Source organism: Niveibacterium sp. COAC-50, assembly GCF_013184235.1.
Classification (GTDB): domain Bacteria; phylum Pseudomonadota; class Gammaproteobacteria; order Burkholderiales; family Rhodocyclaceae; genus Niveibacterium; species Niveibacterium microcysteis.
Genome location: NZ_JABCJM010000004.1, coordinates 1 through 57,671 on the forward strand (window position 1 = coordinate 1; position 57,671 = coordinate 57,671).

Below are 57,671 nucleotides of genomic sequence, written 5' to 3' on the forward strand. Positions count from 1 at the left end.
GCCGCGACAGGGGCCGGCGCCGCGGGTGCAGGGGCTGCAGGGGCTGCAGCGGCGGCTGCCGGGGCGGGCGCCGGCGCAGCGGCGGCGCCTGCTTCCAGGATCACGACCAGCGTGCCCTCGGCGACCTTGTCGCCGACGACAACCTTGATTTCCTTGACCACGCCGGCAACCGGGCTCGGCACATCCATCGTGGCCTTGTCCGATTCCAGCGTCAGCAGGGTGGCTTCGGCCTCGACCGAATCACCCGGTTTGACAGCCACCTCGATCACCGGCACGTCCTTGAAGTCGCCGATGTCGGGAACCTTCACTTCGATGAGTTGGCTCATGTGCGTTCCTCTGTGGGAGGCAATCCCCGCGGCGCAAACGCGCCGGTGCAGCAGGCCGCATCCAGGCGGCCCACTGCGCGGGGTTTGCGATCAGACGGTGATGGGGTTCGGCTTGTTGATGTCGATGCCGTACTTGGCAATCGCCTGCGCCACCTTTTCGCGATCGATCGTGCCTTCGTCGGCCAGAGCCTTGAGGGCAGCAACCGTGACCCAGCGACGATCCACTTCGAAGTGGTTGCGCAGAGCTTCGCGGGTATCGGAGCGGCCGTAACCATCGGTGCCGAGCGTGACGTAGCGACGCGGCACGTAGGGGCGGATCTGCTCGCTGAACAGCTTGACGTAGTCGGTCGCGGCGATCACCGGGCCGGTCGTGTCCTTCAGCAGGGTCTCGACATGCGACACACGCGGCGTTTCGAGCGGGTGCAGCAGGTTCCAGCGGGTGACGTCGATACCGTCGCGCGCCAGCTCGTTGAAGCTCGGGCAGCCCCAGATGTCGGACTCGACACCCCAGTCTTCGCGCAGCAGGTCCGCCGCAGCGATGACTTCGCGGAAGATCGTGCCGGAACCGAGCAGCTGAACGCGCGGCTGCTTGGCCTTGCCCTTCGCGCCTTCACGGAACTTGTACATCCCCTTGAGGATGTTCGCTTCCGCGCCCTCGGGCATCGCCGGATGCTCGTAGTTCTCGTTCATCACGGTGATGTAGTAGTACACATCTTCCTGCTCACCGTACATGCGGCGCAGGCCGTCCTGAACGATCACCGCCAACTCGTACGAGAAGGTCGGGTCGTAGGTGACACAGTTGGGCACCAGGTTCGCGAGAATCTGCGAGTGGCCATCTTCGTGTTGCAGGCCTTCACCGTTCAGCGTGGTACGGCCGGCGGTGCCGCCGATCAGGAAGCCGCGGGCGCGCGAGTCGCCCGCCGCCCAGCACAGATCCATCACGCGCTGGTGGCCGAACATCGAGTAGTAGATGTAGACCGGGATCATCGGCACGTTGTGCACCGAGTACGAGGTCGCCGCGGCGATCCACGAGCTCATTGCACCGGCTTCGTTGATGCCCTCCTGAAGGATCTGCCCTTCGCGGCTCTCCTTGTAGAACATCAGCTGGTCGTGATCCTGCGGCACGTACTTCTGGCCGAACTGGTTCCAGATGCCGAACTGACGGAACATGCCTTCCATACCGAAGGTGCGGGACTCATCCGGCACGATCGGCACGACGTGGCGGCCGATGTTCTTGTCCTTGAGCATCGTGTTGAGGATGCGGACAAACGCCATCGTGGTCGAGAACTCGCGGCCTTCGCCGGACGCCTTCAGCTGCGCATCGAACGCACTCAGCGCCGGCACTTGCAGCGTATCGCCCTTGACGCGACGGCTCGGCAGATAACCGCCGAGATCCATGCGGCGCTGGCGCATGTAGGTCAGCTCGGGCGAGCCTTCCTCGAATTTCACCAGCGGCATCTCGTCGACCTTGTCGTCCGGCACCGGGATTTCGAAGCGGTCACGGAAACGCAGCAGCGATTCGTGATTCATCTTCTTTTGCTGGTGGGTGATGTTCTGCGCTTCACCCGAAGAGCCCATGCCAAAGCCCTTGATGGTCTTGGCGAGGATCAGCGTCGGCTGACCCTTGTGCTCGGTGGCGGCCTTGTAGGCTGCAAACACCTTGAAGATATCGTGGCCGCCGCGGTTCAGGCGCCAGATGTCGTCGTCGGTCCAGTCGGCGACCAGCGCCTTGAGTTCCGGTGTGTTGAAGAAGTGCTCGCGAACGTAGGCACCGTCCTTCGACTTGAAGGTCTGGTATTCGCCGTCCACCGCTTCCATCATGCGCTTCTTCAGGATGCCCGCCTTGTCACGCTGCAGCAGCGTGTCCCAGTGCGTGCCCCAGATGACCTTGATGACGTTCCAGCCGGCGCCGCGGAATTCGGCTTCCAGTTCCTGGATGATCTTGGCGTTGCCGCGCACCGGGCCGTCGAGACGCTGCAGGTTGCAGTTCACGACGAAGACCAGATTGTCGAGCTGTTCGCGGCCGGCCACGCCGATCGCGCCCATCGAATCGACCTCGTCCATCTCGCCGTCGCCGAGGAAGGCCCAGACCTTGCGGCCTTCGGTCTTGGCGAGGCCGCGGTTGTCGAGGTACTTCATGAAGCGAGCCTGGTAGATCGCCTGCAGCGGGCCGAGGCCCATCGACACGGTCGGGAACTGCCAGAAATCCGGCATCAGCCAGGGGTGCGGGTAGGACGACACGCCCTTGCCCGAGGTTTCCTGGCGGAAGTTGTCGAGTTGCTCGTCGGTCAGGCGACCGAGCATGTGCGCACGAGCGTAGACGCCCGGGATCGAGTGCCCCTGGAAGAAGATCAGGTCGCCACCGTCCGGGTTGGAAGGCGACTTCCAGAACCAGTTGAAGCCCACGTCATACAGCGTCGCGGCGGACGCGTACGAGGCGATGTGACCGCCGACGTTGGTGTCCTTGTTCGCGCGCACCACCATCGCCATGGCGTTCCAGCGCAGGAAAGCCTGGATGCGGCTTTCGATCGTGGTGTCACCCGGGTATTTCGGCTGTTGTTCAGCCGGGATGGTGTTGATGTATGCAGTGTTGGCGCTGTACGGAATGTCGGCGCCATCTTCGCGCGCCGCTTCGATCAGGCGCTCGATCAGGTAATGGGCGCGCTCAGGTCCTTCCTGGGCCAGCACGCCGGCGAGCGCTTCAAGCCACTCCTTCGTCTCCTGCGCGTCGATGTCGGACTGCAGCAGCACGTTGGGCAAAGAGGCCATCGGTGCGATCTCCTTCCTCGTTTGATTCGGGCAATCAAAAAACCCGCCGCCTCGGTGGGCGGCGGTTGCGTATCCAGTCCTGCGGCAGTCCATCGTGGGCGCGCGCAGTTCTAGCTTAATCCGTGGCTGAAGCAGCGGCCAGCGGGAAATCGGCGTTACTTTTCAGAAGATAAAACAGCTTACCGCATCGTGCAATAGAAAATTGCTCAAACAGGCAACGCCCGAGATTCAAACGGGCGTTTGCAAACCATTGATGCAACGCAACATTTTCGGCGCCGCGCGATCGAACAGGCCGCTTGGCATGCCATTCGAGCGCTTCAGAGGAAAGGCCATCGCGGCCAAGAAAGAGACATCCGCCTTCACGGCGGCAGCGTCAACGACTGGCCGCCCGTTTGCGATCGTCGTCGTAGGCGAACACGACCTGCCCGCGGCGCACTTCAGCCAGATAGGCCATGCGACTCGTCTTGATGGCCTCATGATCGCTGACCGAGAACGGCCGTTGATAGGTCATCAGCACGCCGTCCACCGGGTCATGCAGATCCTCCAGCGCCTCGCGGATCTTCGGGCCTTCGGTGGTGCCGGCCTGGCGGATCGCCGCGACCAGCAGACGCAGCGCGTCGTAGCCCTGCGCCGCGGCTGACGGCGACAACATCCGGTCGGAACCGGCCACCTTCTGCCAGGCCTCGCGGAAAGCCTGCGCGCGCGGATGCGGGTCTTCGACCAGGTAAGTCTGCGGCATCCGCGCGCCTTCCGCGTTGGGCCCGGCACTGTCAATGAAGGTGGACATTGATAGTGTCCAGCTGCCGATCATGGGTACCTTCCAGCCCAGCTTGGCAGTGGCGTTCGCGATACGGGCAAGTTCCGGACCGATACCGTAGGTCAGGATCGCCTCGGCCCCGGCGCGTTTGGCGCGCAACACGGGCGCCGAGAGATCCACGTCACCCGGGTTGTAGCGCTCGACCGCCACCGGACGCAGGCCGCGTTTTTCCAGCGCGCGCTCGAGATCATTGCGCCCAAGCTGCCCATAGTTGGTTGCGTCGTGCAGGATCGCCACCCGCGTGAAGTGCCGCCGCTCAACCGCCTCGTCCACGATCATCGCGGCCTGCAAGGCATCCGCGCAGGAGAGGCGGAAGATGTAGTTGTCGGCATACGCGGGCGGCAGAAACTGGCGGGTGATCAGCGAGCCGGTCGCCACCGCGGTGATCACCGGAATCCGGGCCGACTGGTAGTAACGCTGGCTCGCCAAGGCGACCCCGGTGTTCACGATGCCCACCATCGCGACCACCTTATCCTGCCCGATCAGCTGCTGCGCGACCGCAACGCCGCGTTCGTTGCGCGCCTCGTCATCACGCTCGACCAATTCCAGCGGCCGCCCCAGCACGCCACCGGCGGCGTTGATCTCGGCCGCCGCGATGCGGATGCCATCGCGCATCGACAGCCCCATCGGGCTCGATCCGCCTGTGAATGGGCCGGACACACCGATCCGGATGGAATCCGCCGCCCAGCAAGGCGACAGAAGCAGGCATAACGCGAAAACACGCAGCACGGATGCGATCAAGAGCGCTCTCCTCCGCTATTCTTCTGTCTCTGCAGCGCCGTGAGGGGGAAACCCCTATCGCCGACGGCAGGCGAACCCGGACAATGCCCCCCGGCGCCCAGATTCCAAGATGAACATTCTGCCCCGTTCCGGCAAGGAAGGCGCAAGTCGCCTCGAACTCTTCACCACCGCCCCCTACGTGGCCGTGGTGGTGTTCGCACTCGCCATGCTCACCATCGTCTGGATGCTGCAGACACAGGAAGAGCTTGTCGAGCGCAACGCACTGGGGCGCGACGTGCAGTGGGCCGAGCGCACGATGCGCACACATTTCGTCGCCAACGAGGACTTCCTCAACGAGCTGACGCGCGACATCGCCTCCGGCACGGTGGATGCCGACACCTTCCAGCTGCGCACCAACCAGTACCTGGCGAACAACCCGGAGCTGCTGAACGTCGTCTGGATCGACGCCAGCGGCAAAGTGCGCTGGACGGCCCCCTTCGACACCACCGACTGGCTGCCGGGCGATGCGATGACGCCGGAGCAAGGCCAGGTCGCCCGCCATGCACGCGAGATCGGCCGTGCTGCCTACGGCCAGCCCTACCGTGGCGCCAGCGGCAGCGCGCTGGTGGAAGTATTCATCCCGGTGCAACGCGGGCGCTCGCCATGGGGCATGGTCGCCGCGGTGTATTCGGTCGATGGCCTGCTGCACCACCTGGTGCCTTCGTGGTTCTCCGACAAGTACCGCCTCGTGCTCACCGACGGCAACGGCGAACCACTCGCGAGCAACGCCACCTCGACCAACGCGACCGATTCGTCGCTGTCGTCGCTGATCGTGTTCGATCCGCCCGGCAATGGTCTCGCGCTGCGCGCGACGGCGTTCCGCGGGGAGGCCGAGCTGCCCAGCGCGCTACCGGTGTCGCTGATCATCGGCCTCTCAGTGCTGGTGTTCTGGAGCCTCTGGGCGCAGCGCGGCCACATGCTGCGGCGGATCAAGGTGGAGAAGGAACGCGACCGCATCTTCAACCTGTCGCTCGACGTGCTGTGCACGATGACGCTGGACGGCCACTACCGGCGCCTCAACCCGGCCTTCGAGCGCATCCTCGGCTATGCCGCCGACGACATGGTCGGCCGCCAGCTGCTGGAGTTGGTGCACCCGGACGATCTCGACAGCGCGCGCGAACAGATGCGGTTGCTGGCCGAAGGGCGCCCCGCCACCTTCGAGGCGCGCATGAAGTGCGCGGACGATCGTTACAAGTGGCTGGTGTGGAGCGCCAACCCGGTGCCCGGCGAACGTGTGATCTACGCAGTGGCGCACAACGTCACTGACCGCAAGGCCGCCGAAGATGCGTGGCGCGCCGAATCGGCCTTCCGCAAAGCGATGGAAGAATCAGTGCTGACCGGCCTGCGCGCGACCGACATGAAGGGCCGCATCATTTATGTGAACCGCGCCTTCTGCCAGCTTACCGGCTATTCGGAAGAAGAACTGGTCGGCATCGAGGAGCCCTTCCCCTACTGGCCCGAGGACGAAATTGACCAGCAGCGTCAGCACCTGATCCAGTCGCTGTCCGGCGAAGCGCCGGCCGACGGCTTCGAGCTGCGCATCCGCCGCAAGGACGGCAGCTATGGATACTCGCGCCTGATGGTGTCGCCGCTGGTGGATGCCGCAGGCGAGCAGACCGGCTGGATGGCCGCGATGAGCGACATCACCGAATCCAAGCGCATCCAGGCCGAACTCGGCGCGGCGCACGAGCGCTTCGTGGCGGTGCTGGACGGGCTCGATACCGCGGTGTTCGTCGCCGACGTGCAGAGCGATGCAATCCTCTACGCCAACCGCGCCTTCCTTGCCGACTTCGGCCTCGACGCGATCGGCCGCACCACGCACAGCCTGGCCCTGCCGCAACCCGAGCTGGGCGACTATCCGGTCGACCCGCGCCGCCTGACCGCCGCACAACTGCCGCGCGAACTCTTCGACGGCGAACTGCAGCACCCGATCTCGGCCCGCTGGTTCCATGTGCGCGAACGTGCGACACGCTGGGTCGACGGCCGCGTCGTGCGCATGGCGGTCGCCACCGACATTACCGACCGCAAGACGGTGGAAGAACTCAACCGCCAGCAGGAAGAGCGGTTGCAGCGCACCTCGCGCCTGATCACGATGGGCGAGATGGCCTCCACGCTCGCACACGAACTGAACCAGCCGCTCTCGGCGATCGCCAACTACAGCTCGGGCTGCGTGAACCGGCTGCAGAGCGGGCGCTACAAGCCCGAAGAACTGCTGGTGGCCATGCAGAAGGCGGCGCACCAGGCGGACCGCGCCGGCAAGATCATCCGCCGCATCCGTGACTTCGTACGCAAGAGCGAGCCACAGCGCGGCGCAGTGCGACTCTCCGACATCGTCGAAGATGCGCTCGGCTTTGCCGAGATCGACGCCCGCAAGCATGGCGCGCGCATCGACAACCGCATCACGCCTGATCTGCCGCCGATCTTTGCCGACCGCATCATGATCGAGCAGGTGGTGCTGAACCTCGTCAAGAACGGCATCGAATCGATGAAGGACAGCGAGGAAGACCGCCGTGTGCTGACCGTGACCGCGCGCGTCGCCGAACACACGATCGAGGTGTCGGTACTGGACCACGGCCACGGCATCAGCGCGGAAGACCGCGAAAAGCTCTTCAACGCCTTCTACACCACCAAGAGCGACGGCATGGGCATGGGCCTGAACATCTGCCGCTCGATCATCGAATTCCACAACGGACGTCTTTGGGTCGACAACAACCCCGAAGGCGGCTCGATCTTCCGATTCACCCTCCCGACGGAGAAAGCCCTTGAACAACTCGTCGAACCTGCCTGAACAGACCGTCCATATCGTTGACGACGACGAGGCGCTGCGCGACTCGCTGATCTGGCTGCTCGAATCCGAAGGCTACACGGTCGCCACCTACGCCTCGGCCGAAGACTTCCTCGCGGCCTGGAGCCCCACGCTCACCGGCTGCCTGCTGCTGGATGTGCGCATGCCCGGCATGAGCGGCCTGGAGCTATACGAAAAGCTGGTGGCCCAGCACTCCACGCTGCCGGTGATCTTCATCACCGGCCACGGCGATGTGCCGATGGCGGTATCCGCACTCAAGAAAGGCGCCGTCGACTTCATCGAAAAGCCCTTCAACGACCAGGACATGCTGCGCCTGATCGGGCAGTGCCTCGAAGCCGAGCGCAGCCAGCGCACGCAACGCCGCCAGGACGCCGAAACCGCGCGCCGACTCGACCAGCTCACCACGCGCGAGCGCGAGGTGCTGGATCTCATTGTCGCCGGCCGCCTCAACAAGCAGATCGCCGACGACCTGGGCATCAGCATCAAGACAGTCGAGGTACACCGTGCCCGCGTGATGGAGAAGATGGGCGTCTCATCGCTCGCTGAACTGGTGCAAATGGTGATGAGCGCCGACGCCCCGCGGCGCTGACCGAGAGCCCTTTCCGCCGGACAAGCTGCTGTCCGGCTCGGACAAGGGGCTTTGACGCACCTCCTCTTAAGCTGGCGTCAGCTTGATTGGAGGTCGTCATGAACAGCATTTCGTCAGTTTCGTACAGCAGCAACCCGTACTCGCAGACCCAGCAGAAGCCGGTCGCGCGCAGCGTCACCGTCGAATCCGGTTCGCCGGAATCGCTGATGATGAGCACGGCGGTCATGCAGCGCGAGCTGGCCGAGAAGGGCGTCAGCAACCAGAACGTCAACACGCTCAACGAACTGTCGAGCCAGGCTGTCAGCACGCAGATGATGATCCAGACGGCGCAAACCTATGTGGCGTCGGCGAACAGCGCGAGCAGCAGCAACCAGGCATCTTCATCGACTTCGGTCAGCGCAACCATCGTCGTCGCTCCGGACGAACTCGAGCGCGGGTACGACACCAGCGCACCGCGCCCTACCCCCTACTACCAGGACATGGCGTCACGTGTCGCGGAGGCCTACAACCCGACGATGTCGAAACAGCCGGCGTCACGGGTTAACGCCTTCGCCTGACAAGGATTGAGCCGTAGCGGGACGCTTGCCCCGCTCGCGAATCACCCACCATCAAAGCGGCCGGCGTGCTGCGGCACAAAGCGCTCGCCGCCCCGACAACGCGGTGGTAAACTGCCCGGTTTTCCTGAATATTCCGGGACTTAGCCCATGACCGCCCGCATTCTCGATGGCAAGGCAATCGCCGAACAGGTCCGCGAAGACATCGCCCTGAAGGCAGCCCAACTCACCGCGCAAGGCACCCAGCCCTGCCTCGCCGTGATCCTCGTCGGCTCGGACCCCGCCTCGGCGGTGTACGTCCGCAACAAGGTCGCCGCCTGCGAGAAAGCCGGTTTCCGCTCGCTGAAGTTCGAATATGCGGCTGACGCGCAGCCCGAAACGGTGCTGGCGAAGATCGCCGAACTCAATGCCGACGCGAGCGTGCACGGCATCCTGGTGCAACTGCCCCTGCCCAAGCAATTCGATGAAGAGGCCGTGCTCGAAGCAATCGACCCGGCCAAGGATGTCGACGGCTTCCATGCCGAGAACTTCGGCATGCTGCTGCAGGGCCGCGAGAGCTTCTACCCCTGCACCCCGTGGGGCGTGATGAAGATGCTGGAAGTCGGCGGCGTTCAGGTGCAGGGCGCCGACGCCGTCGTGATCGGCCGCAGCAACATCGTCGGCAAGCCGATGGCAGTGATGCTGCTCTCCGCCGGCGCCACGGTCACCGTGTGCCATTCCAAGACCAAGGATCTCGCCGGCCATGTGAAGCGCGCCGACATCGTCGTCGCCGCGGTGGGCCGCCCGAACTTCGTCACCGGCGACATGCTCAAGCCCGGCGCGGTAGTCATCGACGTCGGCATCAATCGCCTGCCCTCGGGCAAGCTCTGCGGCGACGTCGACTTCGAATCCGCCAGCCAGGTCGCCTCGCTGATCACGCCGGTGCCCGGCGGCGTCGGCCCGATGACGATCACGATGCTGCTCGGCAACACCCTGCTTGCCGCACAACGCGCGGCCGCCAAGGCCTGAACACCCGCCCCCGCGGACATGTGGATGAGGCGTGACCACGCACGCCCATCCGCGATCTTGCTTCTCTGGACGAAAAAATGAACGAACAACCCGTTGTCGGCATCGTGATGGGCTCCAACTCGGATTGGCCAACGATGCAGGCCGCCGCCCGCATCCTCAAGGAATTCGGCGTGCCTTTCGAAGCGCGCGTCGTCTCCGCCCACCGCACGCCGGACCTGATGTTCGAATATGCCGAAGCGGCGCGCGACCGCGGCCTGCAGGTAATCATCGCGGGCGCTGGCGGTGCAGCCCATCTTCCGGGCATGCTGGCCGCCAAGACCACGGTGCCGGTGCTCGGCGTGCCGGTGCAAAGCAAGGCGCTCTCGGGCGTCGATTCGCTGCACTCGATCGTGCAGATGCCCAAGGGCATCCCGGTCGCCACCTTCGCGATCGGCGAAGCGGGTGCGGCCAACGCCGGCCTCTTCGCGGTTGCGATGCTGGCCAACGAGAACAGCCGCCTGCGGATCATGCTCGACGCCTTCCGCGCCAAGCAGACGCAGAGCGTGCTGGACATGAAACTCGACGAAGTCTGAACTTCTCGCCGACGGACTGAGCAGATGAGCGCAATCCTCCCGCCCGCCACCCTGGGCATGCTTGGCGGTGGCCAGCTCGGCCGCTTCTTTGTGCTGGCCGCCCATGAAATGGGCTACAAGGTCTGGGTGCTCGACCCGGATCCCAACAGCCCGGCCGGCGTCGCCGCCGATCGCCACCTGAAAGCGGCTTTCGACGACTACGCCGCGCTGGATCAACTGGCCGCCGGCTGCGCGGCGATCACCACCGAGTTCGAGAACGTGCCGGCCGGCACCCTCGACTACCTCGCCAAGTTCGTGCCGGTGCGCCCCTCGGCGGATGCCGTTGCGATCTGCCAGAACCGCGTCGCCGAGAAGACCTTTCTCGCGAACAACTGCATCCCGCACGCCCCCTTCGCGCCGATCAATACGGAAGCCGATGTGCGCAACGCGCCGTCCGCGCTTTTCCCCGGTATCCTGAAGGTCGCCCGCTTCGGCTACGACGGCAAGGGCCAGGCGCGCGTCGCCAACCACGACGAAGCGCTCGCCGCCTTCCAGGCCTTCAAGGGCGAAGCCTGCGTGCTGGAGCAGATGCTCAAGCTCGACTACGAAGTGTCGGTGGTGCTTGCCCGCGACGAGCACGGCAAGGTGAAGTGCTTCCCGACCGCCGAAAATGCGCACGCACGCGGGATCCTCGATGTATCCATCGCACCGGCGCGCGCCTCCGGCTGCCAGCGCGATACCGCTGAAGAACTGGCTGAGCGCATCGCCGAGAAGCTCGACTACATCGGCACCATGGCGGTCGAGTTCTTCGTTTCGCGCGGCGAGCTGTATGTAAACGAGATGGCGCCGCGCCCGCACAACAGCGGCCACTACACGATCGACGCCTGCGTCACCGATCAGTTCGAACAGCAGGTGCGCGCGCTGGTCGGCCTGCCGCTGGGTGACGCTCGCGCGCACAGCGCCGCGGTGATGGTGAACCTGCTCGGCGACATCTGGTACGACCCGACCCAGCCCGGCCCGGATTCGCACGGCCACTACCGCGAGCCGGACTGGTCGCAGCTGCTCGCGATCCCGAACCTGAAGCTGCACCTGTACGGCAAGCACCACGCCCGCCCGGGCCGCAAGATGGGCCACTTCACGGTGATCGACGCTGATCCGGCCAAGGCAATCGAGACCGCGATGGCGGCGCGCAAAGCCATCGGCATTCAGGACGAGTAAGCGCCCAGCGCACTGACGCCCGCAGATGATCCAGAACCCGACACCCGAATCGCTCGCCCGCGCCGCGGCCCTGCTACGCGCGGGCGAACTCGTCGCGCTGCCGACCGAGACGGTGTACGGGCTGGGTGCGGATGCCGCCAATCCACAGGCGGCGGCGAAGATCTTTGCCGCCAAGGGGCGCCCAGCCGACCACCCGCTGATCGTGCACCTGGCCGACGCCGAAGCACTGACCGATTGGGCGCGCGAGATTCCGAAGGAAGCAATCGCGCTCGCCCGCGCCTTCTGGCCCGGCCCGCTGACGCTGATCCTGAAGAAGGAAGCGGATGTGCCAGACGTGGTCACCGGCGGACAGGACACCGTCGGCCTGCGCGTGCCGGATCACCCGGTTGCGCTCGCGTTGCTGCGCGCCTTCGGCGGCGGTATCGCGGCGCCCTCGGCCAACCGCTTCGGCCGCATCAGCCCGACCACTGCTCAGCATGTGTTCGACGAACTGGGCGAAAGCGTCGCAATGATCCTCGACGGCGGCGCCTGCAACGTCGGCATCGAATCGACGATCCTCGACCTCTCGCGTCTGAGCGAAGCCGGACCGGTGATCCTGCGCCCGGGTGCGATCGGCCCGGATGCAATCGCCGCCGTGATCGGCCGCCGCCCGGCGATGCGCGCGCCGGCCGCGGCGCACACCGGCGATGCGCCGCGCGTTTCAGGCTCACTCGCCGCGCACTACGCGCCGCGCACGCCACTCGCGCTCGTCGCAAGCGAAGCCCTGGAATCCGCGCTCGCCAGTGCCGGCCCCGAGGCGGCCGTGATCGCGCGCCGAACCGCGAGCACGCTGGCGCACCGCGTTTGGATCCAGGCGCCGGCGAGCGCCGCCGGCTTCGCGCACGACCTCTACGCCAACCTGCGCGCGCTCGACGCGCTCGGCGCCAGCCAGATCCTCGTCGAAGCGCCGCCCGCGGAAGCCGGCTGGGAAGCGGTGCTCGACCGGCTGGGCCGCGCCGCGGTCGGCTCTGGCGAAGACGACGAAACCTGAGCCCCCGCCGTGCGCGTGTTCCGTCTGCCGTGCTGGCTGCTGATCGGGCTCGCCGCACGCGCCAGCGCCGGCGAAACCCGTGAATCCCCTGCGGCACCCGATAGCGAACCGGCCAGGATCGTCGTAACCGGCACGCGCGACGCCCAAGCCGCTCGGCGCGATGCCGCCACAGCCAAGGTCATCATTGGTCGCGAGGAAATCGAGAAGTATGGCGAGGCGACGGTCGGTGATCTGCTGCGGCGATTGCCGGGTGTAACCGTCAGTGGCGCGCCGGGTTCGCCGGGCGAAGTGAAGATGCGCGGGCTGAGCGGCGCCTACACGCAAATTCTGGTTGATGGCGAACGGATCGGCGGGCACGGGCGTAACCGCGCCGGCCCGATCGACCTGATTCCGGCCGAGATGATCGAACGCATCGAGATTGTGCGCGGCGGCGTCGCCGAATTCAGCGCACAGGCGGTGGCCGGCACCATCAACATCGTGCTGCGCGATGATGCAGGGCGCGCACAGACACGACTGCGCCCGGGCCTGTCGGAAGTCGACGGCCATGTGTCGCCGCAAATCGGGCTGCAGAACACCGGCCGCAGCGGCGGCTTGTCGTGGCTGTTTTCGGCCAACGCCAACCAGCGCGACCAGATTGCCGACCAGATGCGGCATAGCCTGGATTACGACGACAGCGGAGCGCTGGAGACCGAGGCGCTGACGCACCGCGAGGTGACACAGCGCACCCGCGACGCCAGCCTCGCCCCGCGCCTTACTTGGCGGCTCGACCGCACGAACCAGCTGAGCCTGCAACTCTTCGCCACCCACACCGAGAGCGAAGCGCACGGCGATGAACACACGCAAGCCCTGTTCGGCACACCCAAGGCGGCCACTGCCCATGAAGACAGCAGCCGCGAGCGGGATCTGTGGCGACTCGGCGGCGGCTGGCGCCTGCGTTGGAACGACGGCGACACACTGAACCTGCGCCTCGGCCTGAACGGCAACCGCGAACGCAGCGCCACACTGCGCAACGAGTATGACGCAGCCGGCAGCACCAGCAGCATCAGCGACACTCAGACGACGGTGCGGGAACAAGGCAGCAGCGCGTCGCTGCGTTGGGCTGCAGCCGAGGGCGCGACCCACACGCCGGCAATCGGCGCGGAATGGACCGACAACCGCCGCAGCGAACGGGCGGCCACGCTGGAGACCGGCGCAGCAGCAATCTCGTCCAATGACAATCTCGAACAGCGAGAGCTGAATGCCGCGGCCTACGTGCAGGATGAATGGCGCCCGTTCGAGACGACGACACTCACCGGTGGCCTGCGTCGCGAAGTGCTGCATACCCACACGCAGGACAGCGCCGGGGCGCCGCTGGTCGCACGCTACGGCCTCTGGGCGCCGTCGCTGCAACTGGCGCAAAAGTTCGGTGAAGCCGGGGCTACGGTGTTGCGCAGCAGCCTCGCGCGCACCTTCCGCGCGCCGCGCCTGGACGATCTCTCTGGGCTGACGGTGCGCGCACCCGACAACAGCCTGACGCGGCCGGATCGCAGCGGTGACCCCGAATTGCGACCTGAAACCGCATGGGGTTTCGAGCTGGCGCTAGAGCGCTACTTCGATGCGCACAGCATGGCCTCGGCCAACCTGTTCACCCGCCGCATCACCGATCTGATCCGCCGCGAGCTGACGCTGGGCGCCGATGGCCGCTGGGTATCACGCCCGGTCAACGAGGGGCAGGCGCAGGTCCGCGGTGCGGAGCTGGAATGGAAGCTGAACCTCACGAGCTGGCTTCCGGCCGGGCCCGTACTGCAGATCAACGGCAACTACACACACACGCAAACACGCGACGACGCCGGCAACAAGCTGGAAGACACGCCCGACCAGATCGCCAACCTCGGTTTTGAATGGCAGCCCGCCGGACCGGGGTGGAAACTCGGCGGCAACGTTAACTGGGCGCACAGCTACACCGTGCGGCTCTCCGACCAGCAGACGCGCAGCGTGGGGGACAAGACGGTGTACGACGCCTACGTAAGTTGGGCGATGACGCGCGACGCCCTGCTGCGCCTGAGTGGCTCCAACCTGGGCGGCTGGGGTAGCAGCAGCCGGACCACCGCGGAAACCGGCGGGCAGCCGGTGGCCGATGAGCGCATCAAGGTCGCCGGCCTGCCTACCTGGCAACTGGCACTCGAACTCAAGTTCTAGGCCCGCTTCCCAGTCGCCAAACCGCGCGCGACCGAGAAGCGGGCCAAGCACAACTGCCCGACGCGTCAGCCCGCCAGCGAGCCGGCCTGGGCCTCGAAGCTGCCGTCACGGAATTCGCGCAACGTCGCCTCGATCTCTTCGCGGGTGTTCATCACGAAGGGGCCGTACTGCACGATCGGCTCGCCAAGCGGCTTACCCGCAACAATGATCAATCGTGCATCGCGGCAAGCCTGCACCACAACGCCCTCCGCATCCGGGTCGTTCGCGAGGATCGCCATGCGCCGCTCGCCCACCCCGTCCTGGTCACCACCGAGCGCCACTTCACCGCGATAGACATAGACGAAGGCGTTGTGCCCTGCCGGAATGCGTTGCTCGAAGCGGCTACCTGCCGGCAGATGCACGTCCAGATACAGCGGCTCGGTATCCGGCCGCTGCATCGCACCGGCCACGCCATGGCTTTCCCCCGCGATCACGCGCACCGTGGCGCCCCCCGCGTCGACGAACTCAGGGATTGCCGCGCCCGGAATGTCGCGGTACCACGGCGCATCCATCTTGTGCGCGCCCGGCAGGTTCAACCACAGCTGGAAACCTTCCATGCGGCCTTCATTCTGCTCCGGCATTTCGGAGTGGATCACGCCGCGCGCAGCGCTCATCCACTGCACCCCGCCATCCTCGACCAGGCCTTCATGGCCGGCGCTATCGCGATGACGCATGCGGCCGGTGAGCATGTAGGTGATGGTCTCGAACCCGCGGTGCGGATGCGGCGGAAAACCGGCGATGTAGTCGGAGGCCGATTCACTGCCGAAGGCGTCCAGCATCAGGAAGGGATCGAGCCGGCGCTGCAGCGGCTGCGTCAGCACACGGGTCAGCTTGACCCCGGCGCCGTCGGAGGTCGGCACGCCGGTGACAAGGCGCTCGACCTTGCGGGAGCGGGTCAGCGTGATGGTTTCAGGCGCGTTCATGATAATTCCTTTCGTTGCGGGGCCGGACCGCCCGAGGGCAGCCGGCCGCCGATACCCCTAGCGCTCAGACCAGCGCTTCGATTTCGCGTTCAGCTTCCGCGAATGCCTTGACGGCAGCCTCCGCGCCCATCGCCAAACCTTCGGCAAACACCGGGCGCACGTCGGTCATGCCAAGGAAACCCAGCACCGTGCGCAAGTAAGGTAGCAGCGTATCCATCGGCGTATCACGGTAGATGCCACCGCGGGTCAGCGCAAGGTAGACCGTCTTGCCCTTGACCAGCCCCTCGGGGCCGTTGGCGGTGTAACGGAAGGTCACGCCGGCACGGGCAATTGCGTCAATCCAGTGCTTGGCCTGCGCCGGCACGCCCAGGTTGTACATCGGCACACCCAACACCAGCACGTCGGCGGCCTGCAGTTCGGCGATCAGTGCGTCGCTCGCGGCCACGATCTCGTTCTGCGCCGCGGTACGGGCGTCGGCCGGCGTGAACAGCGCGCCAAGGATCGTTTCGTCGATCGCGGGCAAGGGATTCGCTGCGAGGTCGCGCACCGTTACGTTCGCGCCGGCATGCTTGGCCAGCAGGCTCTCGGTGATGCGGTTGGCGAGGCGGGTCGATTCCGATGCGTTGCGTTTGGCGCTGGTATTGATCTGCAGGATGTTCATGTGAGTCTCCGTTCGGTTGGGCGCCGAGCCGGGAGGGCTGCAAGCGCTGTGGTGTGGAGAGACTTTATTGCGGACCAATCTGCACCAGAAGCCCTTAAAACGCACAACATCGTTCCACCAGTGCAACAATAGCGGCTGCTTTTCTGGATTGGAGCCCCGATGCAACCGGACGCCAACGACCTGCTGCTGTTCGCCCGCGTCGCCGAGAGCGGCAGTTTCAGCCGCGCGGCGGAACGGGTCGGCCTGCCCAAGTCCACCGTATCGCGCCGGATTGCCGCGCTCGAAGCGAACCTGGGCGAACGCGTGCTGACCCGGACCACCCGCCGCCTGACGCTGACCGACTTCGGCCAGGGTCTGCTCGAGCACGCCAACCGCTTGGCGGAGGAAGTGGATGCCGCTGCGGCGCTCGCCGAACACAGGCAGAGCGAACCAAGTGGCCGTCTGCGCGTTTCGATGCCGGCTGATTTCGCGGCAACCGTGCTCGCCGACATGCTGGTGGACTTCGCAGAGCGCTATCCGGCGGTCACCCTTGAACTGGACCTGTCGCCGCGGCGGGTGGACCTGGTCGGCGAGAACTTCGATCTGGCCGTGCGCATGGGCGATTTGCCCGACGACGCGACACTGGTCGCCCGCCGTCTGGCGGATGTGCGGCCGGGCCTGTTCGCGTCGCCGCGCTATCTGGCGGCGCACGGCACACCGTCCGAGCCGCCGGCACTGCTGGACCACCGCGCCGTGCACTTGCTGAGCCGCGACGGCGATCCGGCGATCTGGCGGCTGCGTCGTGGCAACGAGCGTTGGGAAGGCAACCCGCCAGGGCGCCTGATCGCGAACTCGATGGGCCTGATGATTGGCTTTGCCCTGCGCGACGCGGGCATTGCGCTCGTGCCGCAGGACTTCGTCGCCGCGCACGTCGCGCGTGGCGAGCTGTCGCGGGTGCTGCCCGACTGGGCTGCCCCGCCGGTCACCGCGTGGGCGGTCATGCCGAGCCGGCGCTGGGTGCCCGCCAAGACTCGGGCGTTCGTGGACCGCCTGACCGAAACCCTGGCGCGGTGCGACCGCAGGCCCATCCCCTGAGATTGGCAAACGCAAAGAAGAACGCCCCGACGATGCGGGGCGTTTCTTTGCAGCTGGCGGCTCAGGCTTACTTGATCGCCTTGAGCACCATCACTTCCTGCGTGCCCATCTGCAATTCGAGTTTCGCGGCTTCGCCCTTCTTGACCTTCTTCGGTGCCACCTTGAGCTGGCCACCGGCCGGGAAGACCGTTTGCCACTTGCTGGCATCGAAGCCGGCGGGCAGATCGAGCTTGCCGTCGCGGTAGGCGTAGTTGAGCAGCACCAGCATCCGGGTGCCTTCGTACTCACGCTCGAAAGCAAAGATCTGCTCGTCCTGCGCCGAGATGGGCTTGAAGCTGCCGACCGACAGGGCCGGTTCATTGTCGCGAAGCCCGATCAGGGCGCGGTACCAGTTGAGCAGCGACGTCGGGTTCGCGTCTTCCGCCGCGACGTTGTTGGTCTTCCAGTTCTGCACCAGCGGGCGGAAGGCCGAGTCGGAGTTGGTGAAGCCACCAAAGGGCTGGTTCGCATCCCAGGCCATCGGGCCACGGATCTTCTGGTCGTCGTGGTAGCTCTCGTCCGACAGGCCAAGGCCGATTTCTTCGCCGTAGTAGATGAAGGGCATGCCTGGCAGCGTCAGCAAGGTGGCCGCGGCCATCTTGTAGCTCTTCACATCGCCGTTGAACTGGCGCCACGGGCGCGCACCGGCAAACCAGTCGTGGTTCGACAGGATCGTGCCCATGCGTGCGACCGGGAAGGTCTGCAGCGTGTAGAGCAGATCGGGCATCACGCGGCCCATCTTGACGCTATGCACGATGTGCTTCTGCAGGCCGAACGCAAACGCGCTGCCGCACGAGTTCTCGCCGGCAAACGGCACCGGGTCGCTCGGTGCTTCACACACCATGTAGCGCTTGCCGTACTGGTCCAGCAGCTGACGGACCTTGTTCATCAGCACATGGTTTTCCGGCTGGTTGTCCCATGCGATCGAGCCGTTTTCGTACAGCACGCCAACCGCATCAAAGCGGAAGCCATCCACGCCGCGGTTGAGCCAGAAGCGCAGGTTGTTCATGTGGAAATCGACCACCTCCTGCTTGCGCAGGTTGAAGTCAGGCATGCCGGCATCGAAGGCAGCGTAGTAGTACCAATCGCCCATCTCGCGCCACGGGTCGCCCGAGAAGGTCGTCCAGCCTTCGGGGTGCGGCTGCGCCCAGACATACCAGTCGCGGTAGGGCGACTTGACCTTCATGGAGGCGTCGAACAGCTTGTGGTCGGCCGAGCTGTGGTTCATCACATAGTCGACGATGATGCCGATGCCGCGCTTGTGCGCCTCGGCGATCAGGTTGTCGAAGTCGGCCAGCGTGCCGTAGTCGGGCTCGATCTCGCGGTAATTCTCGACCGCATAGCCGTGGTCATGGTCGCTGCTGCGGAAGATCGGCATCAGCCAGATGCCGGTGATGCCGACCGACTTGAGGTAGTCCAGCCGACTCGTGAGGCCCTTGAGGTCACCGATGCCGTCGCCGTTGCTGTCCTGGTAGGCGCGCACGAGGATCTCGGTAAACACACCCTTTTTGTACCAGTCGGGAGCGAGGCCGCTATCGACCGGCGCAAACGGCACCGCGCCGACATCGGAGAATCCATCCACCGTGGCGGGTACCGCCACGGCTGCAGGCGCCTTGGCCGCGGGGGCGGCGGGCGTTTCGGCACAAACCGGCCAGGCGGCCAGCCCGGCCAGGGCCAGGCAAGACGCCAGAATCCGTCGCTTCAGCTCACTTCGCATGCTGATCCACCTCTTATAAAAATTGTTTCGGCGCCCATAAGACGCAGTGGAAGATTCTAGGGTGCATTGGCACGCCGGCACCCAACCAATTTTGCTGTTTGCGACAAATTCAAAGTTACCTCCGGCTCGGGCAGAATGGCGGGTCTCGCTTTCACGCCTCGCGCTGATTCCAACTCATGGAACTGGATGTCCTGATCGTCGGCGCCGGCCTCGCTGGCGGTAGCCTCGCCTGCGCCCTGGCCGGCAGCCCGCTGCGCGTCGGCATGCTCGAAGCCCGTCCGCCTCGTCGCGCCGATGGCTGGGACGCACGCGTCTACGCCGTCAGCCCGACGAACGTCGACTTCCTCACGCGCATCCGTGCCTGGCAGCATCTTGACCCAAGCCGCATCAACCGCGTCGAAGCGATGCAGGTGTTCGGCGATCGCGGCGGCGCGCTGAACTTCTCGGCCTACGACGCCGGCCTCGATGCGCTGGCCTGGATTCTGGAAGCTTCGCCGTTGGCCGTTGAGCTGTGGGAAACGCTGCGCCGCCAACCCAATCTGAGCCTGCTGTGCCCCGCGCGCCCCAACGCACTGGACGTCGACGACGACGCGGCAACCGTGACGCTCGACGACGGGCGTCGCATCCGTGCCCGCCTCGTTGTGGCGGCCGATGGCGCCGACTCGTGGGTACGCGGTGCCGCGGGCCTGCCGGTGCACACCACCCCTTACGGCGAACTCGGCGTCGTGGCCAACTTCAAATGCGAAGGTGCACATCACGACACCGCCTTCCAGTGGTTTCGCGAAGACGGCATCCTCGCGTGGTTGCCGCTGCCCGAGAACCGGATCTCGATTGTGTGGTCCACCCCGGAGGCACACGCGCGGGAATTGCTGTCGCTGGCGCCCGATGAGTTCTGCACACGGGTGGCTGCGGCAGGCGGGAACCGGCTTGGCAAGCTGGAACTCGTGACCCCGCCTGCGGGCTTTCCGCTTCGGCTGATGCAGGTTCCGCGGGTCGTCGCACCGCGCGTTGCGTTGATTGGCGACGCAGCGCACGCGATCCACCCGCTCTCAGGGCACGGCATCAACTTGGGCTTTCAGGACGCCCGCGTACTGGCCGATCTGCTCAACGGGCTGCCCGCACACCGCGATTGCGGCGAGCTGACAACCCTGCGCCGCTATGCCCGGGCGCGTAACGAGGAAGTGCGGCTGATGCAGGGAGTCACCCACGCCTTGAACCGCCTCTTCCGCCCCCGCAACCCGCTGCTGGCCGCCTTACGCAACGGCGGCATGCAAGTAACCAACCGACTGCCGGTCGTGCGCAGCGCCCTCGTGCGCTACGCGGCTGGCCTGATCTGACCTTCGGAGTTTTTGATGAAGCATCTCGTCGCCGCCACGGCGCTGTTCGCCACCCTCACCGCCCCCGCCTTTGGCGGCGAGGCGGAAATCCGCAAGGCGGTTAACGATTTCATCGGCCAGGAGGCGATCCAGTCCGTCACCCGGACGACCTACGGCGGCCTCTATGAAGTGGTGCTGGAAACCGGCGAGATGGTCTACACCGACGAGCAGGGCAGCTTCTTCATCGACGGCCAGTTGGTTGACCTGAAGCGTCGCACCAACATCACGGCCGAGCGCCAGGCGGTGCTCAACAAGGTGAATATCGGCGACCTGCCGCTCGACCAGGCGGTGAAAACGGTGCGCGGCAATGGCAAGCGCACGCTGGTGACTTTCGAGGATCCCAACTGCGGCTATTGCAAGCGTTTCGTAGCCGAAGCGCAGCAGCTCAAGGACGTGACGATCTACACCTTCCTGTACCCGATCCTTTCGCCAGATTCGGCCGAAAAGTCCAAAGCGATCTGGTGCAGCAAGGATCGCTCGGCAACGTGGCAGGGCTGGATGATCGACGGCAAGCTGGCCAAGGCGGCCGACTGCAGCAACCCGATCGAAAAGAACGTCGCGCTGGGTCGCAAGCTGCGCATCAACGGCACGCCGACGATGTTCCTCGCCGATGGTTCGCGCCTTGGCGGCTTCATGCCGCGCGCGAAACTCGAAGAGGCGATTGCGCAAGCCGAGAAGAACAAGCCGGCCAAGGGCAAGTAAGGGCGTGGGGCAAAATGGCCCTGCCCTCAAGATTTCCGTCCCCCGTCCGTAGTCGAGCTATGGGCCCCACTTGTGGCCCCGACGAGGATGTTCATGGGCACCACGCCCACGCCTGACATCGCGAAACCAGCGCCATCGGATCTCTCCAAGGTCCGATGGTGGCGGTCGTCCGGCATCCGCCTGACACTGGCCAGCCTCGCAATCCTGCTGGTGTTCGCGCTCGCGCTGGGGTTCAACTCGAGCCGGCTGATTCGCGCCGCGCTTGACCGCGACCTGCGCCAGCAAACAGCACAGATGTCGCGCCTGATCAACTTGACGATCGCCCCCTACGCCGGAGAGGGGCGGCTTGAGTTGCTGCAGGATTACCTGCGCGAACTGCTGGCCGAATCCGATAGTGAATCCGGCCTGACCTATCTCGTCGTAATCGGCCCCAAGGGCGAAGCGATCGTCAGTGCCGGACATGTGCCACGCGCCCCCTTGCCCGCAGCAACCGCCGACATCGAGCGCGCGGTTCAAGAAGGCGTGATGCATGTGCGTCAGCCGATCCTGCTCGCCGCCAACGAAGTGGGCACCCTGCAGTACGGCCTCGGGGTTGGTGGCTTCAAGCAACTCGTGAACGGATTGTTGCGCGACGGCCTACTGATCCTGACCTTGAGCTTCGTACTCGCCGCCGCCTTTTTCGGGCTGACCGGCTTCCGGCTGTCACGCCGGCTCAGCCGCCTTGTGCGCGCAGCGCAGGCGATTGCCGGCGGGGATTACAGCCGCCATGTGAATGAGCGCGGGCGCGACGAGTACGCGCAGCTTGCTGCATCGTTCAATACGATGGCCGGCGCCATTGATGAACGCATCGATGCACTCGAGCGTTCGCAGCGCGAGGTGCGCGAACTCAACGAGACACTTGAGCAACGCGTCGCCAGCCGCACCCAGGAACTGGCCGAGCGGAATGCCGAACTCTCCGAGACGATCGAAACCCTCAACCACACTCGGCAACGCCTGGTACGTACCGAAAAGCTCGCCGGCCTCGGCAAGGTGGTGGTCGGTGTCGCGCACGAGCTGAACACCCCGATCGGCAACGCCAAGGTGCTGGCCTCGGCCCTGGAAGACCGCACCGGGCAGATGCGGCATGCGCTTGACAGCGGTATCCGTCGATCCGAGCTCAGCGACTACCTTGAAGCCACTGAAGAGAGTGCGCGGCAACTGGTCGGCAACCTTGAGCGCGCCGCCGCGCTGGTCGTGCGCTTCCGCGATACCGCAGCTGACCGCCGGGAAGGCGAGCGCCGCCGCTTCGATGTCGCCGAGTTGCTGCGCGACTGCGCAGTGTTGGCGCGGATCCGCGCCGAGCGCCAGGACGTTCAAACAGAGGTTCGCGTCGCCGGCCCGATCGAAGTGGATAGCTATCCGGCGCTATGGGAGCGGATGCTGCTCAACTGCCTCGCCAACTGCTATCAGCATGCCTTTGCGGCCCGCGAAGGCGGCAACATCGTGATCACCGCCGACGCCGATGCCGTGCGGATGACGATCCGCATCCGCGACGACGGGGTGGGCATCTCCGGCGAGAACCTGGAGCGGATCTTCGACCCCTTCTTCACCACCGCCCTCGGGCAGGGCGGCAGCGGGCTCGGGCTGCACGCGGTCTACAACATCGTCACCGGCGTGCTGGATGGCGACGTGGCCGTGACGAGCGAGCCCGGTCACGGCACGACGCTCACCATCGAATTACCGCGCACTACGCCGGAGTAAGCGGCGCATCCGGCCTTGCCGATGCTGCTATCAGGCTAGGCCGGTGGCAGCCTCTGCTCGATCACGCTCGACAGCGGCAATCAGTTCGTCATCGCGACCGCGGTCTCGTTCCGGTACGCCATGGTGCAGCGCAGGCTGCGAGAGCGCGTGATCGGAGGGCGAGCGTTCATCGACCCGATGAACCATCTCACGATAGAAGAAAGCTGCAGCGCCGAACGGCATGATGGACCGCCTTGAGGGCATATGCCCACGGTAGAAGATGGTGCAAGCCTATGCCTCGCGGTGCATCCAACCTCTGACGGTAATCAACTGGCCCCGCTCCGGTGCATCCGCACACACGCGGCCCGGGTTTGGGCTGCCGGGCGCCCCAATGTGGGTCAAGCAGGGGAAACGACGAGGGTTCACCAGGAGGAAAAAAGGGGCGCCTCAGCGCCCCTTTCGATTCGCCCGCCGCGTCAGCGGCGCCGCATCTTGACGTGGTAGCAGGCCCAGAGCAGCGCGAGCCAGCACGGGATCGCCAGCACCGACGCACGCAGCGGCGGGATCATGTACATCCCGACGAGGATCGCCACCATGAAGGCAAGGCAGAGGTAGTTGCCGAATGGATGCCAGAGCGCCTTGAAGGCGGGTGTTACGCCCTCGCTCAGTTTGGCTGCGCGGAACTTCAAATGCGCCAGCGAGATCATCGCCCAATTGATGACCAGCGCGGCAACCACCAGCGCCATCAGCATCTCCAGCGCTTTGGCCGGAATCACGTAGTTCACCACCACGCACAGGCCTGTCACCAGCGCCGACAGCCCGATCGCGAGCATCGGCACGCCTCGATCATCCACCTTCATCAGTGCGCGCGGCGCATTGCCCTGGTCCGCCAAGCCGTAGAGCATGCGGCTGTTGCAGTACACGCAGCTGTTGTACACAGACAGCGCGGCGGTCAGTACGACGAAGTTGAGGATGTTGGCGGCCACATCGCTGCCCAGCATCGAGAACACCATCACGAACGGGCTGCCGCCATACTCGTCACCCGCCTCGGCGTGTTGGGCCAGGGTCGCGACCAGCGTATCCCAGGGTGTCAGCGACAGCAGTACCGCCAGCGCGCCGATGTAGAAGATCAGGATGCGATAGATCACCTGATTGATCGCCTTCGGGATCGTCTTGCCCGGGTCGCTCGCTTCCGCAGCCGTGATGCCGACGAGTTCCAGCCCGCCGAACGAGAACATGATGATCGGCAGCATGATCGCCAATCCGGACCAGCCGTTCGGGAAGAAGCCACCGCGCTCCCACAGGTTGCGAACCGTGGCATCCGGGCCCGCATGGCCAGAGAGCAGCAGATAGGCCCCCAGCACGATCATGCCGATCACCGCCACCACCTTGATGAGCGCGAACCAGAACTCGGTCTCACCGTAGGCCTTCACGCTGGCGAGGTTAACCAGGTTGATGATCACGAAGAACGCGGCCGCGGTGGCCCACATCGGAATCCAGGGCCACCAGTACTGCACGTACTTACCCACAGCCGTCAGCTCGGACATGCCGACCAGGATGTACAGCACCCAGTAGTTCCAGCCCGACATGAAGCCCGGCAGATCGCCCCAGTATTTGTATGCAAAGTGGCTGAAGGAGCCGGCAACGGGCTCCTCAACGATCATCTCGCCAAGCTGGCGCATGATCAGGAAGGCAATGAAGCCGCCGATGGCATAGCCCAGCAGCATCGACGGGCCGGCGGATTTCATGACGCCGGCAGACCCAAGAAAGAGGCCGGTGCCGATCGCGCCGCCGAGCGCGATAAGCTGGATGTGGCGATTCTTCAAGCCACGCTTGAGCTCGCCTTCATGGAGCGGGTGGTGATCCATTCGTTTTCTGGTCGTGATGGAGAAAGTGCAACGTTCTCATATCTCACACAACACCGCTTTGGCGTTTGATCCACGCCGTGCTCGCTGCGTAAAACGGCGCCACGGCCATCGCCCCGCGCTGCTTGCTGACATAAAAAACCCACGGCAAACCGTGGGTCTCTTTTCCAGCGTCGGAGGCGCAAACGTCCTTCGCGCCTCCGGGGCGCGCTATTGAAGTCCGATGAACTAGTCCGTCTGCACTAAATAAACGACCCGCGCCAGTCTGTCGGATATTGGCCTGCCTTACCGAAACCGACAGACCGCGAGCAAGAACGTCCGTCGAAGCGGGGCTCGAAGGCACGCACGCACAACGCGTCGCCGCAGCGCAGAAGGAGCGCCTGCATATCCCCATTAACGACGCCTAGAAGCGGCTTTACGCCGACTATCAGCACGCGGCAGGCGGCCAGCAGGAATTGGTTACTGAATCCCAATCAAGTTGCCACCGATGTATCTAAAGAGGACGCGACGGCCATCGTCGTCAAAGCCAGCAACAGTACGTTGCCAACGTAGAGACTTTATACGTGTCAATGCCCGCCAAGATCCGCGCGAGCGTCAAGGATCCAAACTGACGCGCCTCGCTGTTAGCGTTTGCACTCAACAGGGCCCCGCGCGTCCGCGCGCGATTCCTCATGCTTCAAGACCTAGCGCATCAGACCTTTGATGAGACCGAGACATGGGCTCGCTGGGTGTACGGATCCCGAGCGCGCTGGCATCCGAATGGCGGGGAGTTCATATTCGAGGGCGATTCCGATTGCGCGACCCGGGCCGCACACGCTGACGACATCGAGGCGCTCATTCAGGCGCACGCCAAAGCGCAGATCCGATGGTTGGAAGTGCCGCTTACCGGCGGCATTGATGTGCCGCGCTACGTCAATGCCGTTTCCGGGTTGGCACTCCACCACCATCACGCGAGTCCTCCGGCGAGCCATCGCCGGCGCGGCACCACCAATAACGCATTGAATTGGTTGGAAACCAGCTTTCGGACTGAAATAACACAGACAAAACTGGCGGCGGAGGACACGCCGAGACGCACGCCAAGCGCTGCCAGATGGCAGCGGCTATGTCGCCCTTGCTGGCGATAGCCTGCTGCGTGCCGCCGTCCGCACCGTGTTCGGGCGGCTTAGCCCGGCCGCCATGGACAACTCGTAGTTAGCGTTACTGCGGGCACGTGCGGCCGCGAACTTGAGCGCCTCGACCAGCTCGACCTGCTCGCCAACAGCAAGCGACCGCCCCTCGAGCGCACGTAGCCGGCGAGCAAGGCGGCGTCGGCAGTTAACACCCGCTTCGCGGATTTGATGCTCGACCTCTGCGATGGCGCGGGTTACGTCCTCTGACGTCAAGGGCGCGCCTGAATAGCGATCACGCAGCATCCGGCCGCGGCTGCGAAATTCATTGAGAACGGTTTGATGGATTGCGCTGGCGGTCAGCGTTGAGTTGGTGCTCATGCAGGCTCCTGAACCAAACAGAATGACGCGATCTTCGCAGCGCTCCGCGCACGCCGCTTTACCTTGGCGGCCAATAGCCTGTCCGGCCAGCGCAGCAGAGTCCTTAAGACGGCGGCGCGAGCAGGCTGGTGGCGGTGAGGGGCAAGCCGACGCGGAAGGTGGGACCGCCCCCCTCGACCGATTTGGCGACGATGTCGCCCCCCCAACACCGAGCTCACGACGTTGTGCAAAATGTGCAGGCCGACGTGGCTGCTGCCCCGCCCGAGCTTGGTGGTGATGAACGCGTCAAAGGTCTGGGGCGAATGGCGACTTGGCATACCAACGCATTGCCCGAACCGACGATCGGAGCCACATCGACCGATCGCCGGGGTCGCAGACGCAGGCAACCTCCGCGCGCCCCGCCAAGCCGTGCAGCGATCGGTTCTGAAGCACTGGATGCCCAAGGTGCTCGGCGAGCCTTGCAACGCAAGCATCGGCCTGAAAAGCCCTGCTCTTTTAGTGTGCGCGTTCGGGCAAACGCAGCAACGCCGAGAAATTGTGAAATTCGTGTGTAGCGCTCAAGTCGGCGCCCCGCTGGCCGTCACATAGGCATCGAACGTCGGAACCGCCGGGGGCGGCACTTCGCCGCCCCACGCCCACACGAGGCTTCGCACCGCAGCGACGACAGAACTAGAACGGACAATGAAGAAATCCCGTGTGCCGACCGCGCTGCTGCTGGTCGCTTACGGCGCGGCGGCGCTCTTGAGCACCAGCGGCGCCGTAGCTCGACCACCTGCCAGCGAACAGTGGCTGCATCCCGTTGCGGGCGGCATTGCGCTGCTTGTCACCCTTACGCTGCGAGGCGGCGGCGAGCGGCGGCAACCGGTGCTCGCCCTGATCGGGCTGATCGCCGTGCTGGTCGGCCTGCCGCTGCTGGGCGGGGTTCGCGCGCATGAAGCGGGCGGCGTTGCCGCGCTGTGGCCGGCCGATACGCCGGCGGCCTTCGGCGCCCTGATCCTGATCTGGGCGGCCGGCTATATCGGGCTGAGCCTGCGCGCCGACCGCATCACACGCGGCATCGCCGAGGCGCTGGCTTGGGCGATCTGCGCGACGGCGCTCGCCGCGCTGATCTGGACATCGCTGTCGCTGCCCCTGATCTACGGCCTGGTAGCCCTTGCTTCGCCGCCGCCGGCCGTATCAATTGGGTTGCTGCTGCTCGGCTTGCGGCTGTTCGCCCACTGCCGTGCGCATCGCCCCGCCGCGCGCAGCGAGGACGTTCGCGTGGCGCGCATCGGCGTTGGTTTTCTCATCGCGGTGGCGTTCGTAACCACATTGGTCACGCTGGTGGCGCTGGAGACCCAGATCGAGCGCTCGCTCTACCAGCAGCAACGCATGACGGCGCGGAACCGCGAGCAGGTCTTCTTCTTCGCCACAGAAAGGCAGTTCTACGACGCCAACGCGCTGCTGAAGGATCAGGAGATCGGCCGCCTCGCCTTACAGGCACAACGCAGTACGGACGAGAAGATCCGGCGTCAGCTGTTCCAGCGCATTCAGGAGCAGTTGCCATTCCGGGTGGTGCGGGCGTTCAGCGCGCGCGGCAAGCGCGGCGAAGTACTCGCCGAACGGGGCACGCTGTCATCGGCGGACGCCATCTGGAGCGACACGCGCGGCAAGGTTCAGCTTGAAGTGAAGTGGGAACAGGGCGTGCCGTTCGCCCTGATGCGCCTGCAGCTTGAGTTGCTTGGAGAAGGCGTCGTCGGCGAGTTGCTGATCGAACAGTCGGTGCCCGCCTGGGAACAACTCGTCAGCGACACCTACGATCTCGGCCGCACCGGCGTGATGGCCCTGTGCGGCGAGAACGCGCAGCGCATCCGCTGCTTCCTCTCGGGCAGCGGCGAGTCCCTGCGCACGCCGCCACCCGGCGCGAAGATGACGGCATCGGTAGAGGATGCGCTGGCAGGCCACACCAGCCCCACATGGGATCCGCTTTTCAGCCAGGACGAGCAAGGTCGGCCGGTCACGCTGGTGTATGGCCCGATCGGGCCGGTGGGCATGGGTATGGGCATCGCCGGCAACGGCCTCGCGATGCTGATCACGATGGATGCCGACGAGTTCTATGAACCGGTGCGCCACCAGTGGCACCGGATCCTGCCCGTCGTGCTGGGCATTGTCCTCGTCGCGGGCTGGGCGCTCCGCCGCATCGTTCAACCGCTGATCCGTGCGCTGCGGGACAAGGAAGCGCGCTTCCGCGAGCTGACCGAGTTGTCGTCCGACTGCTACTGGCAGATGGATGCAGAACTGCGTTTCAGCGAGATCGTGGGCAAGGATCTCGCAGCGTCCGGCATCGATACCACGCGCTGGCTCGGCCGCGTGGTGTCCGCGCTCCCCCTGCATGCCGACGAAGCCACGCACGCCCACGCGATCGAAGCGGCCATGCAGCGCCGCGAGGTGTTCTCCGAGGAAGTACTGCGGCTCACCGCGGACGATTTGCAGCTGCGCTACCTGGTACTGTCCGGCGCGCCGCAGTACGACGCCCGCGGGCGCTTCCTTGGCTATCGCGGCGTGGGACGGAACATTACGCGCCAAAGGCAGGCGGAGGAACGCCTGCGCCACGCACAGAAAGACCTGCTGCGGGCCGAGCGCCTGGCCTCGCTCGGCAGCCTGGTCGCCGGCGTGGCGCATGAACTCAATACGCCGATCGGCAACTGCGTGACGGCCGCGAGTGCATTGAACGAGGAAATCGAGCGATTCGACGCAGCAGTGGCCGAGGGGAAGATCCGCCGCGTCGACCTGAGCGACTTCACGGCCTACGTGCGCGAGGCGGTGCATCTGCTGCGGCGCGGCCTCGATCGCGCGGCCGGCACGATCCGCAAGTTCAAGGAGGTGGCTGTCGATCAATCGAGCGACCGTCGCCTGGTATTCGATCTGAACAACAAGCTCGGCGACATCGTCGGCCTGCTCAGCCCGACGCTCGCGCGCCGCGGCGTAACGCTCGATGCGCGTGTGCCCGAAGGCCTCGTGATGGACAGTTTCCCGGGCGCGATCGCGCAGGTGGTCGACAACCTGGTGCTCAACGCGCTGACCCACGCCTTCGAAGGCCGCGAACGCGGCGAAATTCATCTGATCGTGTCGCCGCTTGCTGACGACCGCCTGCAGCTGAGCGTGAGCGACAACGGCGTGGGCATGAGCGCCGCCGTGATGGACCGCATCTTCGAGCCCTTCTTCACCACCCGCCTCGGCACGGGCGGCAGCGGCCTGGGTCTCTACATCGTGCGCAACATCGTGCAGGAGGTGCTGGCGGGCACCATCGACGTCGCCAGCACGCCCGGCAGCGGCACCACCTTCACGCTCGAATTCCCGCGCGTGACGCCGGAGACCAGCGCCGCCCCCCCGGAGGCACTGCGCTGAGTCTTTCGTGACGCGCGGCCCTATCGGCCGCCCACGATTTGGGGTTCAATGCGCGCAGCATTGCCGTGCGGCCCACCGGCCCACGACCGGCAATGCCCGTCGCTCCCTAGAACCCGCACAGCGCCTGCGCGCCGTGCTTACTGGCAGAGGCTTTGACGCAAGCATGCAAACGAGTTTTTCAGACTGGGTTTCCGGCGCCGACGAACTGAGCGCGAATTCTGCGCAGCGCCAGTTGCTCGCCATCCGCACTTCCGCCCGCAGCCGCTCGCACGCCGGGCTGCGCCTGCAGCGCCAGGGGCGCGCGTGGCTGGCAACGCTGATCGCGCTGTCGCTCGGCCTGATCCTGATCCCGCTGCTGCAGAACGCCGGCGTGCGGCTTGCACTGGCGCCCAACGTGCTGAATCTGTTGCAGATCTTCCTCGGCGTATCGGTGCTGGTTTGCGTGGTGCTGGTCGCTTCGGCCAACCATGCGCTGCGCGCCCGCGTGCTGCTCGAGTGTGGCGATCGACTGCGCGAGCTGGCGCGCGAATTCGAGAAGGTGTGCGAAGACGTCGGCCCCGGCGCGATTTCGTCGCATATCCTCGATGAATTCCGGCTGCGCCATGCCGACACCCTGCGCAACCTGGAAACCCCATCGCGCAACGATCAGCGCCTCGCGCTGCTGGACATGCCGGGCGAACACCGCCTCGGCCGCGGCGAGCGGATGCGGCTCGCGCTACGCGCACAGCTCACGAATGTCTCCGGCCTCGCGCTGCCACTCGTCATCGTGGCGCTCGAAGCCGTGTTCGTTGCCCATGCGCTGGGCTTGCCGCAGATGGGCGGCGACCCGCTGGTGGCCAGCAGCGTCTCGGCTGGCGACGCCGAACCCTCGCTGCGGATCAGCCGCTAAACCTTAACCCCACATGCCGCGCAGCTTCGCGGCGATATCGACCACCGCTTGCGGCGGCGGCGTGACAGCCCCCGCCGCATTGCTTCCGGCCACTGGCCACACGGCCTGCTCGAAGTGCTCCAGCACCGAGGGCGGGATGAAGCGGGTGCGCTGGGCATACACATGACGGTCACCGCCGCCGCTCTGCTGCGTCACGTAGAAGCGCTGTGGCGTGAGCAGATGGAGCGCGTCCTTCGCGCGCGTCATCGCCACGTAGAGCAGGCGGCGTTCCTCTTCGATCTCTGCGCTGCTGCCGGTCGCTAGGTCTGACGGAATGCAGCCGTCCACCGTGTTGAGCAGATAGACCGACTCCCACTCCTGCCCCTTCGCCGAATGGATCGTCGACAGGATCAGGTAATCCTCGTCGAGCAGCGGTACGCCGGATTCGTCGCTGGTCGCGTCCGGCGGATCGAGCGTCAGTTCGGTCAGGAAGCGTTCGCGATTCGGGTAGCTCGCGGCGATGCGCTCCATCTGCAGCAGATCGGCCTCGCGGATCGCAGCGTCCTCATACTTGCGCTCCAGGTGCGGCGCATACCAGCGGCGCACACGTTCGAGATCGGCCGGCCAGGCGGCGCGCAAGCGCAGGTCGCCCAACAGCGCGGGGAGTGCCGCCCAGGCCTCGCCCGCCGACGAGGGTGGCGCGAAATCCGCCAGCGCCGCCACCGGGTCGTTCGCCGCCTCAACCAGATCGACGATGCGTGCCGCGCTCTTCGGGCCGATGCCCGGCATCAGTTGTACGGCGCGAAAGCCCGCGACGCGGTCGCGCGGGTTCTCGGCCCAGCGCAGCACCGCCAGCATGTCCTTCACATGCGCCGCTTCGAGGAACTTGAGGCCGCCGAACTTCACGAACGGGATGTTGCGGCGCGTGAGTTCGATCTCCAGCGGCGCACTGTGATGCGCGGCGCGGAACAGCACCGCCTGCTTCTTCAACGCCACGCCTTCTTCGCGACGCGCCAGCACCTGGGCGGCCACGTAGCGCGCCTGGTCCGCCTCGTCGCGCACGGTGACCAGCTGCGGGCGCTGGGTTGCGCCGCGCTCGCTCCACAGGTTCTTCGTGAAGCGCTCGGCCGCGAGCCCGATCACTGCATTGCTCGCGGCCAAGATCGGCTGCGTCGAGCGGTAGTTACGCTCCAGCGTCACCACCGTAGCTGGCTGCGCAAACTCGCCGGGGAAGTCGAGGATGTTGCGCACCGTTGCGCCGCGGAAGGCGTAGATGGACTGCGCATCGTCCCCAACCACCGTAAGGCCACGACCATCCGGTTTGAGCGCGCGCAGGATCGAGGCCTGCAGACGGTTGGTGTCCTGATACTCATCCACCAGCACATGCGCGAAGCGCTGGCCAAGCTCGGCGGCGAGCGTTGGCTCCGCCGCCATGTGCGCCCAGTAGAGCAGCAGATCGTCGTAGTCGAGTACGTCCTGCCGCTGCTTGGCAGCGACGTAAGCGCCAAACAGCTTCTTCAGATCGTCTTCCCACATCGCGCACCAGGGGAAGGCATCGCGCAGCACATCGGCCAGCGGAGCCCCGGTATTCACCACGCGGGAGTAGATCGCGAGGCAGGTCTGCTTGGTCGGGAAGCGCTTTTCCTTCGCCGACAGGCCCTGCTCGTGCCGCACCAGATTCATCAGATCGCCGGAGTCTTCACGATCATGAATCGTGAAGGCGGGCCCGAGGCCGATCCTTTCCGCGTATTCGCGCAACAGGCGCGCGCCGATGCCGTGAAACGTGCCGGCCCAGCTCAGGGCTGCGCGCGCCAGCGCCGGGTCATCGCTGGCGCTGCCGAGAATGCGCTCGACGCGGCGCGTCATCTCCACTGCCGCCCGCCGCGAGAAGGTGAGCAGCAGGATGCTCGCCGGGTCCGCGCCCCCCAGCACCAGGTGCGCCACGCGGTGGGCCAGCGTGTTGGTCTTGCCCGAGCCAGCGCCGGCGATTACCAGCAGCGGCGCGGCGTCGGCGTACTCGACGGCCGCCTTCTGCTCGGGGTTGAGGCGCGCGGCAAACGTGGCAGGGGCTTGGGCAAGGGCTGACATGGGATGACCCGAAGGCAAAAGGTGTATGAATATACACCCTCAAAACCATCGCACCAGCCCATCGCGGCGGGCCGCAGCGCCACGCGAACGCAGCGCGCCGACGAAGCGACGACGCATCAATCGCCCGGCAAGGTAGGCATGCGTTGTCCATACTTTGTCCACCAGTCACACAAGGTGGAGGGGGCAATGCACATCATGCCGTTTGAAAACGTGACGCACGACGACGCCCGTGCGTCGCTCGACGCCGATCTGCGGCACGCCGTGCCCGGCGTTCGCAAAGCGGGCTACGACCACAGCAGCGACCCGCGGATCCACTTGAGTGCGCTCGCCGAACGCTGGCTCGCCGAGTCGCGTGACCCCAACGCCAATCTGCTCGCCGACACGTTTCCACATGTCGCGAACCAGCTCGCGCTGATCTGGCGCGAACCGTTCACCGCGCTGGACTACCTCGACAGCCTGATCACCGATACCCGCTGCGGCCGCCAGGGTTTCCCGGAGCCGGCACTGCGCGCGCTGCTGAAACTGCATGACCGCTGCACCGCGGCGCTACCGCCGCGCAACCCCTTCCTGCCGAACGATCCGTGGATACGGGGCAGCGACTCGGGCGAACGCCGGCACTGACACCGGCCTGCGCTTGGGGAAGGTCGGAAGAGGTTAGCGAGACGGATGCAGCGCAAGGCGCAGCGACCAAGACATATCAAATGGATAGGCGCGGGAGCGAGCACGCCACAACGCCGCGATGCGCCGTCGCAGCCACTTATTCAGACCTTCGTCAGCGGATCGCGTGCCGCCACTCGTCTTCGAACGTCCGCACGAGGTTCTGGCTGTTCAGGTGATTCGGTTCCGCCGCAACGCGATCCATATCGCGCGAGAAGTTGAACATCGCGGCCAGCGTGCCCCCGTCGAGAAAACGCGTTGGCACCGGCAGCGTGGCGGGCGGCTCGTAAGGCACACGGCCGGCGAGGATGTAGCCCCACTCACCGAAGGAAGGCACCAGTGCATGGTAGGGCGCGGTCTGAAAGCCCGCCTCCTCCAGCGTCGCGACCACCGTCCAGTAGGCCTTGCGTGCGTAGAACGGGCTGGTCGCCTGGATCACCGCGCGCCCCTCGGGCACCACGTGGCGCGCGAGCAGCCGGTAGAACGCTGTGGTGTAGAGCTTGCCGACGGCGAAGTTGGACGGGTCGGGAAAATCCACCACGACGAAATCGAAACGCTCGCGTGAATCCTCCAGCCAGCGCCCGGCGTCGGTGTTGATGACCTGCACCTTGGGCGAATGGAAGGCGTTACCGTTGAGCGCCCGAAGCGCCGGGGCATCGCGGAACAGCGAAGTCATGCCCGGGTCGAGATCCACCAGCGTGACATGTTCGATCTGCGGGTACTTGAGGATCTCACGCACGGCAAGGCCGTCGCCGCCGCCCAGCACCAGCACGCGGCGCGCCCACGGCAAGCTCGCGAGGCCCGGATGCACCAGTGCCTCGTGGTAGCGGTACTCGTCCGCCGACGAGAACTGCAGGTTGTTGTTCAGAAACAGGCGGAGATCGTCCTTCCAGCGCGTCAGCACGATGCGCTGGTACGGCGTGGTGCGGGTGTAGAGGATCGGATCCTGGTACATCTGCTGTTCGGCCCAGCCGGTAAAGCGCCCGGCGAAGCCGAAGCCAGCCGCGATCACCGCCAGCGTCACCGCGCACTGCACCACGACCAAGCGTGCCTGCGGCAACTGCGCGCGGAAGACCGCTACGGCCCACAGCGCGACCGCCGCGTTGAGCAGACCGAACAGGAGTCCAGTGCGTACCAGCCCGAGGTGCGGTGCGAGCAACAGCGGAAACGCGATCGACACCGCGAGCGCGCCCAGGTAGTCCACCGTCAGCACCTGAGATACCAGATCGCGTAAGGACAGCTCGCGCCGCAGGATGCGCATCACCAGCGGAATCTCCAGCCCCACCAGCACGCCGACCGCCAGCACCGCGCAGTAGAGCATCACGCGAAAGGGTGCTGCCTCCAGCGCGAAGATGCCGAACAACGCTGCGGGCGTGAAACCACCGACGAGCCCCACCAGCAGTTCGAGCTGGATGAAGCGCAGAACCAGATTGCGCTCGACGTACTTCGACAGCCAGGAACCCACGCCCATCGCGAACAGATAGGTGCCGATGACGGTGGAGAACTGCGTCACCGAATCGCCCAGCAGGTAGGAGGACAGCGCCCCGGCGACCAACTCGTAGGCCAATCCGCAGGACGCGACGATGAAGACGGAAACGAGCAGCGCGTGGCGCTGTGTGCGAAGTGAGCTCATCTGAATGCGCGACGCAGCCAATCAAGCTGGCGCCCGCCAAGGGGGTCTATGACGTGGTGTGGCACTTCCGCCGCGCGAGGCGGCGGAAGCGAGGCGGTGCTCGCGACTAACCGTGAATCGCCGCGGCCACGATGATCGCAATGCCAAGGCACATCGCGGCGACGATGATCGCAAGCGGCAGGTTGCGCTCCTTCACGATCTCGCGCCACAGGTCGTAGGGCGTGATCTTGTCGACGATGATGAAGGACACCCAGAACACCACCACGCCGAGGATCGAATAGACGATGGAGCCGAGCAGCGGCCGCGCGTTGAAGAACAGTTCCATGATTGGGGCTCCTGCTTACTTGTGATAGAGGCGCCCGCCGCTGGAGCGGGCGCTCGAAGAGGTACCGCGCTCGTCGAACAGGCCATAGCCGCGCGAATCCATCCAGCCGAGCAGCGAAATTGCGAGCAGTGCGGTGACCGAGAAGAGCTTGATCATCAGTCGTCGTCCTCCGAGCTGCTGGTCATCGGATGGTCACTCTCGCTCCAGCGCGCCACCTCGAAACTGTAGCTACGCACGAAGGCAAACAAGGGAAAACACAGCAGCAGCAACCAGCAACTGGCGAGGTTGGAGAACGGCGGCGGCGCCACCCGCAGCGTGACCTGATCGGTCAACAACTGCGACGCATCGGCCGGCAACTCGCCACGCACCACGAGGTGGTATTCACCCGCCGGCACTTGATAGAACACCGCGCTACCGCTCTGCCCACCCTCGGACCACGACCCGTCCGAATCGTAGCCAGAGTAGTACGAGATCTCGTTGGCCGCAGCGAAGTGCTCGCCCGAGCCACGATTCACCAACTCGACCTCTACCCCCGCCCAGGTGTTCGACACCGGCGCGAAGTGATCCACCTCGACACGCCGTTGGTCCGACGGAATCCGGAAGGGCTCTGAGGTCAGCGAGGTTTCCTGGCCCGGCTGCAGTTCGAGTCTCGTCTGATGAAACACCGCCGACGACCCGCCCGTGAACACGCCGTGCACAATCCACGCCACCAGCGCGAACACCAGGAACAAGCCCAGCACCGGCCAGCGCGTCGCAGCATGCGGGTTGGGCTGACAGGCATTCACACCCGAGGCGCGCATCAACGGGCGCTTGAGCGCAAACGCCGCAGTGACTTCGTCTGGCGACAGGTAGCGGCCGGCGGACCAGGTCCATTCGTTGTCGGTCTGCTCGCAGGACAGTACGTTGGGCGGTGCAATGAAGTCGCGCACCTGCACCTTGTCACCCAGACGCACCCGCCAGGTGAACTCACCCAGCACCGAAATCACCTCGGCGCGGTAATCGGCAAAGTGGCGGTAGCGCGAGCCACCAAGCGTGTATTCCGGTCGATCACCGCCGACGTTTTGCACCGGCAGCTTGTCGATCTGGCGCACGAAGTTCCAGTGACCACGCTCTGATACGAGCCAGGCGAATCCACCCTTGCCGTCGTACAGCAGGTACTCGTCCCAGGTGCCGACCTCATGCGGCACGCCTTTGCGCATGAAGCCGATGGCTTCCCACTCGACGCCGTCGAGCTTGCCCTTGCTGCCCAGCGCGAGCGGCGGCACCACGCGCGAGCTGGAACGCGCAGCGTCGCGCACCTTGGCGACCTTGCCATCCACATCCGACAAGGCGCCGCAACTGGTGCACGCCACCGCCAGCACGCCCTGATCATGCAGCGACCACGGCGCACCGCAGGACGGGCAGGCAATCGCTTCAGCCTTCCGTGCCGGCGTCGCCACCAGCGCCTCGCTGGCGCGGTCGCGCGTATTCGCGAGCTTGAGTGCAGCGCGGTCCACCGAGGCGCCAACATACACGGTGGCCGGATCGGACGAATAGTCGATCGTCGCAAACGCATCATCCGGCCCGCGCAGATCGATCACCGGCGCGATGTAGCCGGCCCCGACAACGAAGGGCAGCTCGCCCTCGCCGGAAAGGCAGACAGCCTCCTCCTTGTTGCTGACCTCGAATACCTTGCCGGCGATCTGCACCCGCGCGCCAGGGCGGATCGCCTCAAACGGCGGGAATTCCGGTCGCGAAGGATGCGGCAGTGTGACCGTCCACTGCCCGCCTGATTCCGACATCCAGCCGAACTTGCCGTCGTCGAACAGGATGTGCCATTCGTTCCAGAAGCCGGCGTCGTAGCGCAACTGCAGCCGGCCCACCACGCCGAAGCCGGTACCGCCCCAACGCCCCTGCGTGCCGATCTGGACCGGGCTGTCGTCCGGCAACAGCTCGGCCATGCGGCCAAGATTCTTAAGCGTGTCGCCATCGCGTGCGAGCGTCGCACGGCAGTACGCGCACACCGCCAGCGCCGAGGCGGCGGACTGGAAGCGCACAGCGGCGCCGCAGGAGGGGCAAATTACGTTGACGGGCATGCGTGCAGGTCAGCGAGCTTGCCGGCAGCGCGTGCATGCACGGCAAGCATCCACGTCACACGGCGCTCAGGAGAGCTTGCCGAGCAGTTCGGCCTTCTTCGCCGCAAACTCTTCGGCGGTAAGGATGCCCTTCTCCATCAGGCCATGGAGCTTTTCCAGCAAGGCCACGACATCCTCCGCGGACTGCGCCGGTGCCGCGGCCGCGGGTGCAGCGGCCGGCGCCGCGGCCTGCGTAGCTTGCGTGAAGGCGCCCGCCATTGCCTGCCCCATCGCGATGCCAGCACCAAGGCCCGCACCCGCGCCAGCAATACCGCCTTCATTGCCCGCGGCAATCGGGATCGCGTTGGCGGTCTGGTACTGGGTGAACTTGTTGAGGTCACCCACCATGTTCATGCCGATGCGCTGGTCGAGCACCTTCTGCAGCTCTTCCGGCAGCGACACGCTCTCGACCACGAAGTTGTCGAGCGCCAGGCCGAACTTCGCGAAGGCCGGCTCCATGCGCGCCTTGAGTTGCGCGCCGAACTCCGACAGGTTGGCCGCCATGTCGAGGAACGCCACGCCGGATTCGCCGAAGAGCTCGCTCATGCACGACACCATCGTGCCGCGCAGTTGGCCGTCGAGGTCGTCCACCGTGTAGTGCTCGCGGGTGCCGCTGACTTCGGTGTGGAACAGCTTCGGATCGACGATGCGATAGCCATAAAGGCCAAAGGCACGCAGGCGAACGATGCCGAAATCCTTGTCGCGAATCGTCACCGGCTGCGGCGTGCCCCACTTGCGATCGAGCTTGAGCCGCGTGCTGAAGAAGTAGACGTCGCTCTTGAACGGCGACTGGAACAGCTTGTCCCAGTTCTGCAGGTTCGTCAGGATCGGCAGCGTCTGCGTCTTGAGCGTGTAGAGGCCCGGCGCGAAGAGATCCGCGACGCGGCCTTCGTTCACGAACAACGCGGCTTGCGACTCGCGCACCGTGAGCTGGGCGCCGTACTGGATCTCCATGTCCTGCATCGGATAGCGCGACACCAGTACGCTGTCGTCGTCTTCCGTCCAGTGGATGACGTCGATGAACTGTTTCTTGATGAAATCCATCAGAGCCATGGCTGGGATCTCCTGAGGGTAGAGCGGGGATGCTACTGCGCCGCGGGCTTGCGAACCAGATCCCGGCCGTTCAGGCCGTGTCGCGCGCCACGCAGAGCAAGCCTTCGAGCACCAGATTCGGGAAGTCGATACGCGGCGGCGCGATCAGCGGCGCCAGCGCTGCAGCAGATCCGCCGGACAACACTACCGGCGTGTGGGCCGGCATCTCCTGGCGAAAACGCTCCACCGCGCCCGACTGCGCATAGCGGATACCGGTTTCGATCGCGTCGTGCGTGTTCTTCGGAAACGCCACGCAATCGCCCTCGGCGAGCGGCAGCGCCGCCGTGCCACCGGCCAGCGCGCGCAGCATCAAGCCATGCCCCGGCAGGATCAGCCCACCGAGGAAGTTGCCGCCAGCGTCGATCGCATCCACCGTCGTCGCGGTACCGGCGCTCACCACCACGCACGCGCCGCGCACCCGATGCCAGGCACCGATTGCGGCTGCCCAGCGATCCGGCCCGAGCCGCGTCGGCTCCGCATAACGGTTGGTCACACCGCAGCGCGACAGACTCGCAGCAAGCCATTCGGCGCGCCCAGCGGTATCGCCCAGCTGTTCCAGGATCAGCGAACGGATCGCATCGGAGGCCACATGCGCGATCAGCACCCGCTCGGGCACACCGAAACGCATGAAATCGCAGGTCGCCAGTGCGTCATGGGCAACATCCTCACGGCACAGCCAACGGCTGCCATCGTGAAAACCCCATTTGACGCGGGTATTGCCAGCATCGATCAGCAGGTACATCAGCCGCGCCTCCGCAGCGACACATCGCCGCCCAGCACGCGCACCAGCAGGCCATCGCGCTCCAGCATCAAGGCGCCCTCTGCATCAACGCCGCGGCACAGGCCTTCCGCCTCGCCGCTGTCGTCGACCAAGCGCACCGGCTGATCCTGCAACGCATGGCGCGCCTGCCAGGCATCGCGCAGGACCGCGAACCCCTGGCGCTCAAACAGGTCGAGCGTGGTGGCCAGCGACGCCAGCACGGCAGCCAGCACAACCACCGGATCGGTCGACACGGCGCTCGACTCGGAAAGCCCGGCGACCGGCTGATCCAGCACATCGCCGGGCGCCGGAGGCGCCAGATTGAGGCCGATTCCGATCACCGCCGCCGTGCGCGCACCGCTTTGGTGCAGCTCAATCAGGATGCCACCCAACTTGCGTCCGTCAAGCCAGATATCGTTCGGCCACTTCAGTGCAATGTCGCGCGCACCAAGGCCTTCGAGGGCCTGTGCAACGGCCAGGCCGGCGGCAAGGCTGAGCCCGGAGAGGCGCGTGCCAGGCTGAAATCGCCACAGCAGGGAGAAAGTGAGGCAGGCCTCGGGTCGCGCCACCCATGCGCGGCCACGACGACCGCGACCAGCGGTCTGCTCGAGCGCCCACAGCACGGCGCCCGAGGGCGCACCGGCTGCCGCGCGGTCGAGAAGCAGGCTGCTTGTGGAGGGGCAGGTTTCGAGCAGATCGGCGTCGAAACGGGCGGCGACGGGGCCGAGCTGCGCCTTGAGGCGGGCCAGCTCCTGATCGGTGCGATCTGACACTGCGCGTGATCCAGCTTGGAAAACGCGCAGTGTAACGGCTGCACCGTTCCAGAGCAGCCCGCGCGGGGCGGTGTTGCGTCAACACTGCAGCACTTCGCGCCACGGCTTGCGCGGCGCGAAGTGCCGGTGTTGTTACTCGGCGTCCATGCCGAGTTCCTGGATCTTGCGTGTGATCGTGTTGCGGCCAATGCCCAACAACTGGGCCGCCTCGACGCGGCGCCCGCCGGTTGCGTTGAGCGCGCGGCGGATCAGGTTGCGTTCGAACTCGCGCGTAAGCATGTCGAACACTTCGCCTGGCTTGGTCGCAAGCAGGCGGTCAGCCTCCACCGACAAAGCGTCGAGCCAGGACTCCGAGGCCACACGCGCAGGTTGCTCGCGCACCTCGCTCGGCAGGTCGCCCACGTCCACCGTCTGGCCCGGGGCCATCACGGTGAGCCAGTGGCACAGGTTCTCCAGCTGGCGCACGTTGCCGGCGAATTCCAGCGTCTGCAGATACTTGAGCGCCTGCTCCGAAAGCCGCTTGGTCTCAACCCCCAGTTCATGCGCCGAGCGCGACAGGAAGTGGCGCGCCAGCAGGGGCACGTCTTCCTTGCGTTCGCGCAGCGGCGGCAGGCGCAGGCGGATCACGTTGAGGCGGTGGAACAAGTCCTCGCGGAACAAGCCGTCGCGAACCCGCTGCTCAAGGTTCTGGTGAGTCGCCGCAATCACGCGGACGTTGGCGCGAATTGGCTGGTGACCGCCGACCCGGTAGAAGTGGTTGTCTGAGAGCACACGCAGCAGCCGTGTCTGCAACTCCGGCGGCATGTCGCCAATTTCGTCGAGGAACAGCGTGCCGCCCTCGGCTTGCTCGAAGCGACCACGACGTTGCGCAGTGGCGCCGGTAAAGGCACCCCGCTCGTGGCCGAACAGTTCGGATTCGAGCAGATCCTTCGGGATCGCTGCCGTGTTGATGGCGATGAAGGGTTGATCCTTGCGCGGGCTATGACGATGCAATGCGCGGGCGACGAGCTCCTTACCGGACCCCGACTCACCGTTGATCATCACCGTGGCATGCGACTGCGAAAGGCGGCCGATGGCACGGAAGACCTCTTGCATCGCGGGCGCCTGGCCAAGGATTTCCGGCACGGTCGTGCTTTCCTCGGCGGCCGGACCGCGGTGACGGCTCTCTTCGATCGCGCGGCGCACCAGCTCGACCGCCTGATCCACGTCGAAGGGTTTCGGCAGGTATTCGAAGGCGCCGCCCTGGAAGGCGGACACTGCGCTATCGAGGTCCGAATAGGCGGTCATGATGATCACCGGCAGGCTCGGATAACGCGCCTTGACCTTCTCCAGTAAGACGAGGCCCGACTCGCCCGGCATGCGGATGTCGCTCATCATCACCTGCGGCGGCGCGGCGCCGGCGTCAAGCTCGGTGAGCGCTTCGCTGGCCGAGCCAAAGCTGCGATGGGGAATGTTCTCGCGGGTGAGTGCCTTTTCGAGGACCCAGCGGATGGAGCGGTCGTCGTCAACAATCCAGATCGGATTCATGGTGTGCACTTCTGTAAGGGGTAAGGACTGCGGACCCGCCTCGGACCCGCACGCCTTAGCACTCACTCTTCACTGCGAATCGGCAGCACGATGGTGAAACAGGTCCGGCCAGGCTGGCTCTCGACGTCGATCATGCCCTGGTGCTGCTCAACGAAGCTCTGCGCGATCGAAAGGCCGAGGCCGCTGCCGCTGTCGCGGCCTGACACCAGGGGGTAGAAGATCCGGTCGCGGATCGATTCGGGAATGCCGGGGCCGCTATCGATCACCCGCAGTTCCAGCGCGAGCTTGTGGCGCTTCTTCGCGAGCGTGACCTGGCGCAGCGCACGGGTGCGCAGCACCACCTCCCCCTCACCCTGCATCGCCTGCGCCGCATTGCGCGCAATGTTCAGGACCACCTGAATCAACTGTTCGCGATCGCCGGTCAGCTCCGGCAGGCTGGTGTCATAGTCGCGCCGCACGACGACGCCCGGAAACTCCGCACGCACAAGGCGCAGCACGCGCTCAAGTACGTCGTGAATGTTCACGGGGCCAGGCTGCATCGCACGATGTGCGTTGAGCAAGCGCTGCATCAGATCCTGCAGGCGATCCGCCTCGGCGATGATGACTTCCGTGTATTCCTTGAGCTGCGCGTCGTTGAGTTCGCGTGCCAGCAATTGCGCCGAGCCGCGAATGCCGCCAAGCGGATTCTTGATCTCGTGCGCGAGGTTGCGAATGAGTTCGCGGTTTGCCTGTTGCTGCTCGATCAAACGCTCTTCACGCGCGACTTTCAGTTGCGCATCGATCGGGCGGAATTCCATCAGCAGACGCGCGCCGAAAACGTCGACCGGCGTCGCGGTGCAATCCACATGCAGGGTGTCGTGCCCGGCGCGCGCCAGCACGAGGTTCTGCCCGGTGTAGCTCCAGTTGTTGGCCAGCGCATTGTCGAGTGCAGCGTCCAGCCCCGGAGGCTCGCCCAGCAGCGCGGTGAGCGGGCGGCCGACCGACTGGCGTGCGCTGACCTCAAACAGGTTTTCTGCGGCAGGGTTGATGTAACGAACGACACGCCCATCATCGACCAGCACAACGGCCGATGCGAGCAGATCGAGCCCAGCGATCCGGGCGTCGGTATGCGCCGGCGGCGTGGGGTCAGAAGACAGGGTTGCGCGAGTCATGCGGAGCAATGCGAGCAAGAAGCGCGCCAACCGGATTTCTTCGTTGCCGACGCGAAGGCGTGCAGCGAAGCACGCCTGCGAAACAACATTGTCGCGTCACGCCCAAGCACCACGCGGCGCAAGCAATGAGCGCGCGATCGACTATATCAACGCAGCTTGGCGATTTCCGCCCGGATCGCTTCGACATTGCGTTCATGCAACTCGACCTGATCCTGGAATGGCTTCAGACGCTCCTGAACCTTGGCGAAGTTCTTCTCGGCGCCGCTGCGCGCACCTTCCTGTTCGGCAAGTTCCTTCTTCGCGGACTCGAGCGCCCGCTCTTCCGTAGCCAGTTCCGTTTCGAGGATCTTGCGTCGGTCGCCATCGCGACTGCGCTGCGTTGACGCATCAACCTTCGGGAACTCCGCCGGTGATGCCGACGCGGCAGGCTTTTTGGCCGACGGACCGGGCACGGACGACACGTTCTGATCGCGCGACAACAGCGTGCAGCCCTTCTCGCCAATCTTGGTGTTCGTGTAGGTGATCTTGCCCGACACCGGATCGACACACTTGAAGATGTCGGCATGGGCCGGCAGCGAAGAGAGAAGCGCCGCAAGAGCGGCCAGACAGCGAATCGTGGACATGCAGACGTCACGCGGGTGGACGGGTCGTCGAGTGTAGGCGCCGACGCGCCGGCTGCCAAGCGCCGACACGATTCGATGCACTTTCACGCTGGCGACGGACAAAAAAAGAGGACGGGCAAGCCCGTCCTCTCTGTGCTTCGGATCGACGAATCGATCAGAGGCTGTAGTACATGTCGAATTCGACCGGGTGCGTGGTCATGCGGATCTTCGTCACGTCTTCCATCTTCAGCGCGATGTAAGCATCGATGAAGTCGTTCGAGAACACGCCACCGCGGGTCAGGAACTCGCGATCCTTGTCCAGCGCTTCCAGGGCCTGATCCAGCGAGGAGCAGACGGTCGGGATCAGCGCGTCTTCTTCCGGCGGCAGATCGTACAGGTTCTTGTCGGCTGCATCGCCCGGGTGGATCTTGTTCTGCACGCCATCCAGACCGGCCATCATCAGCGCGGCGAAGCACAGGTACGGGTTCGCGCCCGGATCCGGGAAGCGGGTCTCGATACGACGCGCCTTGTCGCTGTTGACGAACGGGATACGGATCGAAGCCGAACGGTTCTTCGCCGAGTAGGCCAGCTTGACCGGTGCTTCGTAGTGCGGCACGAGGCGCTTGTACGAGTTGGTCAGCGGGTTGGTGATCGCGTTCAGCGCACGGGCGTGCTTGATGATGCCGCCGATGTAGTACAGCGCGAACTCGGACATGCCGGCGTAGCCGTTGCCCGCGAACAGGTTCTTGCCGTCCTTCCAGATCGACTGGTGAACGTGCATGCCCGAACCGTTGTCGCCAACGATCGGCTTCGGCATGAAGGTCGCGGTCTTGCCGTACTGGTGGGCAACGTTGTGCACCACGTACTTGAGCATCTGCGTCCAGTCAGCGCGCTTGGTCAGCGTGCTGAACTTGGTGCCGATTTCGTTCTGGCCGGCGGTCGCCACTTCGTGGTGATGCACTTCGACCGGGATGCCGATCTGCTCCAGCGCCAGCACCATCGCGGCACGGATGTCGTTGTGGCTGTCGACCGGCGGAACCGGGAAGTAACCACCCTTGACGCCCGGACGGTGGCCGGTGTTGCCGCCTTCGAACTTCTCGCCCGAAGCCCAGGCACCTTCTTCCGAGTTGATCTTGACCGAGCAGCCCGACATGTCGACGTTCCACTCGACGCTGTCGAAGATGAAGAACTCGGGTTCCGGACCGAAGAAGGCGGTGTCGCCCAGACCCGAAGCCTTCAGGAAGGCTTCAGCGCGCTTGGCGATGCCGCGCGGGCAACGATCGTACGGCTTCATGTCGGTCGGATCGAGCACATCGCAAGACAGGACCAGCGTGGTCTCGTCCATGAAGGGGTCGATGAAGGCAGACGCCGGATCCGGCATCAGCAGCATGTCAGAGGCCTGGATACCCTTCCAGCCGGCGATCGAGGAGCCATCGAAAGCGTGGCCGTGCTCGAACTTCTCCTCGTCGAAGGCCGAAACCGGCACGCCGACGTGTTGCTCTTTGCCCTTGGTGTCGGTGAAACGGAAGTCGACGAACTTGACTTCGTTCTCCTTGACCATCTTCAAGACGTCTTGCGGGGACATATTCACTCCTAAGGTATGGAAGCCAACTGACATTCTGCGGTGCCAAATACCGCGATCCGGATTCAAAAAGCACGTAGCGTGCCAAAGAGCGGCCCGACCGACCCTTGCGACACAGCCTGCGCCGCGAGCCCGAACCGGACAAATCTCGATTTGAAAGGCGCGGTATTGTGCCACAGAGCAAGGCCCGCCTCGCGGGCGCACGGACGCCCCAACGCAGTGCAATCGCACCATCAACAGCACTGTTTTGGTGCATTTGCGCCAAGTTGGCGCGGGCCTGCGTCGCACGCGGAAACCTTGCGGGTGCGCGCCCGCGCGCGCATACTCGCCGCCCGGCGTTTTTTTCGCCCCACCTCTACTCCGGCACTTCCTGAATGGGACACCTTAGCGACCTGCTCGGCCTCGCCCGCGACCGCGGTGAAAAGCTTGGCCTCAGCTATTCCGGCGCGCTTACGCCCGCCGAAGCCTTCACCGTCTGGCAGAACGCGCCCGGCGCAGTGCTGGTGGATGTGCGTACCCGTGCGGAATGGGAATGGGTCGGTCGAGTGCCCAATGCGGTGGAAATCGAGTGGAACAGCTGGCCAGGCGGCGAGCGCAATCCGCACTTCCTGGCACAGCTCATGCACCAGGTCGATCGCGAGGCCCTTGTTCTGTTCCTGTGCCGCAGCGGCGCGCGATCGCACAACGCGGCGATCCTCGCCCAACAGCAGGGCTATACCGCCTGCTACAACATTCTGGAAGGCTTTGAAGGCGACCGCGATGCGAACGGTCAGCGTGGCCACATCGGCGGCTGGCGTCACGCCGGCCTGCCATGGATCCAAGGCTGAGGCGGGAACGCCGCGCCACATTTCAGGTCTGCAGTATTGCGCGCCGCTCCGGCGCCACTTTCTTGAGCTCAACCATGCAAGTTGCCCCCATCAGCTTTGACCGCTTCAACACCCTGCGCGACGAAGAGGCCCAGGAGCGCATTCGCGCCGCGCGCGCGCGCCTCGGCAAGAAGGCCGTGCTGCTGGTGCACCACTACCAGCGCGCCGACGTGTATCAGCATGCCGACCTGACCGGCGATTCGCTACGCCTGTCGCACCTGGCCGGCCAGTCTGACGCGGACTACATCGTGTTCTGCGGTGTGCACTTCATGGCCGAAGTCGCGGACATCCTCTCCAACCCGCACCAGATCTCGATCCTCCCGGACCTCGCTGCAGGCTGTTCGATGGCCGACATGGCCAACCTGGCGAAAGTGGAGCGCTGCTGGCGCGAGCTGACCGAAGTGCTGGGCGAATCGCCCGATGCGCAGATCACGCCGGTCACCTACATCAACTCGGCGGCTGACCTGAAGGCATTCTGCGGGGATCACGGCGGTATCGTCTGCACTTCGTCGAACGCACGCACGATTCTCGACTGGAGCTTTGCGCAGCGCCCGAAGATCCTCTTCTTCCCGGACCAGCACCTTGGCCGCTGGACGGCCCACACGATGGGCATTCCGCTCGACGAGATGGTCGTGTGGGATCCGGATCAGGAATACGGCGGCCTGACACCGGAGCAGATCCGCAACGCGAAGATGCTGCTGTGGAAGGGCCATTGCTCGGTGCACCAGATGTTCCAGCCGGCGCACATCCTGCGCTGGCGCAACAAGTACCCGGACGGCATCGTGATCTCGCACCCGGAGAGCCCGTTCGAAGTCTGCCGCCAATCGGAGCACGTCGGCTCGACCGAGTACATCATCAAGACCATCAAGGCTGCACCGTCCGGCACCCGCTGGCTGGTGGGCACCGAACTGAACCTCGTCAGCCGCCTGGCCGAGGAAGTGAAGGCCGACGGCAAGATCGTCGAATTCATGTCGCCGACGGTCTGCATGTGTTCGACGATGCAGCGCATCGACCCGCAACATCTGGCCTGGACCCTTGAAAACCTGGCTGACGGCAACATCGTCAACCGCATCAGCGTGCCGGACCACGAAGCCAAGCTCGCCAAGCTGGCACTCGATCGCATGCTTGCGGTGTCCTGAGAAACCGCCACACCAAACAAAACGCCCCGGCGCGCAAGCGGCGGGGCGTTTTCATTGCAACGTGGCGTCGATCAGTTCGGCACGCCGAGCAGGTTGTTGCGCAGATTGGTGCGCACCTTCGGACCGATCCAGACCTTCATCACCACCGGATAGAACGCATCGCCCTGGATCGGCTGCGTTGCCAGATCCCCATTGATGCGGATCTCGGTGGTCTTGGGGCCCGGATTCCAGTCCAGCGTCACCACGTCACCCTTCACTAGCTTCGGGCGGCTGTTGAAGGCTGCCCCCATCGCCGCCAGTTGCAGGATGTTGTTCTCGACCTCGTCGCGCGTCGCGTTCTGCTTGATCCGGTCCAGCAGCACCGTCGCGAGATCCTTCGCCGAGATTTCCTTCAGCGCGACCAGGCGAATCCGCTTCGCGCCCTTCACCGCAAAAGCCGCTTCCGGCGTGTTCGCCTTCTGCGCCATGTACAGGCCCACCACCGTCGCCTTGGAAGAGAGAATCTGCGACGACGAAGCGCCGTTGAGCACCAGCTTCTGGCCGGCCACGGTATCGCCATCTTCAAAGCTGACGCCGTCCACATCCACCGCCGCGAAGGCCTGGCCGACAAACATCAAAAACGCCAGAGCGATGCCCCGACACAACATTTTTCCTTCAATACGCAACCGCATGGGCACCCCCGTCTAATTTTGTGTGCTGTCTTGTGTAACAATCCGCGCCGTTGTTGGGATTGAATCCATACGAATGGGTATGGAGAAGAGCCAACCCGGACGCGCGAGAGGGCGGATTCTCGCAGAAGACGCCGCCAAAAAATACTAGGCAAAAGGAAAATGATGAAACCACGTTCCAGTCACCATCTGATCGCGGCAATGTTGCTGACGATCACCGCGAGCGCCCCGGCGATCGCAACCGAACGCGGCCAGCTGCGCGCCCTGCTGGGCATGCCCGGGCAGGATCTGACTTCGCCGGCGATGCCCGGTTTCTATGTGCAGGCGAACTATCAGCACTACTACGCCGGCGAGTTCAAGGACGACGAAGGCAACACACCGGTCCAGAGCGCAAGTATTCCGGGCATCGGCAAAGTGAGCGCGGAACAGGACAGCCAGGTTCGTGCAGATGTGCTCGCGCTGCGTGCAAGCTGGATCTCGGACTACCAGCTGTGGGACGGCCGCGTTGGCGTATCTGCCACGGTGCCGCTGATCAAGACATCGCTGACCACCAACCTCAACCGCACGACGCCGCTGCCTGCCCCGATCGGTGCCTTGGTTGATGCGCAGATCGCGAAGCTCGCCGCCGCCAACACCGGCGAAGAGTCCGGCATTGGCGACACGGAGATCGCTCCCTTCGTCGATTGGCAAACCGATACCTACCGCATCCTTTTCGCACCGGCCTTTGTCGCGCCGACGGGCAGCTACGACAAGGATCGCGCCGTGAACCCGGGCGCCGGCAACTTCTGGACCTTCCGCCCCGCACTGACGCTGGCTTACGTGACCGAGAACGGCTGGGAGTTCGGTGCGCGCACCACCTACTCGTTCAACACCAAGAACGACGACACCAAGTACACCTCCGGCCAGTACCTGCACTCGGACGGCGCCGCGATGTACCAGATCCGCGATGGCCTGCGCATCGGCGCAGCGGGCTACATGATCGTGCAGACCACCAAGGACAAGTCAGACATTGCCGGCGCAGTGGCCGACAACGGCAACAAGGCGCGCGTGTTCGCACTGGGCCCGCAGGTGGGCTGGCAGACCGAAGATTCTTCGCTCGGCCTTGAGTTCAAGGTGCTGCAAGAATTCGGCGCACGCAACCGTCCCGAGGGCACAATCGGCTGGCTGCGCCTGATCTACCGCGTTAACTGATCGGCGCTCGCGCTTGTACCAAAAAGGCCCCGTCATGCGGGGCCTTTTTCATTCCGGACCAGCCGCCCTCATCGCCCCCGCGGGATCGACCTCGTTTCGCCAGCGCCGCACCCGATGCGACGCCACACGCGCCTGCCAAGAAGATCACGCCGCCACGCACGCCGCCATGACATGTAGATTTGCCAATGTCATCATCCGGCATCCCCGTTTGAGTCCGCAACGCCATGTCGGTCGCGTCCCTGCTGTCCGCAATCCTCCCCGCCTCGCTGTTCTCCTCCGAGTCACGCCTGTTCGGTTTTAGCCTCGAAGGTGACGACACGCCGTGGCTGGTGGAATGTTTCCGCGCACACGAAGCGCTATCAGACCTCCCGACCTGGCAGATCGACCTGCTGAGCACCGATGCCAGCGTCGACACCGGCGCGATCTATGGCAAACAGGCAGCGCTGCGCATCACGCTGGCCGATGGCAGCCGCATCCAGCGGAGCGGCTATGTCAGCAACGCTGTGCTGCTGGCAGCGGATGGTGGCCTTGCGCGCTATCGCCTCACACTAGTGCCATGGCTATGGTTTGCCAACGACACCGCGAACAGCCGCGTTTTCCTTGAGCAGCCGCTCACCGCAATTATCGAAAACGTCCTGGCGCCGTACGCCAACCTGGCGCAATGGCGCCTGGCTGACGAAGTCCCCGCATTCCTGGCCGAGTTGCCGCCACGTTCGCTCTGCGTGCAGTACCGGGAAACCGACTATGCCTTTCTCTCCCGCCTGCTTGCCGAGGAAGGGCTTGGCTTCTGTTTTCGCGAGCTAGCCGAAGATAGCGCACCGGCCGACTCCGTATCGCAACAGGCCTTGCATGAGTGGCTGATCTTCGCTGACGCCGCGGCGCTGCCGCAGGATCGCTGCGCAGCATCGGCCGCGGGTGGCGCGGGCCTGCGCTTTCATCGCGCAGCCGCCCCCGAAGAGCAGGACAGCATCCTCGCCTTCGGCGCACAGCGGCGCTTCACCGCGTCAGTCACCACGCTGCTGTCGACCGATTACAAGGCGGACGCCAGCATCAGCGCATCGCTGCCAGCCGCGCGCGCCGTCGGCGGGCCAAACGCCCCCGCGCTGGAGGACTACGACTTCTCCGGCGCCTATGCGTTCGCCAACTCCAGCCTGGCCGAACGCTATGCCCGACTCGCGCGAGAGGCCATCGAGGCGCGCCAGGAAACTTGGCTGGGCCACGCAACGGTGCGCACGCTGCGCCCAGGCACATGGTTCGACCTGAAGACCAGCCTCATCGGCGATCTTGCGACCTTGCTGCCTACGGCGGCGGGTGGTAGCCAGGAACGCCGCTTCCTCGTCTGCTCGGTTGAGGCCGCCGGCAAGAACAACCTGCCGGTGGGGCTGTCCGAAGCGGCCGCCCGCTTGCGCAACACCAACGATGCCGCCATCGCGCTCTCGCCCGCCCTGCTCGCCGCGAGCGAAGAACACGGTTTCGCTTGTCACTTCAGCGCACAGCGTGCGCTGATCCCGTGGCGCCCCCAACTCACGGACGACACCGGTGCCCGCCTGAACCCGCGCCCCACGGCATCCGGCCTGCAGCACGCCGTGGTGGTGGGTGCCAATGGCGAAGAGGTGGCCTCGGGTACGCAGGAAGTGCATACCGATGCGCTGGGGCGCATCCGGGTGCGCTTTCTGTGGCAGCAACCGGACGACCCCGCATCATGCTGGGTGCGCGTGGTGACCCGCCATGCCGGATCGAATGCCGGCACCCGCTTTATCCCGCGCATCGGCCAGGAAGTTCTGATCAGCTTCATGAACGGCGACATCGATCGGCCGGTGTGCGTCGGTGCGGCCTTCAACGGCCGCGGCGAGAATGGCGTTGCACCCTCCCCCGGCGGCCGTGCCAGTGCGCCCGATCCCAATGTCTTCACGTTGGCCAACGATCGCGCTGCGAGCGCACAAGGCAACCTCACCGGGGGGCATGCGCCGCTGTGGCATGCCGCAGGGGCGGGGGAAGCGAACCACCGCAACGCGGGTGCGCTCTCTGGCATACGCAGCCGTGCCTGGGGGGGTGGCGGCTGGAGCGAGCTGGTGTTCGACGACTCCGACAACCAACTGCGCACCCAAGTCAGCACCACGCAGCAGGCCACCAGCCTCGCACTGGGTCACCTGATCCACACCAGCGACAACTACCGCGGCAGCTTCCGCGGCAAGGGTTTCGAGCTGCGCACCGACGCGTTCGGCGCAATCAACGGCGGGCGCGGCGTCCTGCTCTCCAGCTACGCGCAGCGCGGCAGCGACGTTGCAGGCGATAACGCCGCCGGCGTCGCGCTCGCGCGCCAGGCACAGAAGCTCGCCGAAGCGATGAACAGCGCCGCGAAGACACATCAGACGGTGCCCTACGCGAGCCATGTCGGCGGCAGCAAGGCCAATGCCTGCGCGCTGACACCGAAAAAACCGCTCGCGGCCGCACTCACCGAAGCGCTCTCCGGTTGCGTGGCAGCCGAAGACCTCGGTGCCGCCTACACGGATGCCGCGCTACCGATCAAGAAGCAAGGCGTGCCGCACAGCGCTGCGGCACTGCTCGCGGTCTCCGCCAAAGCCGGCGTCGCCCTCACCGCCGCCGACAGCATCACCCTCGCCGCCAACGAAACGGCGCTCTTCGCCACCGGTGCGAATCAGGAATGGGTCACGCAGGGCAACACGCGGCTGCACACCGGACAAACGCTCGGCATCCTTGCCGGCGCGGAGAAGGCTGGAGACGGCGGCATGGGACTGTCGATGATCGCAGGCGCCGGCCCCCTGCGCCTCGAAGCCCACAGCGACATCCTGCAGATCGCAGCCAAGGACGACCTGAAGATCCTCTCCGCCAACGCCTCAGCCGACTTCGCCGCCGCAAAGAAGATCCACCTCGCCACCGCCGGTGGCGCAGCGATCACGATCGAAGGCGGCAACATCACGGTGCAATGTCCGGGCACGCTGACCGTGCATGCGAGTCAGAAGAGTTTCTCTGCGCCGGGGAAGCTCAATCACGCACTCCCCGACTTCCCTGAGGTGAGCGTCCCAACTCGCCCGATGAAGTTTGATCTGCGTTTGGCGGACGCTCCTGGCGTAGCAGGCCACGGTGTCGGCGGCCAACCTTGGGTTGTGGCAATTAGCTCAGAGGAACCCGAAGGGATGGCAACAATTGACGCCACACAGATCCTGCTCGAAGGCGCAACAGAGACAGATGGCAGCATCAGGCTCTCCGACGGAGATCAGAAAACGCTTCAGGATGCCTATTGCGCGAACCCCGGCCGCCTGTGGTTGATGCAGCCGGGTCATAGCGCTCGCATCAAGACTGCACGCGAGTCTGCTGAATGGACACCTGAGGAGCGACTGCGTCAGTTGATGAGCGCGGCGGATTTCAGCGCCAAAGTTCATCAACACCCACACAGTGACGGGCTGCACGAACAACTGCGCTACGCCAAGGACCAACTCGCAGCGCCTTCATCCTCCGCGCTCGCCGCGGCACTCAAGGCGACGAGCTAACTGTTCGGACAGACAGAGCATGGGACAAGAGAACACGATTCATCAGGTGCTCACACAGGACGGTGAGGTTGCCTGCAAAGCAGTATCCGCCCCCGACTGGTTTGCGCTTGACTGCACAACGCCGCCTGCTGGCGAGGGGATCGCCTGGGGTCCGGTGTACTCCCAGCCAAGGACTGGCAACGCCGTCAACTTCTACACAACTGGGGCCGACTACTTCGAGGCCGTCAAGGCGGCAATTGAGTCAGCAAAAGTGTCAGTCTTCATCGCTGGCTGGCAGGTGAATTTCGATGTTGAACTTACCCCGGGCAGCACCTTGCTGGCGGCACTCGGCAAAGCGCTGCGAAACGGCGCAAACGTGTATGTCATGCCTTGGCAAAACCCGGGAACGCCGGACACTGGAGCGCTGTTTACGGCTCTGGCCGTCGCTTTGCTCAACGGTTTACCGGAAATCAAGGGACGCGCGTTCTGCTTGGGAGCCCCGGTCCAATCCGACCAAGGGGTTGGCAACGTCATGTTCTCTCACCATCAGAAGTCGGTGGTCATCGACAACCGCGTCGCGTTCGGCGGTGGAATCGACCTCGCCTACGGACGCCGCGACGACGCGACGTTCAGCCTCAAGGCGAACCAGCGGCGATTCAACGAGTTCTACAACACGTGTATTCCGCCAGTCGCTCAACTCAAGCGCACGGACGTCCAGCACTGTGTGACCCAACTGGAACTGCTGGCCGCCATCGGTACGAAAGGTGTCGCGAAGAAGGTCTTGACCTTCCTCACCTCTCCATCTGAAGGGCTGCTTGCTTCGACATTGGATGCACGCGACGCCGCGAGCGACAAGCTGGCCGAGTACGGCAACGCAATTGGCGATTGGTGGAACAACGTCAATCTGTTCTCCGATTTTGTGAATGGGGTGCAGGACTGGGCCGTGGACAACGTACAGGAGGCGTATCGCGCGCAAACAGGGCGACTCAAGAGTCAGCTTGAGGCAATGGCGGCGACCGGTGCGGCCAACGCTGCGAATGCGGCCTCTGCTGCAATGGCCTGGCTGAGCGGCCAGTCCTTGCATGCGCTCCCTCTTGGAGTTCAGCAGGAGCTAGGGCAGATCGCGGGGAGTCTTGGCTGGCTGATCGCAGTAACAACCAACTCGGCCTCATGGCGCCCGCCCGAATACTACGAGCGCCTCTTTTCTACGGGGCGGGCACTGCCGCCTGCCGCACACGACACCGAGCGCCAACCCCGGATGCCGTGGCAAGACGTCCAGTGCCGGATCGAAGGCCCTTCGGTCTTCGATCTGAGCCGCAACTTCGTCGAGCGTTGGAACAGTGTGTGCCAGTTGTACGAACGTTCGTCGGCCAACTATCGCCACGCTGTGGCGTCCACGTTAGCCAACACCTTTGGCATCCAGGTTCCCAGCGCACCGCGTATGCCGCGCATCGGCGCGGACCGCATGCTCCGCTCGCCCCCTGCGCCGAAGGGGCAGTGCACCGTTCAAGTGATGCGCAGCGCGAGCAAGTCACTCCAGCAAATGGAGGCAGCAGCAGCGGGGCGAACCATCCAGCCAGTGCTCGCACAGAACAATTGCCTCAAGGCAATGCTGAAGGCCATATCGACCGCGCGGCACTTCATCTATATCGAAGGGCAGTTCTTCCAGACCGCGCACGGTCAGTCGGAGGCAGTGCAAGCTGGTTTGTCCGGGCCAATGCGCTGCATGCTGGCGCTGGAGGACAATCCCCACACGCGGCAGTTTCTCGATCTACTAGAGATCCGCGGGGCCAAGGCGGCCGAAATCCCGACGCGGATCCGATGGTCAAAGGTCGACGATGTCATGCGTCTGGCTGGTGGGCCGGAGTTCCTTCACGACCTCGATACGGTCATGAAGAACATCGCCACCCGAGAAGTACTGACCCAACCCACGGCGCCACAGGCAGCGTTACGCAACCCGATCGGCAAAGCCCTCATCGATCGCATTACCCGTGTCGGCCTCAAGGATGGGCGGCCGTTCCATGTCTACATCGTGCTGCCCGTACACCCCGAGGGCACCTTGGATACGCTCAACATCATGAGCCAGGTGCATCTAACCATGCACAGCCTGGCCTTCGGCGAGCACAGCCTGATCAACGGCGTGCGCCGTGCCATCCTCACCGATCGAGTGCGGCGAGAAAAGAGAATCAGTTGGGCGCAGGCGGAAGAATTGGTCCATGCGATGGATATCGTCGACATCGTCAACCAGGCCCGCGATGACTGGAAGCGTTTCATCACACTGCTAAACCTGCGCAATTGGGATGTCCTCAAGGGGCAGCCGGTGACCGAACAGATCTATGTGCACAGCAAGCTCCTGATTGCCGACGACCAGGTGGCCGTACTAGGCAGCGCCAACATCAACGACCGCAGCATGCTGGGCGATCGAGACTCTGAGTTGGCCACGGTCATCACCAGTCGCAATGCAATCAAAGTGCCTCTGGCCGGCCCGATGCAGTCGGTAGCCAAAGAGGTGCATGATTTGCGCGTCGCGCTGTGGAAGAAACACTTCGGCGCCAGCGCGCCCGGGCGGCAAGCGCCCGCACTGCTAAGTGATTCGATTCTCAAGAGCCCCGGGCTACCGGCAACCTGGGAGGCGATTCAGCAGCGTGCAACCTTGAATGCCAACAACTATGGCAAAGCATTCTGGTACACACCACGGTCAGAGGCCCGACCGGAGATTCAGCCGAAAGAAGCGCAGGACAAGAATCCCGGCGGCGCACCAGCGTCCATCTGGCCGACCTGGAAGTACAAAACTTACCTGGAGCATGGCAAGGGAGGGCGCCTGCGCTACCGAATGCCATTCGATCCGCTGTTCTGGCGAGAGGCTGACTACAAGGACGTGAATCACTCCTGGGCGCCGGCGTCGGATACAGCCACCAGCAAGGCCCCCGCGGCAACCCCCCAAGGCGTGCAGGGATTCATTGTTGCCTTGCCGACCGAGTGGACACGCGGCGAGGATAATCTGTTCTCCAAGACCCATATTGCGACCATCGCGCGCAGAGAAGCCGCGCGCCCTGACGCCGCAATTGCTCTGCGCGAAACCACTTCGCCGAAGGAATCCGCCGCATGACCTTCCTCCTTCGAGGCCGTACGGCGCAGGCCACGCTGGCCCTCATGCTCTGCGCCTGCCAACCCAGCGGTGCGCAGTCTCCACGGCCCGCCCCGGCCCCCACCGAACAAGACCTTGCGGCGGCCTATCACCCAGGTTACAGCGTAGCGCCGGGCGCGCGCTCGGAATGCCTGGGGCGCTTGGTGTTCGAAGTGCCTGCGCAGCCAAAATTCGAATGGGGCCTGCCCAAACGAGTTCGAGCCAACACTTCGATCCTCGGCTTCTCACGGATTCTACGCGGCGGGGAAGATGCCATTCGGATAGCAAACGTAAATGTGGTGGTCGCCGCAGAAGCAACGTCCGAAACGATACGAGAGATGCAACGCATCGCAGGCGTGCACAAGAACATCGCGCTTCAGGACTTTGACGAGAACATTCGGATTGAGAGGCTTTCCGCCAAAGACTTCACAGAGCAGTTAGAAACACCCGAGATCAAGGCAGATTCAGTGAGAACGGCTGACTACAAGAAGGCGATGCAAGACGCGCTGAATAATGCGGAGGCATTGGCTGCCAGCAAGCGGGAATTCGACAAAGACTGGCACCCCACCGACTGGGGCCTGCCCAACAGCACCGGTTACATTGCCGGCCCCACGCTCTACGCCTTCGTCCTGCGCGGGGGCTTTGCCTTCCAGTTCATGTCCACGGGAGGAGAGGGCGAAGCGCCGTTTGATCAGCGCGTCGTGGCTTTCAAGGATCTGCTATCGCGCTTCGAATACCGACCGCTCTACCAAGTGCCCAACAAGCCGGGGCTGTGCATTCCGCACGGCTTCATCCGCGACGATGGTCAGGGGCATTTTCAGGCCGAGGTGTCGTACCGCTTTTCCGACAGCCCGGGGGTGATCTACACCCTTGCCACCGCGGTGGAGGGCGAGCGCAACTTTAACCCAACCGAGCCCTTGCTCGAAGCAACCGCGCGTTCAACGGTGGCAGGGCTGCTCGGCAATGGCTATGGTCGCAAGATCCAGGCCATTGGCCCCAAGGGCACGAGCATCGGGGCGCGCCCGGCGGTGCTGGGCGGCATCTACACCCTTGAGGGGACACCCGGCTACAGCCTCTACGCCGGTGCGCGGGGCTGGGACCACTCGCAGGTGCTGCCCTTCGTGTCGCTCAACATGCGCAGCTTCGACCGCGAGACCGCTCCCGACGATCTCAAGGTCAATCCCCCCGCGTTCGAGCAGAGCATGAAGCGCTTTGAGTTGACGCTGAGCTCACTGCGGACGCGTAAGGCTCAATAGCCCTCACTCTGGCCTCGCAGGACTGGTGAGAGCGCCCGTCCACTGGATTACCTCGGAGCGCACGCAAGTTCAGCGGCCCACAAACCTGGCTGGTGCGGCACACCGCAACAATCGGGCGAGAGCCGGAGCCGATGTGGCCGCCACATTCACGGCAATCAAGACTGGAACGCCCGCAAAGTCATTGCGGCGACCGCCCGCGCTTCGCTCGCGGCGATCGTCGGCCGAACCATGCCCCCGCACTCTGTGCGCCATCGCGACTTTGCGGCACACTGAGGCGACTCCCTTTATCGCTCGCCGCAATGACGCGCCTCCGGATCTGCTCGTACAACATCCACAAGGGTTTCTCGCAGTTCAACCGCCGCATGGTGATTCATGATCTGCGCGAGCGGCTGCGGGCTTTGAATTCGGATGTGGTGTTCTTGCAGGAGGTGCAGGGGCTGCATCTGGGCCATCAGGCGCAACACGATGACTGGCCGGCGATGCCGCAGCACGAGTTCCTCGCGCAGGGCAATTGGCAGCAAACGGCGTATGGCGGTAACGCGGTGTATAGGCAGGGGCACCACGGCAATGCGCTGATTTCGAAGCTGCCGATCTTGACCGCGGATAACCAGGATGTGTCGCTGACCCGCTTCGAGCGACGCGGCCTGCTGCATTGTGTGCTGGGCATGGACAACGGTGTGCCGCTGCACGCGATCTGTGTGCATGTGTCGCTGACGGATGCGCAACGTCGGCGCCAGCTCTCTAGCCTGATCGAGCGGGTGCATGAGGAGATTCCGCCGGATGCGCCGGTGATCATTGCCGGTGACTTCAACGATTGGCACAGCAAGGCGAACGAGTGGCTCGCGCGCCAGCTCGGTATGCAGGAGGTGTTTACCGAACTCACGGGGCGGCCGGCGCGCAGCTTCCCGAGCAAGCTGCCTTTGCTCACGCTCGATCGGATCTACGTACGCCACCTGCGCCCCACCCAGGCCGAAGTGTTGCGCGGCCATGGCTGGGCGAACGTATCGGACCATGCGCCGCTCACTGCGGAGCTGGTCTACACCGGCTGACATGCCTGCGCCGCTGCTCCCCGGTAACGCCCTGACGCTGCTCGAATGCGGTGCGGAGTACTTTCCCGCGCTGATCGCTGCAATCGACGCCGCGCGC

45 protein-coding genes (1 of these 45 running past the window's edge) are annotated in these 57,671 nt (G+C 65.0%); 23 read left to right on the forward strand and 22 right to left on the reverse strand.

The features are described 5' to 3' along the window. The 3 genes from HH302_RS15555 to HH302_RS15565 all read right to left on the reverse strand — a co-directional run. The coding region (locus HH302_RS15555; protein ID WP_305847229.1) for a biotin/lipoyl-containing protein at positions 1-326 on the reverse strand (326 nt) is incomplete at its 3' end. A 90-nt stretch (positions 327-416) separates the two neighbouring features. After that, positions 417-3,095 carry a pyruvate dehydrogenase (acetyl-transferring), homodimeric type gene (gene aceE / locus HH302_RS15560; RefSeq protein ID WP_172203166.1) on the reverse strand — a complete coding sequence of 893 codons (2,679 nt, stop codon included), beginning with the start codon at positions 3,093-3,095 and terminating at the stop codon, positions 417-419. Between the two features lie 373 nt (positions 3,096-3,468). Beyond that, positions 3,469-4,641 (reverse strand): ABC transporter substrate-binding protein, encoded by a 1,173-nt coding sequence (locus HH302_RS15565; protein ID WP_172203477.1) that lies wholly within the window; start codon positions 4,639-4,641, stop codon positions 3,469-3,471. A gap of 121 nt (positions 4,642-4,762) precedes the next feature. Between HH302_RS15565 and HH302_RS15570 the strand changes: the two genes are divergently transcribed. The 8 genes from HH302_RS15570 to HH302_RS15605 all read left to right on the forward strand — a co-directional run bounded on the left by HH302_RS15570 (position 4,763) and on the right by HH302_RS15605 (position 14,626). Continuing rightward, a complete protein-coding gene (locus tag HH302_RS15570) occupies positions 4,763-7,480 on the forward strand; it encodes a PAS domain S-box protein (protein WP_172203167.1) in 2,718 nt (905 codons plus the stop codon). Then, positions 7,455-8,087, forward strand: coding sequence for a response regulator transcription factor (locus tag HH302_RS15575; protein ID WP_172203168.1), 633 nt, complete (start codon positions 7,455-7,457; stop codon positions 8,085-8,087). Before HH302_RS15570 ends, HH302_RS15575 begins: the two co-directional genes overlap by 26 nt. A gap of 98 nt (positions 8,088-8,185) precedes the next feature. Continuing rightward, on the forward strand, positions 8,186-8,644 hold the full coding sequence (locus HH302_RS15580; RefSeq protein ID WP_172203169.1) for a hypothetical protein: 459 nt from the start codon (positions 8,186-8,188) through the stop codon (positions 8,642-8,644). Between the two features lie 147 nt (positions 8,645-8,791). After that, complete coding sequence (gene folD, locus HH302_RS15585; RefSeq protein WP_172203170.1) at positions 8,792-9,649, forward strand: bifunctional methylenetetrahydrofolate dehydrogenase/methenyltetrahydrofolate cyclohydrolase FolD; 858 nt, start codon at positions 8,792-8,794, stop codon at positions 9,647-9,649. Positions 9,650-9,726: 77 nt separating this feature from the next. Continuing rightward, entirely contained in the window at positions 9,727-10,221 is a 495-nt protein-coding gene (gene purE, locus HH302_RS15590; protein ID WP_172203171.1) for a 5-(carboxyamino)imidazole ribonucleotide mutase, read from the forward strand. A 24-nt stretch (positions 10,222-10,245) separates the two neighbouring features. Next, positions 10,246-11,418: a 5-(carboxyamino)imidazole ribonucleotide synthase gene (locus HH302_RS15595; protein ID WP_172203172.1), complete on the forward strand. Its 1,173-nt coding sequence runs from the start codon at positions 10,246-10,248 to the stop codon at positions 11,416-11,418. 25 nt (positions 11,419-11,443) lie between these two features. Beyond that, positions 11,444-12,448: an L-threonylcarbamoyladenylate synthase gene (locus tag HH302_RS15600; protein ID WP_172203173.1), complete on the forward strand. Its 1,005-nt coding sequence runs from the start codon at positions 11,444-11,446 to the stop codon at positions 12,446-12,448. Positions 12,449-12,457: 9 nt separating this feature from the next. Continuing rightward, positions 12,458-14,626: a TonB-dependent receptor gene (locus tag HH302_RS15605; RefSeq protein WP_172203174.1), complete on the forward strand. Its 2,169-nt coding sequence runs from the start codon at positions 12,458-12,460 to the stop codon at positions 14,624-14,626. A gap of 65 nt (positions 14,627-14,691) precedes the next feature. Here the strand turns inward: HH302_RS15605 and HH302_RS15610 are convergent, their stop codons facing one another. Further along, the gene (locus tag HH302_RS15610) at positions 14,692-15,588 is read right to left on the reverse strand and encodes a pirin family protein (RefSeq protein ID WP_172203175.1); all 897 of its coding nucleotides are present in this window, start codon (positions 15,586-15,588) and stop codon (positions 14,692-14,694) included. 64 nt (positions 15,589-15,652) lie between these two features. Continuing rightward, a complete protein-coding gene (locus tag HH302_RS15615) occupies positions 15,653-16,249 on the reverse strand; it encodes an FMN-dependent NADH-azoreductase (RefSeq protein WP_172203176.1) in 597 nt (198 codons plus the stop codon). Between the two features lie 159 nt (positions 16,250-16,408). Here HH302_RS15615 and HH302_RS15620 point away from each other — a divergent pair, with 159 nt between their 5' ends. Beyond that, entirely contained in the window at positions 16,409-17,323 is a 915-nt protein-coding gene (locus HH302_RS15620; protein ID WP_172203177.1) for a LysR family transcriptional regulator, read from the forward strand. Between the two features lie 67 nt (positions 17,324-17,390). Here the strand turns inward: HH302_RS15620 and HH302_RS15625 are convergent, their stop codons facing one another. Further along, positions 17,391-19,079 (reverse strand): alpha-amylase family glycosyl hydrolase, encoded by a 1,689-nt coding sequence (locus HH302_RS15625; protein ID WP_172203178.1) that lies wholly within the window; start codon positions 19,077-19,079, stop codon positions 17,391-17,393. A gap of 176 nt (positions 19,080-19,255) precedes the next feature. On the opposite strand from HH302_RS15625, the gene HH302_RS15630 reads away from it, so the two are divergent. From HH302_RS15630 to HH302_RS15640, 3 genes are all read left to right on the forward strand, one after another. Then, on the forward strand, positions 19,256-20,416 hold the full coding sequence (locus HH302_RS15630; protein WP_172203179.1) for a UbiH/UbiF family hydroxylase: 1,161 nt from the start codon (positions 19,256-19,258) through the stop codon (positions 20,414-20,416). 15 nt (positions 20,417-20,431) lie between these two features. Then, entirely contained in the window at positions 20,432-21,157 is a 726-nt protein-coding gene (locus tag HH302_RS15635; protein WP_172203180.1) for a DsbC family protein, read from the forward strand. A 93-nt stretch (positions 21,158-21,250) separates the two neighbouring features. After that, entirely contained in the window at positions 21,251-22,897 is a 1,647-nt protein-coding gene (locus HH302_RS15640; protein ID WP_172203181.1) for a sensor histidine kinase, read from the forward strand. 30 nt (positions 22,898-22,927) lie between these two features. Here HH302_RS15640 and HH302_RS15645 read toward each other — a convergent pair whose 3' ends face one another. From HH302_RS15645 to HH302_RS15655, 3 genes are all read right to left on the reverse strand, one after another. Next, the gene (locus tag HH302_RS15645; RefSeq protein ID WP_172203182.1) at positions 22,928-23,119 is read right to left on the reverse strand and encodes a hypothetical protein; all 192 of its coding nucleotides are present in this window, start codon (positions 23,117-23,119) and stop codon (positions 22,928-22,930) included. Positions 23,120-23,352: 233 nt separating this feature from the next. Continuing rightward, positions 23,353-24,744 (reverse strand): amino acid permease, encoded by a 1,392-nt coding sequence (locus HH302_RS15650; RefSeq protein ID WP_172203183.1) that lies wholly within the window; start codon positions 24,742-24,744, stop codon positions 23,353-23,355. A 1,097-nt stretch (positions 24,745-25,841) separates the two neighbouring features. After that, the gene (locus HH302_RS15655) at positions 25,842-26,228 is read right to left on the reverse strand and encodes a hypothetical protein (RefSeq protein WP_172203184.1); all 387 of its coding nucleotides are present in this window, start codon (positions 26,226-26,228) and stop codon (positions 25,842-25,844) included. A gap of 681 nt (positions 26,229-26,909) precedes the next feature. Between HH302_RS15655 and HH302_RS15660 the strand changes: the two genes are divergently transcribed. Both HH302_RS15660 and HH302_RS15665 read left to right on the forward strand, forming a co-directional pair. Next, positions 26,910-29,615: a sensor histidine kinase gene (locus HH302_RS15660; protein WP_172203185.1), complete on the forward strand. Its 2,706-nt coding sequence runs from the start codon at positions 26,910-26,912 to the stop codon at positions 29,613-29,615. A gap of 163 nt (positions 29,616-29,778) precedes the next feature. Beyond that, the gene (locus tag HH302_RS15665) at positions 29,779-30,504 is read left to right on the forward strand and encodes an SLATT domain-containing protein (protein WP_172203186.1); all 726 of its coding nucleotides are present in this window, start codon (positions 29,779-29,781) and stop codon (positions 30,502-30,504) included. A 3-nt stretch (positions 30,505-30,507) separates the two neighbouring features. Here HH302_RS15665 and HH302_RS15670 read toward each other — a convergent pair whose 3' ends face one another. Beyond that, positions 30,508-32,571, reverse strand: coding sequence for an ATP-dependent helicase (locus HH302_RS15670; RefSeq protein ID WP_172203187.1), 2,064 nt, complete (start codon positions 32,569-32,571; stop codon positions 30,508-30,510). Positions 32,572-32,757: 186 nt separating this feature from the next. Between HH302_RS15670 and HH302_RS15675 the strand changes: the two genes are divergently transcribed. Continuing rightward, entirely contained in the window at positions 32,758-33,192 is a 435-nt protein-coding gene (locus HH302_RS15675; RefSeq protein ID WP_172203188.1) for a hypothetical protein, read from the forward strand. 151 nt (positions 33,193-33,343) lie between these two features. Here the strand turns inward: HH302_RS15675 and HH302_RS15680 are convergent, their stop codons facing one another. The 11 genes from HH302_RS15680 to glnA all read right to left on the reverse strand — a co-directional run bounded on the left by HH302_RS15680 (position 33,344) and on the right by glnA (position 44,790). Next, positions 33,344-34,861, reverse strand: coding sequence for a polyamine aminopropyltransferase (locus tag HH302_RS15680; RefSeq protein WP_172203189.1), 1,518 nt, complete (start codon positions 34,859-34,861; stop codon positions 33,344-33,346). A 106-nt stretch (positions 34,862-34,967) separates the two neighbouring features. Then, positions 34,968-35,186, reverse strand: a complete 219-nt coding sequence (locus tag HH302_RS15685; protein ID WP_172203190.1) for a DUF350 domain-containing protein — start codon at positions 35,184-35,186, stop codon at positions 34,968-34,970. Positions 35,187-35,201: 15 nt separating this feature from the next. Then, positions 35,202-35,342, reverse strand: a complete 141-nt coding sequence (locus HH302_RS15690) for a hypothetical protein (RefSeq protein WP_172203191.1) — start codon at positions 35,340-35,342, stop codon at positions 35,202-35,204. Next, positions 35,342-37,261 carry a DUF4178 domain-containing protein gene (locus HH302_RS15695; protein ID WP_172203192.1) on the reverse strand — a complete coding sequence of 640 codons (1,920 nt, stop codon included), beginning with the start codon at positions 37,259-37,261 and terminating at the stop codon, positions 35,342-35,344. The genes HH302_RS15690 and HH302_RS15695 overlap by 1 nt, the downstream gene beginning before the upstream one ends. 66 nt (positions 37,262-37,327) lie before the next feature. Beyond that, positions 37,328-38,353, reverse strand: coding sequence for an SPFH domain-containing protein (locus HH302_RS15700; RefSeq protein ID WP_172203193.1), 1,026 nt, complete (start codon positions 38,351-38,353; stop codon positions 37,328-37,330). Between the two features lie 70 nt (positions 38,354-38,423). Further along, positions 38,424-39,134, reverse strand: a complete 711-nt coding sequence (locus tag HH302_RS15705; RefSeq protein ID WP_172203194.1) for a type III pantothenate kinase — start codon at positions 39,132-39,134, stop codon at positions 38,424-38,426. Then, positions 39,134-39,925 (reverse strand): biotin--[acetyl-CoA-carboxylase] ligase, encoded by a 792-nt coding sequence (locus tag HH302_RS15710; RefSeq protein WP_172203195.1) that lies wholly within the window; start codon positions 39,923-39,925, stop codon positions 39,134-39,136. Before HH302_RS15710 ends, HH302_RS15705 begins: the two co-directional genes overlap by 1 nt. 132 nt (positions 39,926-40,057) lie before the next feature. Then, a complete protein-coding gene (ntrC, locus tag HH302_RS15715) occupies positions 40,058-41,452 on the reverse strand; it encodes a nitrogen regulation protein NR(I) (RefSeq protein WP_172203196.1) in 1,395 nt (464 codons plus the stop codon). A gap of 62 nt (positions 41,453-41,514) precedes the next feature. Next, complete coding sequence (gene glnL / locus HH302_RS15720) at positions 41,515-42,603, reverse strand: nitrogen regulation protein NR(II) (RefSeq protein WP_172203197.1); 1,089 nt, start codon at positions 42,601-42,603, stop codon at positions 41,515-41,517. 146 nt (positions 42,604-42,749) lie between these two features. Beyond that, positions 42,750-43,226, reverse strand: a complete 477-nt coding sequence (locus tag HH302_RS15725; RefSeq protein WP_172203198.1) for a DUF4124 domain-containing protein — start codon at positions 43,224-43,226, stop codon at positions 42,750-42,752. A gap of 154 nt (positions 43,227-43,380) precedes the next feature. Then, positions 43,381-44,790 (reverse strand): type I glutamate--ammonia ligase, encoded by a 1,410-nt coding sequence (glnA, locus tag HH302_RS15730; protein WP_172203199.1) that lies wholly within the window; start codon positions 44,788-44,790, stop codon positions 43,381-43,383. A gap of 371 nt (positions 44,791-45,161) precedes the next feature. Here glnA and HH302_RS15735 point away from each other — a divergent pair, with 371 nt between their 5' ends. Together HH302_RS15735 and nadA are read left to right on the forward strand one after the other, a co-directional pair. Next, positions 45,162-45,614: a rhodanese-like domain-containing protein gene (locus HH302_RS15735; protein ID WP_172203200.1), complete on the forward strand. Its 453-nt coding sequence runs from the start codon at positions 45,162-45,164 to the stop codon at positions 45,612-45,614. 74 nt (positions 45,615-45,688) lie between these two features. Then, the gene (gene nadA / locus HH302_RS15740; protein ID WP_172203201.1) at positions 45,689-46,792 is read left to right on the forward strand and encodes a quinolinate synthase NadA; all 1,104 of its coding nucleotides are present in this window, start codon (positions 45,689-45,691) and stop codon (positions 46,790-46,792) included. 71 nt (positions 46,793-46,863) lie between these two features. Here the strand turns inward: nadA and HH302_RS15745 are convergent, their stop codons facing one another. Beyond that, positions 46,864-47,406 carry a chalcone isomerase family protein gene (locus HH302_RS15745; RefSeq protein WP_172203202.1) on the reverse strand — a complete coding sequence of 181 codons (543 nt, stop codon included), beginning with the start codon at positions 47,404-47,406 and terminating at the stop codon, positions 46,864-46,866. A 219-nt stretch (positions 47,407-47,625) separates the two neighbouring features. On the opposite strand from HH302_RS15745, the gene HH302_RS15750 reads away from it, so the two are divergent. The 6 genes from HH302_RS15750 to clsB all read left to right on the forward strand — a co-directional run. Beyond that, on the forward strand, positions 47,626-48,651 hold the full coding sequence (locus HH302_RS15750; RefSeq protein WP_172203203.1) for a transporter: 1,026 nt from the start codon (positions 47,626-47,628) through the stop codon (positions 48,649-48,651). Between the two features lie 224 nt (positions 48,652-48,875). Next, positions 48,876-52,163 carry a type VI secretion system Vgr family protein gene (locus HH302_RS15755; RefSeq protein WP_172203204.1) on the forward strand — a complete coding sequence of 1,096 codons (3,288 nt, stop codon included), beginning with the start codon at positions 48,876-48,878 and terminating at the stop codon, positions 52,161-52,163. 19 nt (positions 52,164-52,182) lie between these two features. Beyond that, positions 52,183-55,251 (forward strand): phospholipase D-like domain-containing protein, encoded by a 3,069-nt coding sequence (locus HH302_RS15760; RefSeq protein WP_172203205.1) that lies wholly within the window; start codon positions 52,183-52,185, stop codon positions 55,249-55,251. Further along, positions 55,248-56,525 carry a T6SS immunity protein Tli4 family protein gene (locus HH302_RS15765; protein WP_172203206.1) on the forward strand — a complete coding sequence of 426 codons (1,278 nt, stop codon included), beginning with the start codon at positions 55,248-55,250 and terminating at the stop codon, positions 56,523-56,525. Before HH302_RS15760 ends, HH302_RS15765 begins: the two co-directional genes overlap by 4 nt. Positions 56,526-56,824: 299 nt before the next feature. Beyond that, positions 56,825-57,574 (forward strand): endonuclease/exonuclease/phosphatase family protein, encoded by a 750-nt coding sequence (locus tag HH302_RS15770; RefSeq protein WP_172203207.1) that lies wholly within the window; start codon positions 56,825-56,827, stop codon positions 57,572-57,574. Between the two features lies 1 nt (position 57,575). Continuing rightward, a protein-coding gene (gene clsB, locus HH302_RS15775) for a cardiolipin synthase ClsB (protein ID WP_172203208.1) crosses the window boundary here: on the forward strand, positions 57,576-57,671 show its beginning. The gene runs 1,080 nt beyond the window's last position; the window shows 96 of its 1,176 coding nt (coding positions 1-96); it begins with the start codon at positions 57,576-57,578; the stop codon falls past the right edge of the window.

Coding starts and splice junctions, on each gene's coding strand:
- aceE (WP_172203166.1), bottom strand. CDS start 3,095: ATGGCCTCTTTGCCCAACGTGCTGCTGCAGTCCGACATCGACGCGCAG.
- HH302_RS15570 (WP_172203167.1), top strand. CDS start 4,763: ATGAACATTCTGCCCCGTTCCGGCAAGGAAGGCGCAAGTCGCCTCGAA.
- HH302_RS15580 (WP_172203169.1), top strand. CDS start 8,186: ATGAACAGCATTTCGTCAGTTTCGTACAGCAGCAACCCGTACTCGCAG.
- folD (WP_172203170.1), top strand. CDS start 8,792: ATGACCGCCCGCATTCTCGATGGCAAGGCAATCGCCGAACAGGTCCGC.
- purE (WP_172203171.1), top strand. CDS start 9,727: ATGAACGAACAACCCGTTGTCGGCATCGTGATGGGCTCCAACTCGGAT.
- HH302_RS15595 (WP_172203172.1), top strand. CDS start 10,246: ATGAGCGCAATCCTCCCGCCCGCCACCCTGGGCATGCTTGGCGGTGGC.
- HH302_RS15600 (WP_172203173.1), top strand. CDS start 11,444: ATGATCCAGAACCCGACACCCGAATCGCTCGCCCGCGCCGCGGCCCTG.
- HH302_RS15610 (WP_172203175.1), bottom strand. CDS start 15,588: ATGAACGCGCCTGAAACCATCACGCTGACCCGCTCCCGCAAGGTCGAG.
- HH302_RS15615 (WP_172203176.1), bottom strand. CDS start 16,249: ATGAACATCCTGCAGATCAATACCAGCGCCAAACGCAACGCATCGGAA.
- HH302_RS15620 (WP_172203177.1), top strand. CDS start 16,409: ATGCAACCGGACGCCAACGACCTGCTGCTGTTCGCCCGCGTCGCCGAG.
- HH302_RS15625 (WP_172203178.1), bottom strand. CDS start 19,079: ATGCGAAGTGAGCTGAAGCGACGGATTCTGGCGTCTTGCCTGGCCCTG.
- HH302_RS15630 (WP_172203179.1), top strand. CDS start 19,256: ATGGAACTGGATGTCCTGATCGTCGGCGCCGGCCTCGCTGGCGGTAGC.
- HH302_RS15635 (WP_172203180.1), top strand. CDS start 20,432: ATGAAGCATCTCGTCGCCGCCACGGCGCTGTTCGCCACCCTCACCGCC.
- HH302_RS15640 (WP_172203181.1), top strand. CDS start 21,251: ATGGGCACCACGCCCACGCCTGACATCGCGAAACCAGCGCCATCGGAT.
- HH302_RS15645 (WP_172203182.1), bottom strand. CDS start 23,119: ATGCCGTTCGGCGCTGCAGCTTTCTTCTATCGTGAGATGGTTCATCGG.
- HH302_RS15650 (WP_172203183.1), bottom strand. CDS start 24,744: ATGGATCACCACCCGCTCCATGAAGGCGAGCTCAAGCGTGGCTTGAAG.
- HH302_RS15655 (WP_172203184.1), bottom strand. CDS start 26,228: ATGAGCACCAACTCAACGCTGACCGCCAGCGCAATCCATCAAACCGTT.
- HH302_RS15660 (WP_172203185.1), top strand. CDS start 26,910: ATGAAGAAATCCCGTGTGCCGACCGCGCTGCTGCTGGTCGCTTACGGC.
- HH302_RS15665 (WP_172203186.1), top strand. CDS start 29,779: ATGCAAACGAGTTTTTCAGACTGGGTTTCCGGCGCCGACGAACTGAGC.
- HH302_RS15670 (WP_172203187.1), bottom strand. CDS start 32,571: ATGTCAGCCCTTGCCCAAGCCCCTGCCACGTTTGCCGCGCGCCTCAAC.
- HH302_RS15675 (WP_172203188.1), top strand. CDS start 32,758: ATGCACATCATGCCGTTTGAAAACGTGACGCACGACGACGCCCGTGCG.
- HH302_RS15680 (WP_172203189.1), bottom strand. CDS start 34,861: ATGAGCTCACTTCGCACACAGCGCCACGCGCTGCTCGTTTCCGTCTTC.
- HH302_RS15685 (WP_172203190.1), bottom strand. CDS start 35,186: ATGGAACTGTTCTTCAACGCGCGGCCGCTGCTCGGCTCCATCGTCTAT.
- HH302_RS15690 (WP_172203191.1), bottom strand. CDS start 35,342: ATGATCAAGCTCTTCTCGGTCACCGCACTGCTCGCAATTTCGCTGCTC.
- HH302_RS15695 (WP_172203192.1), bottom strand. CDS start 37,261: ATGCCCGTCAACGTAATTTGCCCCTCCTGCGGCGCCGCTGTGCGCTTC.
- HH302_RS15700 (WP_172203193.1), bottom strand. CDS start 38,353: ATGGCTCTGATGGATTTCATCAAGAAACAGTTCATCGACGTCATCCAC.
- HH302_RS15705 (WP_172203194.1), bottom strand. CDS start 39,134: ATGTACCTGCTGATCGATGCTGGCAATACCCGCGTCAAATGGGGTTTT.
- ntrC (WP_172203196.1), bottom strand. CDS start 41,452: ATGAATCCGATCTGGATTGTTGACGACGACCGCTCCATCCGCTGGGTC.
- glnL (WP_172203197.1), bottom strand. CDS start 42,603: ATGACTCGCGCAACCCTGTCTTCTGACCCCACGCCGCCGGCGCATACC.
- HH302_RS15725 (WP_172203198.1), bottom strand. CDS start 43,226: ATGTCCACGATTCGCTGTCTGGCCGCTCTTGCGGCGCTTCTCTCTTCG.
- glnA (WP_172203199.1), bottom strand. CDS start 44,790: ATGTCCCCGCAAGACGTCTTGAAGATGGTCAAGGAGAACGAAGTCAAG.
- HH302_RS15735 (WP_172203200.1), top strand. CDS start 45,162: ATGGGACACCTTAGCGACCTGCTCGGCCTCGCCCGCGACCGCGGTGAA.
- nadA (WP_172203201.1), top strand. CDS start 45,689: ATGCAAGTTGCCCCCATCAGCTTTGACCGCTTCAACACCCTGCGCGAC.
- HH302_RS15745 (WP_172203202.1), bottom strand. CDS start 47,406: ATGTTTGTCGGCCAGGCCTTCGCGGCGGTGGATGTGGACGGCGTCAGC.
- HH302_RS15750 (WP_172203203.1), top strand. CDS start 47,626: ATGAAACCACGTTCCAGTCACCATCTGATCGCGGCAATGTTGCTGACG.
- HH302_RS15755 (WP_172203204.1), top strand. CDS start 48,876: ATGTCGGTCGCGTCCCTGCTGTCCGCAATCCTCCCCGCCTCGCTGTTC.
- HH302_RS15760 (WP_172203205.1), top strand. CDS start 52,183: ATGGGACAAGAGAACACGATTCATCAGGTGCTCACACAGGACGGTGAG.
- HH302_RS15765 (WP_172203206.1), top strand. CDS start 55,248: ATGACCTTCCTCCTTCGAGGCCGTACGGCGCAGGCCACGCTGGCCCTC.
- HH302_RS15770 (WP_172203207.1), top strand. CDS start 56,825: ATGACGCGCCTCCGGATCTGCTCGTACAACATCCACAAGGGTTTCTCG.